53 protein-coding genes, 1 tRNA gene and 1 riboswitch (1 of these 55 running past the window's edge) are annotated in these 57,671 nt (G+C 43.1%); of the genes, 37 read left to right on the plus strand and 17 right to left on the minus strand.

The genetic code is table 11. The features are described 5' to 3' along the window. Positions 1-47: 47 nt before the first annotated feature. Positions 48-124 (plus strand) — tRNA-Asp (locus C9J41_RS16435). A gap of 217 nt (positions 125-341) precedes the next feature. Here C9J41_RS16435 and crcB read toward each other — a convergent pair. Further along, entirely contained in the window at positions 342-725 is a 384-nt protein-coding gene (gene crcB, locus C9J41_RS16440; RefSeq protein ID WP_005372395.1) for a fluoride efflux transporter CrcB, read from the minus strand. A 205-nt stretch (positions 726-930) separates the two neighbouring features. Between crcB and C9J41_RS16445 the strand changes: the two genes are divergently transcribed. The 7 genes from C9J41_RS16445 to thiH all read left to right on the plus strand — a co-directional run bounded on the left by C9J41_RS16445 (position 931) and on the right by thiH (position 7,706). Continuing rightward, positions 931-1,353: a universal stress protein gene (locus tag C9J41_RS16445; RefSeq protein WP_107207831.1), complete on the plus strand. Its 423-nt coding sequence runs from the start codon at positions 931-933 to the stop codon at positions 1,351-1,353. A gap of 124 nt (positions 1,354-1,477) precedes the next feature. After that, positions 1,478-1,575: riboswitch (TPP riboswitch) on the plus strand. A 118-nt stretch (positions 1,576-1,693) separates the two neighbouring features. Further along, complete coding sequence (gene thiC, locus C9J41_RS16450) at positions 1,694-3,613, plus strand: phosphomethylpyrimidine synthase ThiC (RefSeq protein WP_107294796.1); 1,920 nt, start codon at positions 1,694-1,696, stop codon at positions 3,611-3,613. After that, a complete protein-coding gene (gene thiE, locus C9J41_RS16455) occupies positions 3,613-4,830 on the plus strand; it encodes a thiamine phosphate synthase (protein WP_107294797.1) in 1,218 nt (405 codons plus the stop codon). Before thiC ends, thiE begins: the two co-directional genes overlap by 1 nt. Next, a complete protein-coding gene (locus C9J41_RS16460) occupies positions 4,820-5,605 on the plus strand; it encodes a HesA/MoeB/ThiF family protein (RefSeq protein WP_107207829.1) in 786 nt (261 codons plus the stop codon). Before thiE ends, C9J41_RS16460 begins: the two co-directional genes overlap by 11 nt. Further along, positions 5,606-5,818, plus strand: coding sequence for a sulfur carrier protein ThiS (thiS, locus tag C9J41_RS16465; protein WP_107261200.1), 213 nt, complete (start codon positions 5,606-5,608; stop codon positions 5,816-5,818). 1 nt (position 5,819) lies between these two features. Continuing rightward, on the plus strand, positions 5,820-6,584 hold the full coding sequence (locus C9J41_RS16470; RefSeq protein ID WP_107207827.1) for a thiazole synthase: 765 nt from the start codon (positions 5,820-5,822) through the stop codon (positions 6,582-6,584). 9 nt (positions 6,585-6,593) lie between these two features. Beyond that, a complete protein-coding gene (gene thiH, locus C9J41_RS16475; RefSeq protein WP_107294798.1) occupies positions 6,594-7,706 on the plus strand; it encodes a 2-iminoacetate synthase ThiH in 1,113 nt (370 codons plus the stop codon). Between the two features lie 51 nt (positions 7,707-7,757). On the opposite strand, the gene C9J41_RS16480 is transcribed toward thiH, so the two are convergent. Continuing rightward, a complete protein-coding gene (locus tag C9J41_RS16480) occupies positions 7,758-9,545 on the minus strand; it encodes an aminopeptidase P family protein (protein ID WP_107207825.1) in 1,788 nt (595 codons plus the stop codon). 290 nt (positions 9,546-9,835) lie between these two features. Between C9J41_RS16480 and C9J41_RS16485 the strand changes: the two genes are divergently transcribed. Further along, complete coding sequence (locus C9J41_RS16485; RefSeq protein ID WP_107207824.1) at positions 9,836-11,038, plus strand: multidrug effflux MFS transporter; 1,203 nt, start codon at positions 9,836-9,838, stop codon at positions 11,036-11,038. Between the two features lie 87 nt (positions 11,039-11,125). On the opposite strand, the gene C9J41_RS16490 is transcribed toward C9J41_RS16485, so the two are convergent. Next, on the minus strand, positions 11,126-12,019 hold the full coding sequence (locus tag C9J41_RS16490) for a DMT family transporter (protein WP_107207823.1): 894 nt from the start codon (positions 12,017-12,019) through the stop codon (positions 11,126-11,128). Positions 12,020-12,236: 217 nt separating this feature from the next. Here C9J41_RS16490 and rmuC point away from each other — a divergent pair, with 217 nt between their 5' ends. The 9 genes from rmuC (at position 12,237) to hemB (ending at position 20,419) form a co-directional block, all read left to right on the plus strand. After that, the gene (gene rmuC, locus C9J41_RS16495; RefSeq protein WP_107207822.1) at positions 12,237-13,772 is read left to right on the plus strand and encodes a DNA recombination protein RmuC; all 1,536 of its coding nucleotides are present in this window, start codon (positions 12,237-12,239) and stop codon (positions 13,770-13,772) included. 131 nt (positions 13,773-13,903) lie between these two features. Beyond that, entirely contained in the window at positions 13,904-14,659 is a 756-nt protein-coding gene (gene ubiE / locus C9J41_RS16500; RefSeq protein WP_107207821.1) for a bifunctional demethylmenaquinone methyltransferase/2-methoxy-6-polyprenyl-1,4-benzoquinol methylase UbiE, read from the plus strand. A 10-nt stretch (positions 14,660-14,669) separates the two neighbouring features. Continuing rightward, a complete protein-coding gene (locus C9J41_RS16505) occupies positions 14,670-15,272 on the plus strand; it encodes an SCP2 domain-containing protein (protein WP_107207820.1) in 603 nt (200 codons plus the stop codon). Positions 15,273-15,279: 7 nt separating this feature from the next. Then, positions 15,280-16,917 carry a ubiquinone biosynthesis regulatory protein kinase UbiB gene (ubiB, locus tag C9J41_RS16510; protein ID WP_199187122.1) on the plus strand — a complete coding sequence of 546 codons (1,638 nt, stop codon included), beginning with the start codon at positions 15,280-15,282 and terminating at the stop codon, positions 16,915-16,917. Positions 16,918-17,001: 84 nt separating this feature from the next. After that, positions 17,002-17,274: a Sec-independent protein translocase subunit TatA gene (gene tatA, locus C9J41_RS16515; RefSeq protein WP_045084591.1), complete on the plus strand. Its 273-nt coding sequence runs from the start codon at positions 17,002-17,004 to the stop codon at positions 17,272-17,274. A gap of 3 nt (positions 17,275-17,277) precedes the next feature. Next, positions 17,278-17,616 carry a Sec-independent protein translocase protein TatB gene (tatB, locus tag C9J41_RS16520; RefSeq protein ID WP_107207819.1) on the plus strand — a complete coding sequence of 113 codons (339 nt, stop codon included), beginning with the start codon at positions 17,278-17,280 and terminating at the stop codon, positions 17,614-17,616. A gap of 11 nt (positions 17,617-17,627) precedes the next feature. Beyond that, complete coding sequence (gene tatC, locus C9J41_RS16525; RefSeq protein ID WP_105061471.1) at positions 17,628-18,389, plus strand: Sec-independent protein translocase subunit TatC; 762 nt, start codon at positions 17,628-17,630, stop codon at positions 18,387-18,389. 141 nt (positions 18,390-18,530) lie between these two features. Next, positions 18,531-19,310 (plus strand): 3'-5' ssDNA/RNA exonuclease TatD, encoded by a 780-nt coding sequence (gene tatD, locus C9J41_RS16530; RefSeq protein ID WP_199187120.1) that lies wholly within the window; start codon positions 18,531-18,533, stop codon positions 19,308-19,310. Positions 19,311-19,369: 59 nt separating this feature from the next. Beyond that, positions 19,370-20,419 carry a porphobilinogen synthase gene (gene hemB / locus C9J41_RS16535; protein WP_107261190.1) on the plus strand — a complete coding sequence of 350 codons (1,050 nt, stop codon included), beginning with the start codon at positions 19,370-19,372 and terminating at the stop codon, positions 20,417-20,419. Between the two features lie 68 nt (positions 20,420-20,487). On the opposite strand, the gene asnC is transcribed toward hemB, so the two are convergent. Further along, positions 20,488-20,949 carry a transcriptional regulator AsnC gene (asnC, locus tag C9J41_RS16540; RefSeq protein WP_005372443.1) on the minus strand — a complete coding sequence of 154 codons (462 nt, stop codon included), beginning with the start codon at positions 20,947-20,949 and terminating at the stop codon, positions 20,488-20,490. Positions 20,950-21,114: 165 nt separating this feature from the next. Between asnC and C9J41_RS16545 the strand changes: the two genes are divergently transcribed. Together C9J41_RS16545 and C9J41_RS16550 are read left to right on the plus strand one after the other, a co-directional pair. Then, the gene (locus C9J41_RS16545) at positions 21,115-21,888 is read left to right on the plus strand and encodes a class I SAM-dependent methyltransferase (RefSeq protein WP_045084598.1); all 774 of its coding nucleotides are present in this window, start codon (positions 21,115-21,117) and stop codon (positions 21,886-21,888) included. A gap of 121 nt (positions 21,889-22,009) precedes the next feature. After that, positions 22,010-22,468: a hypothetical protein gene (locus tag C9J41_RS16550; protein WP_107207816.1), complete on the plus strand. Its 459-nt coding sequence runs from the start codon at positions 22,010-22,012 to the stop codon at positions 22,466-22,468. A 340-nt stretch (positions 22,469-22,808) separates the two neighbouring features. Here the strand turns inward: C9J41_RS16550 and C9J41_RS16555 are convergent, their stop codons facing one another. From C9J41_RS16555 to hemC, 4 genes are read right to left on the minus strand one after another with little or no spacing between them, the layout of a single operon-like run. Further along, positions 22,809-23,999, minus strand: coding sequence for a heme biosynthesis protein HemY (locus C9J41_RS16555; RefSeq protein ID WP_107291126.1), 1,191 nt, complete (start codon positions 23,997-23,999; stop codon positions 22,809-22,811). After that, entirely contained in the window at positions 23,999-25,348 is a 1,350-nt protein-coding gene (hemX, locus tag C9J41_RS16560) for a uroporphyrinogen-III C-methyltransferase (protein WP_107294799.1), read from the minus strand. The genes C9J41_RS16555 and hemX overlap by 1 nt, the downstream gene beginning before the upstream one ends. Positions 25,349-25,362: 14 nt before the next feature. Further along, complete coding sequence (locus C9J41_RS16565) at positions 25,363-26,109, minus strand: uroporphyrinogen-III synthase (protein ID WP_107207813.1); 747 nt, start codon at positions 26,107-26,109, stop codon at positions 25,363-25,365. Further along, positions 26,109-27,041: a hydroxymethylbilane synthase gene (hemC, locus tag C9J41_RS16570; RefSeq protein WP_107207812.1), complete on the minus strand. Its 933-nt coding sequence runs from the start codon at positions 27,039-27,041 to the stop codon at positions 26,109-26,111. The genes C9J41_RS16565 and hemC overlap by 1 nt, the downstream gene beginning before the upstream one ends. 393 nt (positions 27,042-27,434) lie before the next feature. Here hemC and C9J41_RS16575 point away from each other — a divergent pair, with 393 nt between their 5' ends. Continuing rightward, positions 27,435-29,990: a class I adenylate cyclase gene (locus C9J41_RS16575; protein ID WP_107291125.1), complete on the plus strand. Its 2,556-nt coding sequence runs from the start codon at positions 27,435-27,437 to the stop codon at positions 29,988-29,990. An 82-nt stretch (positions 29,991-30,072) separates the two neighbouring features. On the opposite strand, the gene cyaY is transcribed toward C9J41_RS16575, so the two are convergent. Beyond that, entirely contained in the window at positions 30,073-30,384 is a 312-nt protein-coding gene (cyaY, locus tag C9J41_RS16580; RefSeq protein WP_005372465.1) for an iron donor protein CyaY, read from the minus strand. Between the two features lie 78 nt (positions 30,385-30,462). Between cyaY and C9J41_RS16585 the strand changes: the two genes are divergently transcribed. The 6 genes from C9J41_RS16585 (at position 30,463) to yigB (ending at position 35,136) form a co-directional block, all read left to right on the plus strand. Beyond that, on the plus strand, positions 30,463-30,579 hold the full coding sequence (locus C9J41_RS16585; protein WP_107207810.1) for a lipoprotein: 117 nt from the start codon (positions 30,463-30,465) through the stop codon (positions 30,577-30,579). 68 nt (positions 30,580-30,647) lie between these two features. Next, complete coding sequence (gene lysA / locus C9J41_RS16590; RefSeq protein WP_107207809.1) at positions 30,648-31,898, plus strand: diaminopimelate decarboxylase; 1,251 nt, start codon at positions 30,648-30,650, stop codon at positions 31,896-31,898. A 38-nt stretch (positions 31,899-31,936) separates the two neighbouring features. Further along, the gene (gene dapF, locus C9J41_RS16595; RefSeq protein ID WP_107207808.1) at positions 31,937-32,767 is read left to right on the plus strand and encodes a diaminopimelate epimerase; all 831 of its coding nucleotides are present in this window, start codon (positions 31,937-31,939) and stop codon (positions 32,765-32,767) included. Beyond that, positions 32,764-33,468 (plus strand): DUF484 family protein, encoded by a 705-nt coding sequence (locus tag C9J41_RS16600; RefSeq protein ID WP_107294800.1) that lies wholly within the window; start codon positions 32,764-32,766, stop codon positions 33,466-33,468. Before dapF ends, C9J41_RS16600 begins: the two co-directional genes overlap by 4 nt. 1 nt (position 33,469) lies before the next feature. After that, the gene (gene xerC, locus C9J41_RS16605; RefSeq protein ID WP_107294801.1) at positions 33,470-34,375 is read left to right on the plus strand and encodes a tyrosine recombinase XerC; all 906 of its coding nucleotides are present in this window, start codon (positions 33,470-33,472) and stop codon (positions 34,373-34,375) included. Positions 34,376-34,407: 32 nt separating this feature from the next. Next, entirely contained in the window at positions 34,408-35,136 is a 729-nt protein-coding gene (gene yigB / locus C9J41_RS16610; RefSeq protein WP_107207806.1) for a 5-amino-6-(5-phospho-D-ribitylamino)uracil phosphatase YigB, read from the plus strand. A gap of 60 nt (positions 35,137-35,196) precedes the next feature. Here yigB and C9J41_RS16615 read toward each other — a convergent pair whose 3' ends face one another. From C9J41_RS16615 to C9J41_RS16630, 4 genes are read right to left on the minus strand one after another with little or no spacing between them, the layout of a single operon-like run. Next, positions 35,197-35,649, minus strand: a complete 453-nt coding sequence (locus C9J41_RS16615; protein WP_107207805.1) for a DoxX family protein — start codon at positions 35,647-35,649, stop codon at positions 35,197-35,199. Then, positions 35,642-36,460, minus strand: coding sequence for a DNA-binding domain-containing protein (locus tag C9J41_RS16620; protein WP_107287858.1), 819 nt, complete (start codon positions 36,458-36,460; stop codon positions 35,642-35,644). Before C9J41_RS16620 ends, C9J41_RS16615 begins: the two co-directional genes overlap by 8 nt. Beyond that, positions 36,438-37,301 carry a DUF692 domain-containing protein gene (locus tag C9J41_RS16625; protein ID WP_107207803.1) on the minus strand — a complete coding sequence of 288 codons (864 nt, stop codon included), beginning with the start codon at positions 37,299-37,301 and terminating at the stop codon, positions 36,438-36,440. The genes C9J41_RS16620 and C9J41_RS16625 overlap by 23 nt, the downstream gene beginning before the upstream one ends. Continuing rightward, positions 37,301-37,564, minus strand: coding sequence for a DUF2282 domain-containing protein (locus C9J41_RS16630; RefSeq protein ID WP_107294802.1), 264 nt, complete (start codon positions 37,562-37,564; stop codon positions 37,301-37,303). The genes C9J41_RS16625 and C9J41_RS16630 overlap by 1 nt, the downstream gene beginning before the upstream one ends. A gap of 215 nt (positions 37,565-37,779) precedes the next feature. On the opposite strand from C9J41_RS16630, the gene uvrD reads away from it, so the two are divergent. Then, complete coding sequence (gene uvrD, locus C9J41_RS16635) at positions 37,780-39,951, plus strand: DNA helicase II (RefSeq protein ID WP_107207801.1); 2,172 nt, start codon at positions 37,780-37,782, stop codon at positions 39,949-39,951. Positions 39,952-40,040: 89 nt separating this feature from the next. Here the strand turns inward: uvrD and ggt are convergent, their stop codons facing one another. Together ggt and rarD are read right to left on the minus strand one after the other, a co-directional pair. Then, complete coding sequence (ggt, locus tag C9J41_RS16640; RefSeq protein WP_107291119.1) at positions 40,041-41,804, minus strand: gamma-glutamyltransferase; 1,764 nt, start codon at positions 41,802-41,804, stop codon at positions 40,041-40,043. A gap of 134 nt (positions 41,805-41,938) precedes the next feature. Next, on the minus strand, positions 41,939-42,844 hold the full coding sequence (rarD, locus tag C9J41_RS16645) for an EamA family transporter RarD (protein ID WP_107291118.1): 906 nt from the start codon (positions 42,842-42,844) through the stop codon (positions 41,939-41,941). Positions 42,845-43,048: 204 nt separating this feature from the next. On the opposite strand from rarD, the gene recQ reads away from it, so the two are divergent. The 4 genes from recQ to polA all read left to right on the plus strand — a co-directional run bounded on the left by recQ (position 43,049) and on the right by polA (position 50,114). Further along, complete coding sequence (recQ, locus tag C9J41_RS16650; RefSeq protein WP_107294803.1) at positions 43,049-44,899, plus strand: ATP-dependent DNA helicase RecQ; 1,851 nt, start codon at positions 43,049-43,051, stop codon at positions 44,897-44,899. 328 nt (positions 44,900-45,227) lie between these two features. Beyond that, on the plus strand, positions 45,228-45,533 hold the full coding sequence (locus C9J41_RS16655; RefSeq protein ID WP_107247542.1) for a DUF3630 family protein: 306 nt from the start codon (positions 45,228-45,230) through the stop codon (positions 45,531-45,533). Positions 45,534-45,667: 134 nt separating this feature from the next. Then, the gene (locus C9J41_RS16660; protein ID WP_107207796.1) at positions 45,668-46,378 is read left to right on the plus strand and encodes a 7-cyano-7-deazaguanine/7-aminomethyl-7-deazaguanine transporter; all 711 of its coding nucleotides are present in this window, start codon (positions 45,668-45,670) and stop codon (positions 46,376-46,378) included. Between the two features lie 964 nt (positions 46,379-47,342). Next, positions 47,343-50,114, plus strand: a complete 2,772-nt coding sequence (gene polA / locus C9J41_RS16665) for a DNA polymerase I (protein ID WP_107261172.1) — start codon at positions 47,343-47,345, stop codon at positions 50,112-50,114. Between the two features lie 951 nt (positions 50,115-51,065). Here polA and yihA read toward each other — a convergent pair. Then, positions 51,066-51,740, minus strand: coding sequence for a ribosome biogenesis GTP-binding protein YihA/YsxC (gene yihA / locus C9J41_RS16670; RefSeq protein WP_105061451.1), 675 nt, complete (start codon positions 51,738-51,740; stop codon positions 51,066-51,068). Between the two features lie 157 nt (positions 51,741-51,897). Between yihA and C9J41_RS16675 the strand changes: the two genes are divergently transcribed. The 5 genes from C9J41_RS16675 to hemN all read left to right on the plus strand — a co-directional run bounded on the left by C9J41_RS16675 (position 51,898) and on the right by hemN (position 56,653). Beyond that, positions 51,898-52,521: a cytochrome c gene (locus C9J41_RS16675; protein WP_107207794.1), complete on the plus strand. Its 624-nt coding sequence runs from the start codon at positions 51,898-51,900 to the stop codon at positions 52,519-52,521. A gap of 948 nt (positions 52,522-53,469) precedes the next feature. Further along, positions 53,470-54,111: a class I SAM-dependent methyltransferase gene (locus tag C9J41_RS16685; protein ID WP_107207792.1), complete on the plus strand. Its 642-nt coding sequence runs from the start codon at positions 53,470-53,472 to the stop codon at positions 54,109-54,111. Next, entirely contained in the window at positions 54,111-54,656 is a 546-nt protein-coding gene (yihI, locus tag C9J41_RS16690; RefSeq protein WP_045084567.1) for a Der GTPase-activating protein YihI, read from the plus strand. Before C9J41_RS16685 ends, yihI begins: the two co-directional genes overlap by 1 nt. A 3-nt stretch (positions 54,657-54,659) precedes the next feature. Next, complete coding sequence (locus tag C9J41_RS16695; RefSeq protein WP_107207791.1) at positions 54,660-55,139, plus strand: DUF2489 domain-containing protein; 480 nt, start codon at positions 54,660-54,662, stop codon at positions 55,137-55,139. 140 nt (positions 55,140-55,279) lie between these two features. Then, positions 55,280-56,653, plus strand: a complete 1,374-nt coding sequence (gene hemN, locus C9J41_RS16700; protein WP_107261167.1) for an oxygen-independent coproporphyrinogen III oxidase — start codon at positions 55,280-55,282, stop codon at positions 56,651-56,653. An 82-nt stretch (positions 56,654-56,735) separates the two neighbouring features. Here hemN and add read toward each other — a convergent pair whose 3' ends face one another. After that, on the minus strand, positions 56,736-57,671 hold the 3' portion of the coding sequence (gene add / locus C9J41_RS16705) for an adenosine deaminase (protein ID WP_107261165.1). Its footprint extends 69 nt past the window's final position; 936 of the gene's 1,005 nt are visible here — the last part of the coding sequence; its start codon lies off the right edge, out of view; its stop codon occupies positions 56,736-56,738.

The raw sequence follows: 57,671 nt of genomic DNA on the forward strand, positions 1-57,671 counted from the left end.
GTTTTGAACTACGGATATCGGATAAAACGAAAGTTTTATCTCCGTGTGGAGCGGTAGTTCAGTTGGTTAGAATACCGGCCTGTCACGCCGGGGGTCGCGGGTTCGAGTCCCGTCCGCTCCGCCACTTTATTAAAGAAACCTGAATCGAAAGATTCAGGTTTTTTTTCGTCTGAAGATAAGTGCCATAAACATAGCTAAGAAATATATAGCGTTACTTAGAATTTTAATCTAAATAGAATAATGAATTACTTGTTGTTCTTCTTCATTAGCATAAAGTGATGACTCGTTTAATTTAGATATAAAAAAACCGCCATGCAGGCGGTTTTTTTATCGGTTATCTATTAACTTTTCATCATAAGCTGGTAGCCAACATAACAAGCAGCAATGCTGACAATAACGTTAAGTAAAATGTTTAAACCTGCTTTGAAAAATTCACCTTGTTGCATCAAGACAACATTGTCCATTGAGAACGTGGAGAATGTTGTTAGTGCGCCTAGGAAGCCTAAGCCGATAATAGGTCGCCATGGTGCAGCTTCAATCATTCCTTGATTAAGTGCTGACATCAATAGCCCCATGATCAAGGAGCCCAGCACGTTTACGGTTAAAGTACCGTATGGGAAGCCACGGCCAAATAGCATTACGCATAGCTCAGAAATGAGGTATCTTGAGCAGGCGCCGAATGCACCACCAAGCGCGATGAATCCTAGTAATAAATATTGGCTCATTGGGATCTCGTTTATATTTTTAGGTAATGATAGAAAGCGCTCATGATAATCGCTAGCGAGAAAAGTGAGAACTCTCCAAAAATGCAATCATTGATTTAAGTTAATATTAAATAGTCAGCGTAATACTTAGTTGTATAGCTATATTTATAGCATCATAATCATAAATAATGAATTTACTATGAGCCTTAGCTCAAGGAGGCTAGGTATGTCGCTTTACCAAACAGTGTTATTAGCGGTTAATCCTGAAGATAAAAATGCGCATAAATTGATGGTGAAAGCTGGCGTTATCGCTGAGCAAAATCACGCTGATTTACATGTTGCTTATGTTGAGCCAGGGATCGGAAACGTAAGTTTTATTGATGTGGAAGTTGAGCTACAAGAAGAGCATGATGCGATTGCAAAAAAACGCATGAAAGAGTTATCTGATTTAATTACAGCTTCTTCTCATAAAGTTAAAGCGATACATACTGCAGATGGCGATGTTTCAAAGCATATAGAGGCTTTAGCAAAAGAACTGAATGCTAGCCTAGTGATCACCGGTTACCATAAATCGACTTTTCACTTGTTTGGTGATTTAAGTGATTCTTTGGCTAATCACCTAGGTTGTGATGTATTAATTTCACAGTAACAACGATTAAAATATGCAATGTAATAATAAGCCGTGTTGATGCACGGCTTTTTGTTGTTTGTCACTTTTTATTATTTTTCTCAGTATAAAGGTTGTTGCACTATAACGGCTTCTTTATACTCATTGCTACTTGTCGGAGTGCCATATGGCTGAGACCGCATTGCGGGATCCGTTGAACCTGATCAGGCTAATACCTGCGAAGGGAACGAGAGAATGTCTTCTGCTACATATCTTAAGGGATCACTGTATGCATCTGCATAGCTGTACTTAGGTACACACCTCTTGTTTACGCCCATCCGCCAAGCATTTTCCCCTACATTGAAAAATCAAGGAAACTGCTATGTCGAATCGCAAGCAAGCGAGACTGGAAGCGAAACAATTTATTGAATCATTAACAGCACAACCATACCCGAACTCACAGAAAGTGTATGTTCAAGGTAGCCGTCCTGATGTGCTTGTTCCTATGCGTGAAATCACTCTAGCTGATAGCTTGGTTGGTGGCAGTAAAGAATCTCCTATCTTTGAGCCTAACGAGCCTATTCGCGTTTACGACACTTCTGGTTTTTACACTGATCCTGAAAAAAACATCGATATCTATAATGGCTTGCCGTTAGTGCGTGAGCAATGGATCGCAGAGCGTGACGATACTGAATTACTAGAAGGGTTAAGCTCTGAGTATGCCAATGAACGTTTAGATGATAAGACGCTTGATGATTTACGTTTTGCGGAACGTGCGCGTATTCGTTGTGCAAAAGCTGGGCGTTGTGTGACGCAATTACATTATGCGCGCCAAGGTATTATTACGCCTGAGATGGAATATATCGCGATCCGTGAAAATATGGGTCGTGCGAAATACCGTGATGAAGTATTAAACCAACAACATCCAGGTGTGAGCTTTGGTGCTAATTTACCAAAAGAAATTACGCCTGAGTTTGTGCGTAAAGAAGTGGCTGAAGGCCGAGCAATTATTCCTGCCAACATTAACCATCCTGAAACTGAGCCAATGATCATTGGCCGTAATTTCCTTGTTAAAGTGAATGCCAATATTGGTAACTCAGCGGTGAGTTCATCGATTGAAGAAGAAGTTGAAAAACTTGTCTGGTCGACCCGTTGGGGTGGCGATACGGTAATGGATTTATCAACTGGTCGAAATATTCACGAAACGCGTGAATGGATCATCCGTAATAGCCCTGTTCCGATTGGTACTGTACCTATGTACCAAGCACTTGAAAAAGTAAATGGTGTGGCTGAGAACCTTAACTGGGAAGTGTTCCGTGACACATTACTAGAGCAAGCTGAGCAAGGGGTGGATTACTTCACTATCCATGCTGGCGTACTGCTTCGTTATGTACCTATGACGGCGAAACGTGTAACCGGTATTGTATCGCGTGGCGGCTCTATCATGGCGAAGTGGTGTTTGGCACACCATAAAGAAAGCTTCCTCTATCAGCACTTCCGTGAGATTTGTGAGATCTGTGCGCAATACGATATTTCACTATCACTGGGCGATGGCTTGCGTCCAGGTTCTGTAGCCGATGCTAATGATGAAGCCCAGTTTAGTGAACTACGCACATTAGGTGAGCTAACTAAAATTGCATGGGAATACGATGTACAGGTCATGATTGAAGGCCCCGGTCACGTACCCATGCACATGATCAAAGAAAACATGGAAGAGCAGCTAGAGCATTGTCATGAAGCGCCATTCTATACCTTAGGTCCACTGACGACAGACATCGCACCGGGTTATGATCATATTACATCGGGTATTGGTGCGGCGATGATTGGTTGGTATGGCTGTGCAATGCTTTGTTATGTGACACCCAAAGAACACTTAGGCTTGCCTAATAAAGACGATGTAAAAGTCGGTCTTATCACTTATAAACTCTGTGCCCATGCTGCTGATTTAGCAAAAGGCCACCCTGGTGCACAAGTGCGCGATAATGCCTTATCTAAAGCGCGTTTTGAATTCCGTTGGGAAGATCAATTTAATCTCGGTCTTGACCCTGAAACGGCGCGTGCCTATCACGATGAAACTCTCCCTCAAGAGTCAGGCAAAGTTGCCCATTTCTGTTCAATGTGTGGCCCTAAATTCTGTTCAATGAAGATCTCTCAAGAAGTACGAGATTACGCTAAGGGGTTAGAAGACTCAGAAATCGCGATCAAGCTATTAGATGATCCACTTGAAGGCATGCAGCAAAAAGCACAAGAGTTTCGATCTAAAGGTAGTGAGTTATATCACCTAGCTAAAGAGGAAAGCTAATGAGCACCTTAAGCTTACCAAAGGTCTTATCGTCTCTGGTGATGCATATTGAGCCATTATTAGCCTCTGCGACAGAGTATCAGTTAGGTGAGCAAGTCACGTTAATACCATCAAGCCAAGAGTGGATTGAGGTATCGACGCCCTCTTGCGTTAAACGAGTGGGCTTTGAACAAGCCTGCTCCACTCAGCTAATTGATTATGTATTTCAAGATCAATGGGTATCTTCTGAGGTAGATCTTTCGCTGATCAAAGCGCAAATACTGGAACGATCTAACGTTGTGGTATGTGGTTTACCTGTCAATGGTGGTTATCTTGATCTTTGGCATCATGATGGTGACGTTCGTGGTTGTTTCAGTGTTGAGCTTGGTAATGCGACTCAACAGAGAGCGATGTTATTGGTGGCACTCGCGCTTGATTACCCCTTAGAAGATGCTCTAGTGCTGGCAAGGGCGTATGCCCAGTCAATGCAGATGGGCATTTGGCCAACTGAGCGTGATGCTTTCCCTGACATCGTTTGTGCTAATTTTTCAAAGCTGTTAGATATTGGTTGGCAAGATCAATGTCAGCCAGTTGAAGCTTTTGCAGCTGTTGATAGTGAGAAACTGACGTTATATCCGGTAGTGGATTCCGTCCAATGGGTTAAGCAGTTACTTGAATTGGATGTGAAAACCACTCAGCTGCGGATCAAAGATCCGAATGCACAAGGTTTAGAGCAAGATGTTGCTCATGCTATTGCGTTAGGTCTGCAGGCAAATGCGCAGGTCTTTATTAATGACTATTGGCAACTGGCTATTGAGCATGGTGCTTTTGGGGTGCATTTGGGACAAGAAGATTTAGCGGTCGCTGATCTCAATGCCATTCAACAAGCGAATCTTCGCTTAGGGATCTCAACCCATGGGTATTACGAGATATTACGTGCGATGGCATTTAATCCCAGTTATATCGCCCTTGGTCATATTTACCCAACCACAACCAAGCAAATGCCGTCATTACCGCAAGGCGTTCACCGCTTAAAGCTGTATCAACAATTGATTGGCAATACGTTTCCAACAGTGGCAATTGGGGGTATTGATTTATCTCGTGTGCCCGTCGTTTGGAAAACAGGGGTGAGTAGCGTTGCGGTGGTACGTGCGATCACCCAGTCAAGTGAGCCTGCGATTGCCGTCGAACAACTCAATCAATGCTTATCTGAGCGGGAGGTGATGTATGACAACTGACAGACTCTCTGATACTGCTTTTATTCGATATAATCGACAAATCATGCTGGAAGAGATGGGAGAGCAGGGGCAACTTGCACTTAACAATGCCAAGGTATTGATCGTCGGTGCGGGAGGTTTAGGCTCAGCGGCAGCGATGTATCTAGCGGCTGCGGGTGTTGGGTTACTGGTGATTGCTGATGATGATGAGGTTGAGAGTTCGAACTTGCAGCGTCAGGTGATTTATCGAGAAACCGATGTGTCACTCAATAAAGCGCAAGCAGCCTGTGATCAGCTTTTAGCATTGAACCCATTGGTACGAACGCGTGCAGTAAAAGCCAAGCTTGCAGGTTTTCAACTCGTAATGGAAGTACAACAGGCCGATATTGTACTTGATTGCAGTGACAACTGGGCTACCCGTTATGCGGTCAATCAAGCTTGTTATCAGCATCAAACACCACTGATTGCCGGTGCGTCGATAGGTTGGCAAGGACAGTTACTGGCGTTTGATTTCAGGCAGGCCTCACCGTGTTATCAATGTGTGTTTCCATTTAGTACTGAAGCGTCACCACAAGATAAAAATTGTCGTAGTAACGGCGTGATGGGGCCTGTTGTTGGCACTATTGGAACGTTACAAGCGCTTAATGCGATCAAAGCTATCGCAGGTGTTGCTGAAGTTGGGTTTGGTTTGCTGCAGCAATTTAATGGCTTAACAGGAAAATGGCAGCAGGTATCAATCGATGCTGATTCTGGTTGCCCTGTGTGTGGTCAGCAAGATCAAAGAGAGGTTGTGTAAATGGCTACCATGATAAGTATCTGGTTGAACGATGAATCTATGTCTTGCGAGGCTGAGCAAACCGTTCATCAATTTGTTAAGCAGTTAGATTTACCCATACAAGGTACTGCGGTCGCGATAAATCAGCGCATTGTTGGAGCCAGTGAGTGGTCGACAACCGTCATTGCTGATGGCGATCAGATCGCGTTATTTCAAGCGATAGCTGGAGGTTAATATGTTGACTATTGCAGATAAAACATTCACATCGAGACTGTTTACCGGAACAGGTAAATACGCCAATCGTGATGTTATGGCAGAATCGATTTTAGCAACAGGATCTGAGCTCGTGACTATGGCACTAAAGCGAGTCAATATCGCTGAGCGTGATGACGATATCTTAGCACCATTGATCCAAGCAGGAGTGAACTTACTGCCTAATACGTCAGGGGCGAAAAATGCCAAAGAAGCGATCTTTGCCGCGCAGTTAGCCCGAGAAGCATTGGGGACGAATTGGCTAAAATTAGAAATTCACCCTGATCCAAAATACCTCATGCCTGATCCGATTGAAACGCTAAAAGCGGCTGAGCAATTGGTAAAAGAAGGGTTTGTCGTATTGCCTTACTGTCATGCCGATCCTGTGCTTTGTAAGCGATTAGAAGATGTGGGTTGCGCTGCCGTGATGCCATTAGGTGCGCCGATTGGCTCGAATAAAGGGGTCGCTTCTCGCGATTTTCTTCGCATTATTATCGATCAGGCGCAAGTACCTGTGGTGGTGGATGCGGGCATTGGGGCACCTTCTCATGCCGCAGAAGCGATGGAAATGGGGGCTGATGCGGTATTGGTCAATACTGCCATCGCAGCGGCAAGTGATCCGATTGCAATGGGGCGTGCATTTAAATTGGCCGTGGAAAGTGGTCGTATGGCCTATGAAGCGGGTCTTGCAGGTAAGGTGAACCATGCAATTGCATCAAGTCCATTAACGGCATTTCTTAACGATTAAGGAGCCAACATGAGCTTTGTGGATGTTTGGCAACAAATGGATTGGGATGATATCCGTTTGTCGATTTATGCTAAAACGGCTACCGATGTTGAGCGTGCTTTAGGAAAATCAACGCTGGATCTAGAGGATTTCAAAGCCTTAATTTCCCCTGCGGCTGAACCTTACTTAGAGCAAATGGCACAACTCTCTGCGATGCTAACACGTCAGCGGTTTGGTCATACCATGAGTTTTTATGTGCCGTTATACCTTTCGAATCTGTGTGCCAATGCGTGTACCTATTGTGGTTTTTCGATGGAAAATCGCATTAAGCGCCGTACCTTGGGTGAACAAGAAATAGAGCGAGAGTGTGAGGCAATAAAAGCGCTAAATTTTGATAGTGTGTTACTGGTCACTGGCGAGCATCAAACCAAAGTTGGTATGAATTACTTTCGTGATGCGATCCCTCAAATCAAACAGCACTTCAGTTATTTGGCAATGGAAGTACAGCCACTAGAGCAAGATGAGTATCAAGAGCTGAGACAACTTGGTTTAGATGCGGTGATGGTGTATCAAGAAACTTATAATGCGCCAACCTATGCGAAGCATCATTTGCGAGGCAATAAAACCAATTTTGAATACCGCTTAGCGACACCAGATCGGTTAGCAAAAGCAGGAATAGACAAGATTGGGATCGGTGCTTTGATTGGCATGGAAGAATGGCGCACGGATTGTTTTTTTGTTGCTAGTCATTTGGCCTATCTTGAGCGGACGTATTGGCAAAGCCGCTATTCGATTTCATTCCCACGTTTAAGACCCTGTACTGGTGGATTAGAGCCTAAATCGGTGATGACGGATCGCCAACTGGTGCAATTGATTTGTGCTTATCGGTTGTTTAATCCTGAAGTTGAGCTGTCGTTATCGACGCGAGAATCAGCGCATTTTCGCGATAATGTATTGCCCTTGGGGATCACTAGTATGTCGGCGGGCTCTAAAACCCAACCGGGCGGATACGCTGATGACACGCCAGAGCTAGAACAGTTTGCAATCAGTGATGAACGTTCGGTTGCAGATGTTGCTACAGCGGTCAAGCAACAGGGGTTTGAAGTGGTGTGGAAAGATTGGCATCCCGCCTATTCTGGATAATAAAAAGCCAGTACGTGATGCGTACTGGCTTTTCTTTTTCTTGTCTAAGCGTTAGCGGCTTAGTGGTGATGTCGCTTGTGTTAGCCACTCAAGATCACTACCTGTCAGCGATGGGCTGATCACGTTAAACACGATTTGGTGATAGTTGTTAAGCCATGCAAGCTCTACGTCAGTTAATAGTGCAGGATCGATTAAACGCTTATCGATTGGCGCACGGGTTAACGATTCAAAACCCATGACGTTCATGTCACCTTGAGTTTCAATATCGACGACCAGTTCAAGGTTTTCGATACGAATACCAAATGCGTCTGCACGGTAATAACCTGGCTCGTTAGATAACACCATACCTGACAGTAGCGCGGTTGGGTTAGCCACTTTAGAAATGCGTTGTGGACCTTCATGAACACTTAAGAAGTGGCCCACTCCGTGACCTGTACCATGATCATAATCAAAGCCATGTGCCCATAGATGCTGACGCGCAAGTGCGTCAAGTTGTGAGCCTGTTGTACCTTTCGGGAAACGTGCCGAAGCCAATGAAATATGACCTTTTAGTACCAGTGTGAAGGCTTGTTTTACTTCATCACCAGGATTACCGATAGCGATAGTACGGGTGATATCGGTCGTACCGTCAGGGTATTGACCGCCTGAATCGACTAAGTAAACCGTATCCATTTGCAGCTTGCCTGGCTGTGGTTGGTCAATGTGGTTATAGTGACACATTGCTGCATTACCCGCAGAGGCGGAAATCGTATCGAAGCTCACGTCACGACAGCTTGGATCTTGCTGACGGAATTGCCAAAGTTGATCGGAAAGCACTGCTTCATCTAATAGATTGCCACTTGCAACTTGATTATCTACCCACGCAAGAAATTTAGAAATCGCGACACCATCACGAATATGACACGCTTTCATGCCATTTATTTCAGTCGTATTTTTAGCGGCTTTTGGTAGCAGTGTTGGATTAGCTGCTTCAATAAGCAGTGCGCCAGCATCAGTCAGTTGCTGAGCTGCCCATGCATTACTGTTTGCTGAATCAAACTGTACACGTTTACTTGAAAGAGCGGCTAAACCCGCGGCGAGTTGCTCTGGCTCGCGGATATTGACGCCGTTACCTACGTGCGTTGCAAAACCTTCTGGTAGGCGGTGATGATCGATGTAGAAATCAACTGATGCATCGCTGTGGATCACAGCAGCTGACAGCAGAACGGGTAGACAGTGAACGTCATCACCACGAACATTGAGTAGCCAAGCAATGCTATCAAGCTGACTTAAAAAGGCAGCATCAGCTTTTTGTTTTTTTAGTAGTGCGGCAATTTGTTCACGTTTTTCTTCACTTGATTGACCGACATACTCTAGACCCATTAACTCCGCATCCGACAGTTTTGGTGCTGGGCGATCAAGCCATAGTTCATCAATTGGGTTTTCGTTAACTGATACTAGCTCTAGTTCACCATCAAGGGTTGTCGTGGCATTTTTCAGCCATGCTGCACTGTGTAGGCGGTTATCAATAGCGACTTTGCTACCTGCTGCTAGATTTTCTAATACCCAGTGCACCGGTGGTTGCTCGATCAAATGACAATATTCAAACACATCACCCGGTACTTGCTTGCGCACTTGCACAACATAACGACCATCAACAAACATTGCAGCACGATCACGAGTGATCACGGCAGCACCTGCTGAGCCAGTAAATCCAGTTAGCCAATGAAGGCGCTCATTATGATCGGGAATGTACTCACCAAGATATTCATCTTCATGAGGGATCAGTAAGGCATCGAGCTGCTGTGTTTCAAGCCATTGACGGATTTGCTCAATACGTTGTGCGATAACTGTTTGCATGTCTGTTCCTTGTCAAGAAACCACCTTTAGAAGGCGGTTAGATCTAATTCACCCTGATCACTGTGGTATTAGCGATTTAGGTTTAATATTGTTACGTTAGCTTTTTTAGCGGCTCGCTTCAATTGTCTCTATGATAAATAACAGGGTATTCACCTTATGACTCTATTTATCTTAGTGATTAATACGTTGGCTGGTGGATTCCAATTTGGAAAAGCGGTATTGAAAATAAACCATTTTTATTCACTCTCATAACACCGTAGACTTGCGCGATCTTTTTCTAGGAACGCCACATGACAACCTCTACTTCTACCGATACTCGGCTTGTCGCCTTAATGGTGACCTTGGTGTTATTTAGCCCGTTGGCTATAGACATTTATCTTCCTGCATTGCCTGTTATGGCAAATGCTTTTCAAGTTGATCCTACCCGTGTTCAAGATACGGTGACATGGTTCATGTTTAGCCTTGGTCTCGGACAATTAATAGCTGGCCCATTAGCTGATCGTATTGGTCGTCGTCCGATTGCTCTTGGTGGTATTGTCATTTACGGGTTTAGTGCTGTGATGGCTTATGTTGCACATAGTTTAGATTTACTTTTATTGGCACGTTTGCTACAAGGCTTTGGTGCTTGCGCAACCTCTGTTGCTGCTTTTGCTGCGGTTCGTGATAGTTTTGGCGCTGAAAAAAGCGGTCGTATGATCAGCTATTTAAATGGTGCGATTTGTTTTATTCCTGCGCTTGCTCCTCTTTTAGGCACTTGGCTTACTCATCATTTTGGCTGGCGTTCAAACTTTAGTTTCATGGCAGGATTTGCGTTAGTTGCAGGTCTTTTTGTGATGGTGTTATTTAAAGAAACACGCCCTGTCAGTACTAATGTGAAAGGCTCTACTATTAGTCTTAGTCGTTACTGGTCGGTATTACGCGAACCAACATTTTTATTTCACGCTACACTTTGCATGTTAGCGATGGCGGTGATTTTAGCCTATGTAACTTCAGCACCAGTGTGGTTGATGAACCACCTTGGTCAAGACATGAACCAGTTTACGATCTGGTTTGGTATTAATGCTGTGCTCAATATTACAGCCTGTATGGTTGCACCCAGGTTTATGGATCGCTTTGGTACTCGCCGAACGTTACGTACTGGTTTGATTATCTTAATGATGGCAGGTGCTCTGATGCTGCTATTAAGCCCATTACAGCAAGCATGGGCTTTTATGGTGCCAATCTTCATTTGTTCCTTTGGGTTTGCTTTTGTATTAGGCTCTGCAGCCGGAAAAGCATTAGCACCATTTGGCGATCGTGCTGGAACTGCAGCAGCATTATTGGGGCTATTCCAAATGAGTGGTGCTGGTGTCATGGTGAGCCTAACCCAACGATTAGATTTCTCATCCCCCGTGTTAATGACGTTACAAATGTGGTTGCTGATCCCAGGATTATTGATTTTAGTGTCTAAAATCGGGCGTCGTTGGCACCCACAGTTAACGGTACAGAATTAATAAATATTATGAGTTTAAAGGTGAGGTGGTGACAGCCTTATCCGTACAGCCTGTCAAATCGACAGGCTTTTTTTTGGTTAAATTTAGCTATTCAACAATCGGGACTTTTTTATTTCGCCATTGTTGGATTACGAGTCCTGCAATAATTAATATTAAGCCGATCAATGTTGAGGGATGAATCGTTTCACCAATAATCGTGGCGAGCAATAATAAAGAGATAAAAGGTGAGATAAAAATCAGGTTACTGATCTTAGCGGTATTACGGGTTAACCGTAGCGCATTGAGCCATAAAACAAAGGTGATCCCCATTTCAAATAAACCAACATACGTGACTGCTGCCCAGCCTTGCCAAGGTACACTTTGCCAACCGCCAAGATACAGACTCAAGCCGATAGAAAATGGCAGCGAGACTAAAAAGCCCAGTAATAAACCGAGGATTGGATCGGCTTTATTTTTAGTATTTAAAATCCAATAGCCTGCCCATAACAGTGTCGAAAATAGCGCTAACGCAACGCCTAACGGACTGGTGAAATTCAAGGCTGAAATATTACCTTGAGTCGCAATTACCACCACACCGCCATATCCCAACACGCAAGCTATCCAATCTTTACGCTGAATTTTTTGTCCTAAGAAAAGTGCAGCCATTAAAGTCAGAGTGATTGCCCAACTGTAGTTGATGGGTTGAGCCTGTGAAGCAGGTAATAATTCGTAGGCTTTAAATAACACTAAGTAATAAGCGAAAGGATTGATAAGTCCGAGTAATAAGTAGTAAAGCGGACGTTGAAGAAAAGTCGACTTAAGCTGGTGGAGTGTTTTTTTATAGCCAGCTATAACAATAAGGGCGAGAGCAGACACGCTACTAGCAATCACCATCATTTGAACGGGAGAAAAATAAGCTAAGGTAATTTTAAAAGCAGTGGCGACAGTAGACCAAAGTAACACAGCGGCAATGCCATACCCTAAAGCGAGGCGTTCGTTCATGACTATCCCTGTTAAAAAATGAAAAACGGTAACGCAGTGTAGGAGAAGGTTATAAAGGTGAATAGCGAGTGATGATATAGCCTGTGATCGAGTGCAAACAAAAACGCTTATATCCATTATTTATTGTTTAAGTTGTTCTTCGTTAGCTGGACATTTATCCAGTATCCTCTTAGCCTTAAAAGCGAGAATAATTTGTCAGGAAGATAGAGAATTTACTATGGCAGAATGGTTAAGTGGTGGCGTTATTACCGCATTAGCAACATTGTTAGGTGCCACCGTTGCCAGTGTGATCACGGCATTCTGGTATAAAGGTCGATACGAACAAATGCTTCAGCTTGTTGAGCAACAAGCAGAATCAGATGCGCGTTTAGCATTAAGTCGTGAGCAGCAATTACAAAGTCAGCTAGCAGAAAGAAACCAAGAGCTGGAAGAGTTAGATGACGATCGTGACAGATTAACCCATGAAATTCGTCAAATGCACGGTCGCTTAGCTGCGGCATTAGAAAAAATGCGTCACTTTGACGCGCTGCAAAATGAAAAGCAGTATTTATCTGAGCAGCTTGATAATTCTCGCTTAGCCAGCGCGGGGCTTGAAGCCGATCTGCGTGAGCAAGATGCCCGCCATTTTGAAGAACAAAAAGCGGCAGATGAAAAAATTAAGCTATTAGAAAATGCTGAAGAACGCTTGCGTATTCAATTTGAAAGTTTAGCTAATCGCTTATTTGAGCAGAAGACTCGAACGGTGGATGAACAGAATAAAATGAGTTTAGAAAACTTGTTGAGTCCACTCAAAGAGCAACTTGAAGGTTTCAAAAAGCAGGTTAATGACAATTTCACGCAAGAGTCTCGTGAGCGCCATACTTTAGTGCATCAAATCAATAGCCTTAAACAGCTCAATGAGCAGATGGCGAAAGAGGCAATTAACTTAACCCAAGCCCTTAAAGGCGATAACAAAGCCCAAGGTAACTGGGGCGAAGTTGTGCTGGCGCGAGTATTGTCTGACTCAGGGTTGCGTGAAGGGCATGAATATCAAACTCAAGTCAGTTTGGAAAACGAAGACGGTAAGCGTTATCAGCCCGATGTTGTGGTGCATTTACCCCAACAAAAAGATGTGGTGGTGGATGCCAAGATGTCATTGGTGGCGTATGAGCGCTTCTTTAATGCAGACACTATCGCTGAGCGTGAACTCGCCATGAGTGAACATGTTGCCTCGATGCGCGCCCATATGCGTGGGTTAAGCCGTAAGGATTACCATCAGCTTCATGGCATCCAAAGTCTGGATTATGTCTTGATGTTTATTCCTGTTGAACCTGCGTTCCAAGCTGCGATTGAAGCCGATCCGGCATTAATCCGGGATGCGATGGATTTAAATATCATGCTGGTGAGTCCAACGACCTTGCTGGTGGCATTGCGTACTATTAATAACTTGTGGCGTAATGAGCGACAAAATCAAAATGCCAAAGAAATTGCTGATCGTGCAGGCAAGCTTTACGACAAATTACGCTTGTTTGTTACGGATATGGAAGCGATGGGACAATCGTTAGAAAAAGCGAATCAAAGTTATCAAGGGGCGATGAATAAACTGGCAACAGGTCGTGGCAACGTGATCCGCCAAGCAGAAAGTTTCAAACAACTAGGGGTTGAAGTGAAACGTGATATTAGTGCTCAGCTGGTGGAAAAGTCACAATCTAACCTAACTGAATACCGAGGCTTTTCTCATATTACCGTGCCATCTGAAGGGGATTTATCATAATGGTAGGTAAAGCGCTTTGAGCAAAGAGCAACCATCAAGTACACTAAGCCCAGTTGAATAAATGCATTTAATACTGATGACGCTGCGTAAGTAGATGCCAAGCGTCATCAGTATCTATAAACGGATTGAACATGACGGACACCACACAAGATACGACTCACTTTGGCTTCCGTACCGTCGCCAAAGAAGAGAAAGCAACCATGGTTGCTGAGGTTTTTCACTCGGTTGCAGCAAAGTACGACATCATGAACGATTTGATGTCGATGGGTATTCACCGCGTTTGGAAGCGCTTCACGATTGACTGCAGTGGTGTACGCAAAGGTCAACGTGTACTGGATTTAGGCGGCGGCACCGGTGATTTAACGGCGAAATTTTCACGTATCGTGGGTGAAACAGGTCAGGTTATTTTGGCTGATATCAACAACTCGATGTTGAACGTTGGCCGCAGTAAACTGCGAGACAGTGGCATTGTCGGTAACGTGGGATATGTTCAAGCTAATGCTGAAGAGCTGCCGTTTCCTGACGATTACTTTGATTGCATCACCATCAGCTTTTGTTTACGTAACGTCACCGACAAAGACAAAGCGCTGCGTTCAATGTATCGCGTGTTAAAACCAGGCGGTCGTTTATTAGTATTAGAGTTCTCAAAGCCGTTACTAGAACCATTATCAAAAGTTTACGATGCGTACTCATTCCACCTATTACCAAAAATGGGTGAAATTATTGCCAATGATGCAGAAAGCTATCGTTACCTTGCTGAATCTATCCGCATGCATCCTGATCAAGAAACCTTGAAAGGGATGATGGATGAAGCTGGATTTGATCAAACCAGTTATTACAACTTAACGGGCGGTATTGTTGCCTTGCACCGTGGTTATAAGTTCTGAGGATGACTCTATGCCGTTAGATGCTTTTGTTACCGGTGCGGTTGAAACATCACTGAATCAATTACTCAAAGACGATGCTGATAGTCAGCGTCGTCTTACTCGTTTACGCGGTAAAGTCATTAGCGTTACGCTAAATGAATTTAACAAAACCTTGTACTTTGTTTTCAGTCATCAAATTGATGTGCTTGCTGGATTTGAAGGCGAGGTGGATTGCCAATTAGCTTTAAACCTTACGGTGTTACCCGAGCTACGACAACAAGCTAACTTAACGCAGCTAATTAAAGCCGATAAGTTAGCACTCGATGGCGATCTACAATTGGCTCAGCATTTTTCCACTTTGCTAAGTGGTTTGAAGCCCGATGTCGAAGAAAAATTATCGCAATATACGGGTGATGTAGTTGCTCATACTTTAGTCAGTAGTGTAAAGTCGGGGAGTCGATTTATTCGCCAAGGGGTAAAGAATCGCCAACGCGATTTAGCGGAAGTGATCACTGAAGAATGGCAACTATTACCACAGCCTTTAGAAATGGTGCATTTTTACGATCAAGTGGATGACTTGAAATCGGATGTTGCGCGTTTTGAGGCCCGTTTGAACCAGTTACTTGAGCGATAAATTGGCAATGATGAGCTACTCAGAAATAAAACGGTTGTACCGTATTATTCAAGTACAACTGCGCTATGGATTGGATGACTTTATTCCGGTTGATCCACGTACCGAACTTCCTAAAAAATTACGTAAATCGCTATTTTGGATCAAAAATGAATACCCCGATGTGCCATTGGGTGAGCGTTTACGTTTAGCATTGCAAGAACTCGGTCCGGTATGGATCAAGTTTGGTCAAATGATGTCAACGCGTCGCGATCTTTTTCCGCCGCACATTGCAGATCAGCTGGCATTATTACAAGACCAAGTTGAACCTTTTGATGGCAAATTAGCTAAACGTACTATTGAGGAATCATTAGGCGGGCCGTTAGAGCAGTGGTTTGACGATTTTGATGAAGTTGCATTAGCGTCAGCATCGATTGCTCAAGTGCATACTGCAACCTTAAAAGAAAACGGCAAAGAGATTGTTTTTAAAGTTATTCGTCCTGATATTAAGCCGATTATTGAAGCTGACATTAAGCTGATGTACAGGATGGCCGAGATAGTTTCTCGTCTCCAGCCAGAAGCGCGCCGCTTACGTCCTGTTGAAGTGGTTCGCGAATACGAAAAAACCTTGCTTGATGAGCTCGATTTAATGCGCGAAGCGGCGAATAGTATTCAACTTCGTCGTAACTTTGATGGTGATGAAACCTTATATGTACCAGAAGTTTATACTGATTATAGCAGTATTAATCTTCTTGTAATGGAACGTATCTATGGTATTCAAGTTTCTAATATTGAAGGCTTGAAAGCCAATGGTACGAATTTAAAACTATTATCGGAAAATGCAGTTAATATCTTTTTTACTCAGGTATTTCGTGACAGCTTTTTCCATGCCGATATGCACCCAGGAAATATTTTTGTCTCCTATGAGCATCCGGAAAATCCACAATGGATTGCGCTAGATTGCGGCATTGTAGGGACACTTAACCGAGAAGATAAACGATACTTAGCGGAAAACTTATTGGCTTTCTTTAATCGTGATTATCGTAAGGTTGCAGAATTACACGTTGATTCTGGCTGGGTTCCTCATGATACCAATGTGGATGAGTTTGAATTTGCTATTCGTACAGTGTGTGAACCTATTTTTGAAAAGCCACTGTGTGAAATATCATTCGGCCATGTGTTGTTAAATTTATTTAATACTGCTCGCCGTTTTAATATGGAAGTGCAACCGCAGCTGGTCTTGTTACAAAAGACCTTGTTGTATGTTGAAGGCTTAGGACGCCAGTTGTATCCACAACTTGATTTGTGGGCAACAGCCAAGCCGTTCTTGGAAAACTGGATGTCACATCAGGTAGGTCCGCAAGGCATTCTTGATGCAATAAAAAGTAAAGCACCTTTTTGGGCTGAAAAATTGCCTGAATTGCCTGAATTACTTTACGACAGTTTGCGCCAAGGCAAGGTAATGAATCAACGTATTGATAAACTCTATGATAACTTCATGGAAAATCGACGTACTCATAACCAGGCAAGGTTCTACTTTGGTATCGGTGCCACCTTTATGGTGTGTGCTGCAATACTTTTTGGTGATCAAGTAGCAACGTACCCTGCAGTTTCTGTTGGTGTAGGAACCCTATTTTGGTTGCTAGGATGGCGTACCTGCCGAAAATAATCGGTTGGGCTTTCGCCTATACTTATAGTTGCGTTAATAAACGCACTTTCGTTATTAACCACATAAAGCTGAGGTAAAACAAGCATGGGTGGTATCAGTATTTGGCAATTGTTAATCATTGCACTGATCATTGTTCTTTTGTTCGGAACAAAAAAACTTCGTACTCTAGGCGGCGACCTAGGTTCTGCAGTTAAAGGTTTCAAAAAAGCAATCAGCGATGATGAAGCAGCTGCAGCAGCACCTGCTGCGAAAAAAGAGTCAGACAACGATGCTGACTTTGAACAAAAGAAAATTGCTGACGAACAAAAGCCAGCGGATCAGACGACAACTAATCAAAAAGACAAAGAGCAGGTTTAAGACGTGTTTGATATCGGGTTCTGGGAGTTAGTACTGATCTCCGTGGTGGGATTAGTAGTACTGGGGCCAGAACGTCTACCCGTTGCGATTCGTACGGTATCGCAGTGGATAGGTGCTGCTCGTAATATGGCAAACTCGGTGAAAGATGAATTGTCTCAGGAACTGAAAATTCAGGAACTGCAAGCCAATTTAAAAAAAGCCGAACAAATGGGAATGAAGGACTTAGCGCCTGAATTGCAAGACTCTGTTGATGAGCTTAAAAAAGCGGCTTCAGATGTTCAGCGCCCCTATGCTGATAAAGACGAGCAAACCTCAGCAACGACTTCACAAAAGCAGGAATAAATTACATCACTATGTCAAAAGTCGAAGATACGCAGCCGCTATTTAGTCATTTACTTGAACTACGTACGCGACTTTTGCGTTCTATCATAAGTGTACTGGTGGTTTTTCTATGTTTAGTATGGTTTTCCAATGATATCTATGCCTTCTTAGCTGCACCATTAGTAGAGCGAATGCCTGCCGGTGCAACTATGATCGCTACAGACGTTGCTTCACCGTTCTTTACACCGATAAAACTGACCTTAGTAACCTCAGTGTTTATTGCTGTGCCAATGATTTTGTATCAAGTCTGGGGTTTTATTGCTCCAGGTTTATACAAACATGAACGCAAGCTGATTATGCCATTGTTGTTTTCCAGCTCATTGCTGTTTTACGCCGGTGTCGCATTTGCTTATTACGTTGTGTTTCCATTGGTCTTTAAGTTCTTCACCAGTGTCGCCCCTCAAGGGGTAGAGGTGGCAACAGATATTTCGAACTATCTCGATTTCGTCCTCGCGCTATTTATGGCGTTTGGCATCGCTTTTGAAATTCCTGTTGCTATTATTCTGTTGTGTTGGACTGGTGCGACTGATCCGGAATCTCTACGTAGTAAACGTCCTTATATTATCGTCGGTGCGTTTGTTGTTGGTATGCTGTTAACACCGCCTGATATTGTTTCTCAGACCTTGTTGGCTGTACCTATGTGTTTATTGTTTGAAGTTGGCTTATTCTTCTCACGTTTTTATGTGCGTGATAATGATGAGTTGGATGATAGCGAGCACGAAGAGCAGCAGTAAATAGTACTTTGTACTATGTGATGATGAAAAAAACCGACCTAATCGTCGGTTTTTTTATATCTTGAATATGGGTTTGGCACAGAATGGATCGGCTCGATATACTGAGTGACACATAGTGCTGTGTAGAGAGTGGATAAACAGATGATAGATATTGGTGTTAACTTAACAAACAACCGTTTTGATAAAGATCGTGCGGACGTGATCACGCGTGCTCAAGAAGCGGGTGTGAAGCATTTAATAATTACGGGCACCAGTATTGAAGAGAGCATTGAAGCGCAACAAATGGCGCAGCAATGGCCGAACTACTGTTACTCAACCGCTGGCGTTCATCCGCATGATGCAAAATCTGTCTCCGATCTTTTGTTACCAGAAATTCGTTCACTAGCAGCAGAGCCTGAAGTAGTAGCAATTGGTGAATGTGGGCTCGACTTCAACCGCGACTTTTCTCCTCGTCCACAGCAAGAAGCAGTATTTGAAGCACAATTAGCCTTAGCGGCAGAGTTACAATTACCCGTTTTTATGCATTGCCGAGATGCGCATGAGCGTTTCATTGAAATCCTTATCCCTTGGCGAGAGAAATTACCGGCGGCAGTGCTGCATTGTTTTACTGGCTCTGAGCAAGAGCTAAAAGCATGCTTAGCGCTAGATTTACACATTGGTATTACGGGGTGGGTATGTGATGAGCGTCGTGGTCAAGAGCTACGTCAAGTCGTGCGTCATATTCCCGCCAACCGCTTAATGATTGAAACCGATTGCCCATATTTATTGCCTCGAGACTATCGTCCGAAGCCAAAATCGAGTCGCAATGAACCCAAGTTTTTGCCGCATATTGCCGCGGTGATAGCTGAGTGTCGTGGTGAAACACCTGAGCAAGTTATGATGCAGTCAGAGGCGAATAGTCTGGCTTTTTTTTCGATTTAAGCCACATTGGTCAGTCTGAGTGATATTATCTAATCCTATTTTTTAGCAAGGAGTTTGTCGTGTCAGTATCTATTCAAGGTGCGTTTCCTGGTCGTCGTATGCGTCGGATCCGTAAGCATGATTTTAGTCGTCGTCTAATGTCAGAAAATCAATTATCTGTGAATGATTTGATTTATCCGATGTTTGTTTTGATGGGTAAAAATCGTCGTGAAACGGTTGACTCAATGCCGGGTATTGAGCGCTTATCTATTGATTTGTTACTTGAAGAGGCGGCATATCTTGCGAAACTAGGTATTCCTGCGATTGCCTTATTCCCTGTTGTGTCTCAAGAGTTTAAATCAGAGTTAGCAGAAGAAGCTTATAATCCAGAAGGCTTAGTACAAACGGCGGTGCGTGCACTTAAATCGCATGTGCCTGAGCTTGGTGTTATTACCGATGTAGCATTAGATCCGTTCACCATTCATGGTCAAGACGGCATCATTGATGATGAAGGCTATGTTTTAAATGATATTACGACAGATATTTTAATCAAGCAGGCGCTATCTCATGCTGAAGCTGGTGCTGATATCGTTGCCCCGTCTGACATGATGGATGGTCGTATTGGTGTAATTCGTGAAGCATTAGAAAATGCAGGTTATATCAATACCCAAATCATGGCGTACTCTGCTAAATATGCATCGAATTACTATGGCCCATTCCGTGACGCTGTCGGTTCATCTGGCAACTTAAAAGGCGGCGATAAGAAAACTTACCAAATGGATCCTGCGAACAGTGATGAAGCTTTGCACGAAGTGGCAATGGACATCAATGAAGGCGCAGATATGGTAATGGTAAAACCGGGTATGCCATACCTTGATATAGTTCGCCGTGTGAAGAGTGAGTTGCAAGTACCAACATATGCTTACCAAGTGTCTGGTGAGTATGCGATGCACATGGCTGCGATTCAAAATGGTTGGCTAAAAGAGCGTGAAACCATTATGGAATCACTATTGTGTTTTAAACGTGCAGGTGCTGATGGGGTATTAACTTACTTTGCGAAAACCGTCGCTGAATGGTTAGCTCAAGATGCTGCTGAGCGCGCTGAATGTTTACAGCAAAAGCCTGAGTAAGTCGTAATATTGACTAAAAAGTAAAAGCGAGCGCCATGCTCGCTTTTTTAATATCAGTAAAACACCTATCAGGGTTTAACATTGCGGTTGATCGGATTTTGTAATGAGATAAGCGTTTCAGTGGATTGCACTTCATCAATGGCTTGGAGCTTATCAATCAGCACGTATTGTAGCTCTTCAATGGAATGGCACATCAATTTGACAAAAATGTTGTATGCCCCTGTGGTGTAATAAGCTTCAACCACTTCATCAAGCTCATTTAGTTTTGCTAATGCAGAATGATAATCACGGGCGGCATTCAAATTAATACCAATAAAACAGCAAACGTCATAGCCCAATAACTTAGGGTTAATGATCACTTCCGTGCCAGTAATAATTTCAGCAGCCCGCATTTTTTCTACTCTTACGTGCACGGTAGCAGGACTGACATTAAATCGCTTCGCCATTTCAGCGTAAGGAATACGAGCATCATTCATTAAGGCATTAAGGATATCGCGATCTAAGTCGTCGATACGAATGGATGGTGTCATAGGTGATCCTTTTACTATGCGAGGGATTTATTTTTATCGTTGTATCTTATACTTATCTGATGGTGTGATACCAGAGCAAAGGATGATTTGTAGTGCTATAATCCGCGCCCTATGATCGGATGTGAAATGTCACGCCCAGATGTTGTTTTTATATCGGAGATTGCTGTGCAGCTTGCCTTAGTTTGTGAAGTTCCTGAACGTCAGCCTGAATTAGATCAATTAGCCGCTCGTTGGGGCTTAAGCCATGATGAAAATAGCAGCTTTGCTTTAGTCCTTACCGCTGAGCAATTAGAGCTTCGTAAGCTTGATGAACCTAAGCTCGGTGCAGTTTCTGTCGATTTAGTTAGCGGTGCTGTCGCTCATCGCCGTAAATTTGGTGGTGGTCGAGGCCAAGCAATAGCAAAAGCAGTTGGACTCAAAGGCGGTATTAGCCCTACCGTGTTAGATGCGACAGCAGGTCTTGGTCGAGATGCTTTTGTCTTGGCAACACTCGGTTGTAAAGTTCAGTTGGTTGAGCGTCATCCTGTGGTAGCTGCATTATTAGATGATGGCTTAGCACGAGCAAAAGCCGATCCTGAAATTGGCGGTTGGGTAAGTGAGCGTATGCAATTGCTCCATGCTTCGAGTCATGATGCTTTGGTCAATTTAGCCGATGATCCTGATTTTGTCGCACCGGATGTGGTGTACCTTGATCCTATGTATCCACATAAGAAAAAGTCCGCTTTAGTTAAAAAAGAAATGCGCGTTTTTCAAACCTTAGTGGGTGCAGATTTAGATGCCGATGGTTTATTTGAGCCTGCATATGCGCTGGCAACAAAACGGGTCGTGGTTAAGCGTCCCGATTATGCTGAATTTCTTGCTCAAGCGAAGCCGTCAATGGCGATTGAAACTAAAAAGAACCGATTTGATATTTATGTAAAAGCGGCAATGAAAGCCTAAGTGGTTGTTGCAAATAAATAGTTACAAATAGGGACAATAAAATCTTATTGCTTTTCTGGAATTACGAATCATTATCGTTTAATGTTGATAAAAAGGTTCGTTGTTGGCTAGAGGAGCATTCATGGCTAAGACCTTGTGTAAATATCGCCGAGCAGAAATTGTCGATCAGTTTGCGACAATTAGTAAGATTGTCAGCGAACCAAATTTCATGTGTTCAAGTTGTACGAGAGTCGCAAGTGACAAAGAGTATTTGTGTAAGCCAAGCCGATTAACCAATGCGGTTAAGGCTGCTCCTCGTGTTGCGAAATTATCGATTCCGTCAGCCCCTCTGCCTATGATGGCAATGAAAACACCGAATGTGCATAATTTGCCAGCTCCTACAGCTGTGGGGCAAAGCCATATCGAAATGGTTGCGGTGGTCGAAGAAGAAGCGTTAGCGCCTGATAGCTTAAAGTTAAAGCAAGCTAAGAAATTGAAGAAACTAGCGAAAAAGAAAAATAAACAATTAAAGAAAGCGGCGAAAACAGTTAAGAAATTTGAAAAGCAATTGAAGAAAGCAAAACTTGCGCTTGGATTGTGATGAATACGATAAAATAAAAAAGCCTCCGAATTGGAGGCTTTTTTTGATTTCGTATTAGTCAGCGTTTTTAATTAGTACTGCGGTCATTACGCATACAATTACTGAAACTACGATACCAGAAACAATTAACCAAGGAAGCATATCCATAGCTTAGTTATCCAAATGTTAAGGAAATCGAAAGGCTATTGAATCGTGTTTATGCGATCGGAGCAATGGTTTGGATATATCTTGAGATGACTGTTTACACCTTGAAACATTTTATTGTTAAAAGTGTTATTTGTCTTTTATTTGACGAAAAAAAAGCGCCCACAGAGGGGCGCTTTTTCGGTTATTTATTTGATTAAGCTTGCTTACTTGGCTGTGCTAATTCGAGTGCTTGACGAGAGGCTGCCGCAGCACCTTGCTTGTCGTCTAACTGCTCTAGCGTTGCGACTAAGTGAGCGTAGTCTGTCATATCAGGACGAACCGCAATAGCTCTTTCAAAATGCTCTTTTGCTTCTTGCCAGTTACCTTCCGCCATTAACATTTGCCCCAATGCACTGTGCGTGACGGCATTATTGCCGTCTTGGCGCAATAGCTCTTGTAGCTTTACAATGGCAGGATGACGATCGGGTAGATTTAGCTGAGGTACAAGACTGATCAAGCGCTCATCTTGGCTCTTTTTAAGTGCATCACGTAAAATTGGGTAAGCATCGCTATCGGCATGACGTGCCATCATTTGTTTGATGAAGCATGCCACAAGCGCTGGATTCTGCTTATCTTTACGTCCCATGTTATTCCAGTATCCCACTAAGCCATCAGTACCATTTTGCTGACCAAGGTGCTGCATTTGGCCACATTGTGCTTGCTCATCAAGGACAGCTGCTTCTTCTTGACTGATCACGCCTGCTTTCATTAGCTGTGGCAGTAAAGTTAGCAGTGATTTCCAATCTTCCAGCTTTAAGTAGCACTCTTGAAGTAGACCTAACACGATAGGATTGCGTGCATGATCTTGTTGTACTTCTTGTAATGTTGCCAGTGCTTGCTCAAATTGCTGTTGGCGGATTTGAAGCTTGGCACGGGTGAGTGCAACCGCAAGGTTTTGGCTATCAAGCTCAGCAGCTTGTTTCAAGTACTCATCACGTTGCTCGGTTTTACCTAGTCCTTGTGCGGCCTCTGCAGCCGCAAGGTAGTTTAGGAGTGGCGCATCGCTGAATTTAGCCGATTTAGTTAATAGCTTTTCAGCGGGTTTCCAATCACCTTCTGTTACTTTTAATAGGCCTTCTGACGTTTGGATTCGTGCTTTGCGAACTTTACGCCCACTAAACCAACCACGGGTTGAGCTACTGATTGAAAAGACGCGTTTTAGAATAAATTCAAGTAATAAGAAAACGGCAAACAATGCAACGATTAATACTACGAGTGTCGTTAGGCTCATCTCAATGGTTTGATTTGCCGTTGAGATCAACACATAACCTTGATTACCAGCGAGCTCGGGGCCAACAATAATACCGGCGATCAGTGCCAGTACCAATAACAATAATTTAATCATTATTTGGCCTCCACTGTGGTTACCGTATTGTAAGTGACTGTCGCGTTATTCTTACCTTTAATCGATGTTTCAGCGGGTTGCGTTACTGTTGTTTCACGTTTCGCTTGGGCTGGCTTTTTTTCTACTGCTGGCGCTTCTGTTTCCGGTGTCGGTTTTACTGCTGGTTTAGTCTGCTTTACAGGTTGTGCCTGCGTATCATCTAATGTCGCCATTTTATTACGTAGCACTTGATTGACGAGCTTAGTAATTAATGCCTGAGATTGCAGCTTCTCTGGGTAGTTCACTGTGATTTGCTGTTGGGCTAATTGATCAAGGCTCTTAATAAAGCTTTGCGTTAGCGGTGAAGACATATCGTAATATTGTTCAGTCCACTTCTTCGCGGTATCAAGAGAGATCTTATAAACATCACCTTGCTCACGGTAAACCGCATCAATTGCGACTTCTAACTTGTTTTTGATATTTTGCTGTAAGTAGAAATCTTGTTGTGGTGAAAGCAGGGGAACAACATTGCCATCACGCTTACGATAAGTAATGAAGTGTTCGCCAAAGTTTTTCAACGATGTCAGCAAATTATCTTTCCAATCATTCACCGATTGACTCACGGTTTGTGATTGGGGTTCATCTACTGCTTTTGGCAAAATAGCATTAGCTAAAGGTAAGTTATCAACACTGTTTTCAAGACTTGTTAAGCGTAGCACTATGCCATCACGGTCAACGTGAGTCAGTGATTTTAATGTTGTAATGTCATTGCTCATTGCTTGGCGTAGGTTCTTCAAGCTTGGGTCATTCATTTCTGCGATACGATGATCAGCAGACTCAAGCAATAACGTTGCACTGGTGACATCATGCTCTAACCAGAGTTTACGTCCTGCCATTTTCACAAGGTAATCCGCTTCGGCTAGGAGCCAATCGTTCGGACTATTGCCTTTTAGCTCTGTGACTGTGGTCTGCAGAGCTGCAATCGATTTTTGCTGTTGGCTTAGGCTAACTTCAGCACTGCGTAATCCGCCATTAATAAGAGTAATGGTTTCTTTTTGATCGTTTTGCATCGCGGCTTTCATGCTAGCAATTTGTTGTTGTAGCGCCTCAATACGCTGTTGCTGCTGCAATCCCTGCTGATGACCGTGATAGTAAAGCCCACCACCGAGTGCGATAACTAATGCAATCGCAATCAACCCTGTTTTGCTACCTGATTTTTTTTCAGATTTCTCTGTTTTTGCTGGTGCTTTAGGTTGTTCTTTGGTTGCTTTTTTTGGCGCTTCTTTAGCCGGAGTAGGCGTTGTTGCCGTGGTTGGCTTGTCCTGCTTTGGCTGTTCTGCTGCGGTGTTGTTGTTAGATTTGTCTGTCATCCTAATTATTCCGTTTAGCTAAAGTTGCTTAGGAACGTGAAGAGTGCATGATTGGAGGCACTGCCCACGGTGGAAATATTCATAAAGCCAAGCGTTGTTGCTTGCTCGGCCACACGTTGACTTGGGACGAGAAGGTGGCAATTGAGAAACCAAGTCAAATGTTGAGTTGGGATCCTTGTTGTTAAAAATACTAGTTGTTCAGCACTGGTAATAACAAGGGTATCCAGCTGTTGATGTTGCCATTGTGCCACTAATTTCTCGCCATCGAGATCAAGCCAACATCGCTGATACGTTTCGCAATAGTTGACTACTGCATGGCGTGCCGTTAATGCTTGGTGGATCAACTCTCTGCCACCATTCCCTCGCAATATAAGGATGTTACGATCCGTAACGTGTGCGAGTTCGGGTAAGGCTAATAATCCTTCGCTATCACAGCGGTGTTCAGGAGATAATACTCGCTGTCCGCTCAATTTTGTCAATGTTGCGGCAGTTTTATGACCAACAGCTATATAATGCACGTTTTTTGGCCATGCTGCACCTTGCGATACTAAGTAATCGTGCGCAAATGTTACCGCATGATGGCTTACAGCAATAATATAATCATTGGCTTTTAATGCATTGATTTGTAGCAATAACGAAGAAAGTCCATCACCGGCTTTTAAGGTTAATAGCGGTTGGGCTATTGCGCTGATCGCCGCAGCATTGAGTTGCTCTGCCAATTGATAACAATCGGGGGCAGGGCGGGTGATCAGCACTGTCATTACGCGTTACCGTATAATCGATTTAAAATATCGCGAGCACCATCGTTAAGCAGTTGCTCTGCGAGAGTTTCTCCCAATTGCTCTGCTTGCTCGATTGGTCCACGAATTTCAGCGCGTACAATCTTACTGCCATCAGGTTCACCGACTAATGCGCGTAGCCAGATTTGGTCGCCTTCAAGCTCTGCGTAACTACCAATTGGCACCTGACAGCCGCCTTGTAGGTAGTTATTCATTGCACGCTCACACAATACGCGTGTTGTGGTGGCTTGATCACTTAAGGCAGCTAACAATTGACGAACACGTGTGTCATCGAGACGACACTCAATCCCCACTGCGCCTTGGCCAACAGCAGGTAAACTCACTTCTGGTGTAATTTCGCTGCGAATACGGTCTTCCATTTTTAGACGTTTAAGGCCAGCACAGGCAAGAATAATCGCATCGTATTGACCTTCATCCATCTTACGTAAGCGAGTATTAACATTACCACGTAGATCGTTGACGATAAGATCAGGGCGTTGGGCGCGTAATTGACACTGACGACGTAAGCTAGAAGTACCAACAATAGCACCTTGAGGTAGCTCATCAATATTGTTGTATTTATTTGAGACAAACGCATCACGAGGATCTTCACGCTCACAGATGGTTACAAGGCCTAGGCCTTCAGGAAACTCAACGGGTACATCCTTCATTGAGTGAACCGCGATATCTGCACGGCCTTCAAGCATGGCGACTTCAAGCTCTTTTACGAATAGCCCCTTACCACCCACTTTAGCCAGTGGAGTATCTAAAATGATATCGCCTTTTGTGATCATCGGAACAAGCTCGACAATAATGCCTGGATGGGCTTGTTCTAGCTCTGCTTTAACGAATTCAGCTTGCCACATAGCGAGTGGGCTTTTACGTGTAGCAATACGGATTGGTTGATTACTCATAAGTATTGGGGATCCATAATGAAGATTCTATTTTCTATTAAGCACATCGTACCATTAGCATCGTCTGGATGATAATTTGCTTAATCATTTGAGTATATGCATACGATCATGTTGCTAATAGTTTAAAAAAATGTGATATTAATCACATCGACCTTAAATGATAGAATGATGATTCGCTGGCAACTGGCGGTTATTCATCATTGTACTAATTTGAGGTAATAGTTTAAGGATGAATCACACAGAATTGTCGCATTACCTGACTTGGCATTATCTTTACCAAGGGTATTAAAAGTGTTACATTGATCACGTTTTTGCTCATATTTAACACAGCTCAAATGATCCTAAGGGTGATATTTGGGGTGCTTCAACTCTGTTAGCTCTTGGAAGAGTAATTTGCAAAATTATATTAAGACGCTGAAAGGCAGGCTAGATTCATTGACTGAGCTTCGTATTGAACGAGCACGGTTAGCGATGAATGCTCAATCAGTACAAGTATTTGACTTGTTGCCTGTCTTACTTCATTACAATCACCCTGCTTTACCGGGTTATCTTGACCAACCGGTAGCTCAAGGGATCGCGAAATTTGTTGTGACTGATGTCCAGCAACAATTCGTTGATGATTGCGCCTATTCTGCCGAACTCTCGGTCGATCCCCTATTGCTTGAGATAAATGACTGCCCGATCACTGGCTTGTATGCCATGGGAAGTACCTCATCAATGGGACAAAGCCTAACCAGTGATCTTGATATCTGGGTTTGTATCCGAACTTCATTGACGCCAGCAGAACGTAGTGCACTTGACAGCAAGTGTAGCCTTGTGTCGCAGTGGGCAATGGAGCAAGGGGTTGAAGCGAATTTCTTTCTTATTGATGAGAATCGATTCCGTCATAACTTCTCTGAAGCGATGACCGGTGAAAACTGTGGTTCTAGCCAGCATTTATTATTATTAGATGAATTCTATCGCTCTGCCGTTTGTTTGGCAGGGTTGCCATTATTGTGGTTTATGGTGCCGCCAGAAATGGAAGAGTGCTATGACCAATATATGGCGTACTTAATTGATGAAGATTACATTAATCTTGATGAGTGGATTGATTTTGGTGGTCTAACGCGTATTCCTGCCGAAGAGTATTTTGGTTCAAGTTTATGGCAGTTATATAAAAGTATCGACTCACCGTATAAGTCAGTGCTCAAAGCCATTTTGCTTGAAGCTTACTCATGGGAATACCCGCATACCCAACTTTTAAGCCTTGATGGTAAGCGTCGCTTCTTTGCTGAAGACCGCAGTGAATACTGTATGGATGCGTACTATTTAATGTTGGAAAAAGTCACGCGCTATCTTGAGCGAATTGATGATCATCGTCGTCTTGATTTAGTGCGTCGTTGCTTCTATTTAAAAACCCATGAAAAGTTATCTCGTGAACCAAGTGCCGGCTCTGTGCCTTGGCGTCGTCGTGTTCTCAAGCACTTAACTGAGCAGTGGCAATGGACAGACTCGGTGATTAATGAACTTGATCATCGTCGTGATTGGAAAGTGACACAAGTTAAAGAGGCACATAACGAATTATTAGATGCGTTAATGCTAAGTTATCGTAACTTAATCCGTTTTGCGCGTCGTAATAATATTACCTCTGCGATCAGTCCTGAAGATATCAGTATTTTGGCGCGTAAGTTATATGCGGCATTTGAGGTACTTCCAGGTAAGGTCACTTTACTTAATCCACAGATCTCACCGGATTTACATGAAGAAGATATCACCTTTATTCAGGTGCCAGAGGGGCGTACGAATGCTGCTGGTTGGTATCTTTATAAACAGCCCATCGATCCCTTGTTAATTATGGGACAACCGGCTCTTGAGCATAACCGTTACTTATCTAAGTTGGTCGCTTGGAGCTATTTTAATGGTTTATTAACGGAATCAACGCACCTTCATACCGTGGTACGTGATGCAGATTTTGATTTAGATAAGCTCTATCAGTTGGTGAGTGATATTCGAAATACCTTCCCAATTCGCCGTCCGAATCCAAGTTTACAAGCGTTATCGAGCCCGTGTGAGATTCGTCAGTTAGGGTTATTCATTAATTTAGAAAATGATCCAACCAATGAGCTGAAAAACCGCTCGGTACGGTTTGATTTTAAAACTACCGATATTTTCAGTTATGGCCCAGAACAGAAATGTTTAGTTGGCAGCGTCGATCTGATTTATCGCAACTCGTGGAATGAAGTGCGCACGCTTAACTTTAGCGGCGATAATGCCATGTTAGATGCACTGAAAACCATGCTTGGGAAGATGCACCATGATGCGATCCCACCTGAAGCGGTTGATGTATTCTGCTATAGCAAGCACATGCGTGGTTTGATCCGTAATTTAGTATATCAGTTAGTGGCTGAATGTATTGAAATGCGCTTAAAACCGGTTGAAGAAGAAAAGCGTCGTCGATTTAAAGCGATCCGCATTGCAGAAGAAACCTTTGGCTTATTCTTTGAGCGTCGTGGTGTTTCTGTTCAACGGTTAGAAAACCCAGTTGATTTCTACAGTTGCATTTCATCGAATAAAGTCAGTGAAGTGCCTCATGTTGTGATGGGTAAAATGGACGAACCTCATCCTCCACAAATAGTGGATGCTTATGCGAGTGAAGGTTTGATCCAGTTCTTCTTTGAAGATTGTGAGCAGGGCTACAACATCTATATCTTAGATGAAACCAACCAGATGGAAGTGTACCGTCAATGTAGTGGTAATAAAGATGAGATGGTACATGGGGTTAATCGTTTTTACACTTCGGCTCAAGACCGTTTTAGTGCGACTAACTTCATTAACTTTAATTTACCCCAGTTCTACGATATCGTGCATTGCGACAACGGTAAATTACAAGTATTGCCATTTAAGAGTGGTCAAATGCCGCGTCCAAAGCCCGATGTCGATCCCAATTCAACTGGGATGCTTAACAGTTAATACCGTGTATTGACATGACAATAAAAAGCCTTCAGATGTGAAGGCTTTTTTTATCGGTAGTTCATGACAATAAATATCTTATTTACCATTCAACCGCTTCACCAGCATGAAGGCTGCATTCTTTTTTAAGCAGTGAAAATAGCTCTTCATCACTGCGGGTACAACGCCATTCCGTGCCATTATATTTGAAATGATAACCGCCTGATTTTGAAGCTAACCAGAGTTCATGTAATGGCTCTTGGCGGTTAATTACGATCTGGCTGCGGTTAGCAAACTCGAGTGTTAATACATTACCCGTTGTCTCTGGCTCAATGTCGGCACCGGATTCATCGATACCTTCTTCGATTTGCATTAGTGCTAAATCAGCTAATTGGTGAAATTCAGTGTCATTCATCTTATTGTGTCCTATTGCTTTTCCTGTTCTTGGTGCGATTATAGAGGGCATTGGTTTGATAATCACTGGCTTTGAATTATGCGTAAAGGTTTATTAGCAATTTTTGTGTTAGCGACCCTAACATTAGCGGGATGTGGACAGAGTGGTGCTCTCTACATGCCAAAAGATGCACCACAGCAAGAGCAAGCAAAGTAAAAAATAAATAAACACTGAGTTAAACAGTGTCGCCATTGAAAGCAGCTACTTAACAGGGAAGAAAAACATTGGATTACTTTAACTACCAGCAAAATAATCAATTATGGGCTGAAAATGTGCCATTAGCACAATTGGCTGAGCAATACGGTACACCTTTGTATGTGTATTCACGTGCAACGTTAGAGCGCCACTGGAAAGCATTTGATGAGGCGGTTGCGACACACCCTCATTTAATTTGTTATGCCGTTAAAGCGAATTCTAACCTTGGGGTATTAAATGTTCTTGCTCGTCTTGGCTCTGGCTTTGATATTGTGTCACAAGGTGAATTAGAGCGTGTGATTGCCGCTGGTGGTGATCCGGCAAAAGTGGTGTTCTCAGGTGTCGGTAAAACGGCGGCTGAAATGCAGCGTGCACTAGAGCTTGGGATCAAATGCTTCAATGTTGAGTCTGAACCTGAATTAGAGCGTCTAAATAGCGTTGCTGAAGAGCTAGGCGTTACAGCGCCTATTTCATTGCGTATTAACCCTGATGTTGATGCGAAAACGCATCCTTACATCTCAACAGGATTACGTGATAATAAGTTCGGTATTGTGTTTGATCGCGCGGTGGAAGTGTATCGCCTAGCGCATAGCCTGCCACATTTACAGGTTGTTGGTATGGATTGTCATATCGGCTCTCAGTTAACTGATATTACTCCATTTATTGATGCTACTGATCGTTTATTGGCGTTGGTTGATGAGTTAAAAGCCGAAGGCATTCATATTCAGCACCTTGATTTAGGCGGTGGTCTAGGGGTGACTTACAATGATGAGCAACCACCACAACCTGCAGATTATGCTTCGGCATTACTCGCCCGATTAGAAAACTATCCTGATTTGGAGCTGATTTTTGAGCCAGGACGCGCCATTGCTGCGAATGCGGGTGTATTACTGACAAAAGTTGAGTTTCTAAAGCATACTGAACATAAAAACTTCGCCATTGTTGATGCGGCAATGAATGATTTAATTCGTCCGACGTTATATTCAGCGTGGCAAGACATTGTGCCGGTTAGCCCGCGTCAGGGTGAAGCGCATGTCTACGATTTAGTTGGACCTATTTGTGAAACCGGTGACTTTATCGGTAAAGATCGCAGTTTATGTTTAGCGCAAGGTGATTTATTAGCAGTTCGTTCAGCAGGCGCTTATGGCTTTGTGATGGCATCGAATTACAATACCCGTGCTCGTGCGGCTGAAATTATGGTCGACGGTGAACAGGCTCATGTTGTTCGTGAGCGTGAAACGCTAGCGCAACTGTGGCAACTAGAACAGATTATTCAGTAATCATGGCTGCGATGAAATGAAAAAAATTAAGGAACATCATGCAGATTAACTTTTCCAAAATGCATGGGTTAGGCAATGACTTTGTTGTTGTTGACTGCGTGACACAAAATGTATTTTTTTCACCTGATGCGATCCGCCGTTTGGCGGATCGACATCGTGGTATCGGCTTTGACCAACTGTTAGTGGTTGAACCGCCTTATGATCCTGAAACGGATTTTCATTACCGTATTTTTAATGCTGATGGTAGTGAAGTCGAACAATGTGGTAACGGTGCCCGTTGTTTTGCCCGTTTTGTTTCAATGAAAGGGTTAACCAATAAATACCATATTTCGGTGAGTACAAAAGCAGGGAAAATGTTGCTGAAACTTGAAAATGATAATCAGGTGACAGTAAATATGGGCGTGCCGATCTTTGAACCGAGCAAGATCCCGATGAAAGCTAAACAGGCTGAAAAAACCTATATTTTACGTGCAGGTGAGCACACGCTTTTCTGTGGCGCGGCAAGTATGGGGAATCCGCACTGTGTAACGATGGTTGATGATGTTGATACTGCCGATGTCGATACATTAGGCCCGTTATTAGAATCCCATGAACGTTTTCCTGAGCGTGTTAATGCTGGCTTTATGCAAGTGCTCGATCGCAATAACGTGCGTTTGCGCGTTTATGAGCGTGGTGCGGGTGAAACGCAAGCTTGTGGTAGCGGTGCCTGTGCGGCGGTTGCGATTGGGCGAGTGCAAGGTTTGCTGGATGAAAATGTAAAAGTTTCTCTACCTGGTGGTGATTTATATATTCGTTGGGCGGGGGAAGGTAAACCATTATTTATGACCGGCCCTGCCGCTCACGTTTTTGACGGACAATTTATTCAATGACAACACATTCTCAGCAAACTTGTTCATCAGGGGATGACTTGAATGAGGTGCTGAATGAGCAAGCAGTTGTAACTTACTTGCGCAATAATCCCACTTTTTTTTCACGTCAATCGGAGTGGTTGAGTGAGGTGCGGATCCCTCATCAAGAGCGTGGTACCGTCTCTCTGGTTGATATTCAATTAGAGCGACTACGACTACGGATCGCCGAGCTTGAGCAACAACATGCCACGTTACTCGCCAATGCAACCAAAAGTGGTGAGTTATCGGTCTTGTTCTCTAATGCTCAAGTACAATTATTACAATGCCATAATATTTATCAGGTACTGACGATTATTGATACCTTAGCGGCGCAATTGGATCTTTCTGTTTGTCTTCGCTTGTTTGATAGCGAAGATAAGTTGTTATATCTCGAACGTCGCCAATTTAACGATTTTTATCGTTCTCGTTTAATTCAAGATCGTCCGTATTTAGGCCGCTTACGTCGTCCTGAAGCTGAATTGTTATATACCCATCCGCCACAGCTAGGATCATTTATTGTGTTGCCATTAGGTCGATCGGCTGCCAATGGTGTATTGAGTTTTGCGAGCGCAGATGGTGGACATTTTCAACCAGAAATGGACACCTTGTTTGTTGAGCAGTTAGCAACAACCATTAGTTACCTGATAGAGCATTGGCAATATACCCGTGAGGTTATTGACTAATATGTTGCCCCGCAGCTTGGAACAACCACTTGAACGTTTCTACGAATATTTACGTAGTGAACGTGAACTAAGCTTACATACTCAGCAAAATTATAAGCGTCAGCTAACGCGTATTGCTGAACAATTGGTCGAATTGAGCGTCGATAATTGGCAGCAAGTGGATGCCGGTTGGGTTCGTCAAATCGCCAGTAAAGGGATGCGAGATGGCTTAAAGGCGAGTAGCCTTGCGATGCGCTTATCAGCCTTGCGAAGTTTTTTTGATTTTTTAGTCCACCAAAATGTTTTAAAAGCCAACCCTGCAAAAGGCGTTGCGGCGCCACGAAAAGCACGTCCATTACCCAAGAATTTGGATGTGGATGAAATGAATCAATTGCTGGATGTTAACGATGATGATCCATTAGCAATTCGTGATCGCGCAATGATGGAGTTGATGTATGGTGCAGGGTTACGTTTAGCCGAGTTGGTTGGTATTGATGTGCGTCATATCAGTTTAAGCAAAGGCGACTTACGGGTAATTGGTAAGGGCGATAAAGAAAGGGTGGTTCCTTTCTCTGGCCTTGCTCGTGAATGGGTAGCGAAATGGCTGAAGTTGCGTGACAATATTGCTCAAGCAGAAGAGCCTGCACTGTTTGTGTCTAAATTAGGCACGCGTATTTCAACTCGAAATGTGCAGAAAAGAATGGCGGAATGGGGACAAAAACAGGCGGTATCAAGCCACATTAACCCCCATAAACTACGTCACAGTTTTGCGACACATATGTTGGAATCGAGCGGCGATTTACGTGCAGTACAAGAGCTTTTAGGTCACGCAAATTTATCGACAACCCAAATCTATACTCATTTGGATTTTCAGCATTTAGCGAAAGTGTATGATGAAGCACATCCTCGTGCTAAGCGTAATAAATAACATTGACTGCTACGTATCAATACAGAGAAATTATGCATTTTTACCGCCAATTAACGCCAATTAGTGCCTTAACTTTTGATCTTGACGATACCTTATACGATAACCGTCCGGTGATTGTTCGTGCTGAACAAGCAATGCTTGACTGGTTAACGCAGATCTTACCGTCACGTATCATAATTGATAAAACCGTTTGGTCATCGCTTAAATCGCAATTAGCGATGCTAGATCCAATGCTCAAACATGATGTCAGTTTGTGGCGATATGAAACCATTAAAATAGGTTTAATGCAGCTAGGGTTTCGTCTATCAGAGGCAGAAATTTTAGCGCAGCAGGGGTTAGATACTGTACTGGCTGTTCGCAACCAAGTCGATGTTCCTGCAGAAACGCATCGAGTATTACAACAATTAAGTGACCATTTTCCGCTAGTCGGGCTAACAAATGGTAATGTTGATGCAGAAAAAATTGGCTTAGCGCCATATTTTGTCGAGGTGTTTCAAGCGGGCAAAGATGGTTTAGCAAAACCTGAGGCAGATTTATTTAACCTTGCGGTTAATACCCTAAATGTACCAGCCGCGACAATCTTACATGTTGGTGATCATCTTATTACCGATGTAAAAGGCGCGAAACAGCATGGCTTTCAAGCGTGTTGGTTTAACGATCAAAAAAAATTGATTCAGCAGCAATCGCAAGCGTTGATCTTACCCGATGTAGAAATTACGCAATTGGCGCAGCTGCTTGAGATTGTCGGATTAGAGCAGTAAAAAAAAGCGACCATGGGTCGCTTTTTTATTGCGTATAGCATATTAAAACACGATCGATATTTAGAAAGAATGGTGAAGGTGGCCACGATTAAATAAGTGATCAAAAGAGAGACTTCCCGCCCCCCAGATCACATTGGTGAGTAGCATCATTCCCCACAGTTGGTGATCATAAAATCCTTTTTCCCAAAGTGCGGGATAGGAAATGACTGCCATGACGTTAAATCCAAAAAGTACGAATGCCATCGGGCGAGTAAATAGCCCCAGCGTGAGAAAAATAGGGATAAAAACTTCAACCGCAGTACCAATATATGCCGCCCAGAGCCATGGTAATAAGGGTACATGATACTCGTATTCAAAAAGGTATAAGGTGCTGTCCCAGCTTGAGTATTTGATCATGCCAGATTGAAAAAATACCCATGCAACCCAGAGACGAGTAAAGAGCAGCACAAGTGGGATAAAAGGGGTCGTTAGCCGTGAGAAAAAAGGGTCGATACTGCGAATAAAACTATCCATCGTTTGCCTCCACGATATCGTCGGTGAGTTGATATTCAAATAATAAAGGTAGTTGTTCAAGCATCTGTGGCGAGGCTTGTTGAAGTGATTTTTGTTGTTGGCAGTGAATGATTAACGCCTTGAGATCTGAAGAGATAACCTGCGTTAATATTTCGTTGCCACGTAATTGAATAACCACGGTTTGTGGCTGATCAATATCAAGTGCTGCCAATGGATCATCAGCGCTAGAAAACGCTGATGCGTGATGGTTGAGCCTTTCACCCTCTACAATATGCCACAAATCCCCGACACTATACTGGCTGGTCAAAACATAGGTTGCCGTAGGAATATGAAAATAGCTTTGTCCAAAGGCATCGGCATTTTCTGAATTTTGAAGGTGTTGTAATTTTTCAAATGGAAAACCGTGTTGTTGTGACGGCATGCGGCTGACAATATCTCGGTACCATTCGAGTTGAGCGAGATCCGATAAATACGGTAAGGCTTTGTTGATGGTTTCATTATTTGCAATAGTGTGATGAAACCCTTCACCGTAATGGCTCACATCGCCTTGCGTTAAGGGAGAATGCAGTATGTGTAATCGTGCCAGTTGAACAAAACAGTCATGGCCGATCATCGCCAAGACTGCGGGATACGTTGCCGAAAGAATATCGGTTAAACTCAAAATAAAATTATTTCGATAAATTTGTAGGTGTTGCTCGGCACTAAAGCTGGTGGCTTTTATCGTTGTAGATGCATGACTGTGTTTGTATTGCAGCGCATCGGAAAAGGCGCTTTGGAGCTGGTGCAGTTCATTGTTGACGGCATATTTCATGGTGATGTTCTCGTTGAAGGAACGCGTTCGCTTTAGCCGCTTCAGCAAGGAGTATCTCTAATGATGGTAACTCTGCATCCCACTCTATTAAGGTTGGAGTATGCTTACCATTTTGCTGTATCCATTGACGATAAAGTTGCCATACAGGCTCACTTACCGGCTTACTATGGGTATCAATCCATATTTCCCCTTCAGGGAATTGTTTCACCGTAAAGCCTGCAAGGTGGATCTCTTTTACCGTATCGGGATTGATGGCATCTAAATAAGTTTGGCAATCAAACTGATGGTTAAAGCTATTGACGTAAAGATTGTTTAAATCTAATAACAAGCCACATCCTGTGCGTTGTTGAACGGCAGTTAGAAACTCCCATTCCGGTATAACGGAGTGCTTAAAACTGAGATAGCTCGATGGGTTTTCAATTAATAATTGTCTGTTGAGGTAATCTTGCACTTGTTCGACATGCGTACAGAAAACATCAAGTGCTTGCTCGGTATAAGGTAGAGGCAGTAAATCGTTAAAGTATTGACCGTTAACTGAACTCCAACTGAGGTGATCTGAAACCGCAAAAGGATTAACAACGTCAATGAGTTGTTTCAGTTGCTTTAAATGCTCACGGTTAATTGGATCGGCTGAGCCAAGGGATAACCCAATACCATGACAACTCATCGGGTAATGCTCGATGATGGCTAACAGTTGTTGATATTGAGGCGTATAGCGGTTGAAATAGTTTTCACTGTGAATTTCAAGCCAGCCAATATCTGGACGTTGCGCGATAATCGGTTGGTGATGAGGTGAGCGTAAACCCACCCCAACCATATCCGTTAATAATGGATAGCTCATTATGCGGACTCTGTTGAACCACCATGAAGGCGATCGCAAAGCCCTTTAGGCATCGCAATGAAGGCATCTTTTTGACCATCTTCTTTCGCTGAGCCTGCACATGATGTGGTTTTCGTTGCGCAGTCATTTTTTCCTGCTTTCGCCACCCCATAACATTTTTCTTTTGCTTCGCCAGCAACGGTAGAAGTTGAGGCTACTGTACCTGCTAATGCGATAAGACCTGTCATGGCTGATGCGAGTGCAAGCTTGTTTACGTTGTTCATGATGAAATCCTCTTGAGATATAACTTAGTTGGCTGATTTTTATGTGGCGTTAACACGCTCTGTTTAATAGGAAAGGGGATGGCTGATATTTATTGCGAAAAAAAATGATTAAAATTAAAACAATTTTCTGCACCAAGGAAAGATGAAGATATCGAGGCAATCTTTTTTCGTGCTGTTATAATCATCACCATTGTATAAATAACCAGTAGATAGCGATGGACGTTTCACTCCTATTAGACGGGCTCAATGATAAACAAAGAGAAGCGGTGGCAGCGCCGTTGGGTAACCACCTCGTACTGGCTGGCGCCGGTAGTGGTAAGACACGAGTGCTGGTTCATCGCATTGCTTGGTTGTTATCGGTAGAGCAAGCATCACCGTATTCGATTATGTCGGTGACCTTTACCAACAAAGCGGCCGCAGAAATGCGTGGGCGTATTAATGAGTTAATGCACGGCTCAAGTGCGGGGATGTGGAATGGTACTTTCCACGGACTATGTCACCGCATGCTGCGTGCTCATTACCTTGATGCGCGTTTGCCGGAAGATTTTAATATTTTGGATTCTGATGATCAGATGCGTTTATTGCGTCGCTTGATCAAAGCGCAGAATCTAGATGAAAAGCATTGGCCCGCTCGTCAGGCTGCTTGGTATATCAATGCCAAGAAAGATGAAGGCTTACGTCCTAAACACGTTGAAACCTATAGCGATCCTGTAGAACAAACTTGGTTGCGTATTTACACCGCTTACCAAGAAGCGTGCGATCGTGCGGGTATGGTCGATTTTGCTGAACTATTGCTGCGATCTTATGAGTTATTGCGCGATAACAAGCATATCCGTGAACATTACCAAGCACGCTTTAAGCACATTCTGGTTGACGAGTTCCAAGATACCAACAGCATTCAGTTTGCGTGGTTACGCTTAATGGCGGGACCTGATTGCCATGTGATGATCGTAGGTGATGACGACCAGTCTATTTATGGTTGGCGAGGGGCAAAAATTGAAAATATTCAGCGTTTCTTAAATGAATTTAAAGATGCGTCGTCGATTTTCCTTGAACAAAACTACCGTTCGACCGGCAATATTCTAAATGCTGCCAATGAGTTGATTGCCAATAACAACGAACGTATGGGCAAGAAACTTTGGACTGACGGTGGTGAAGGTGAGCCGATTTCGCTCTATTCTGCGTTTAACGAACTCGATGAAGCGCGTTTTGCGGTGGGGAAAATCAAAGAATGGCGCGATCAAGGTGGCAGCCTCAACGAAACGGCTTTCTTGTACCGTAGTAACGCCCAATCACGGGTATTAGAAGAAGCATTAATTCAAGCTGGACTGCCGTACCGTATCTACGGTGGTATGCGATTCTTCGAGCGCCAAGAGATAAAAGATGCGTTGTCTTACATGCGTTTAATCTCCAATCGTAATGATGATGCCTCGTTTGAGCGTGTGGTAAATACCCCGACGCGTGGTTTGGGCGATCGCACGTTAGAGACGATTCGTTTAGCTGCTCGCGATCGTGGTTTAACCATGTGGCAATCGAGTATTGCCTTGCTTGAAGAGCAAGTTTTAGCAGGTCGTGCGGCGAATTCATTACGCCGTTTTATCGAGCTGATTAATGCGCTTGAAGACGATACCGCTGATTTGCCAATGTATCAGCAGACCGATGAAGTCATTCGACATTCCGGTTTACGTGCAATGTACGAGCAAGAAAAAGGCGAAAAAGCCCAAGCGCGTATTGAAAACTTAGAAGAATTGGTCACAGCAACTCGCCAGTTTGAAATCCCAGAAGAAGCAGAAAGCATGACGCCACTGGCGGCCTTCTTAGCCCATGCGGCATTAGAAGCCGGTGATGGTCAGGCGGATGACTTTGAAGATGCGGTGCAGCTGATGACGATGCACAGTGCTAAAGGTCTAGAATTCCCGGTAGTATTTATGGTGGGTGTAGAAGAGGGGATGTTCCCTAGCTCACGTACCACAGAGGAAGTGGGACGTTTAGAAGAAGAGCGTCGTTTGTGTTACGTGGGGATGACCCGTGCAATGCAAAAACTGTATATCACGTATGCTGAAATGCGTCGTTTATACGGTAAAGATAACTTCCACAAACCTTCACGCTTTATCCGCGAAATTCCCGACCAGTTCGTCGAAGAAGTCCGCATGAAAGCGCAAGTGTCACGTCCGGCAAGCAGTGGTCGTTTTAGCCAAACACAGGTGAATAACAACTTTAATGAGACAGGTTTTAACCTAGGTCAGCGTGTTGAACATCCAAAATTTGGTGAAGGCACCATCATTAACTTTGAAGGCAGTGGCGCGCAAAGCCGTGTGCAGGTGGCGTTTAATGGTGAAGGCATTAAGTGGTTGGTGACTCAGTACGCCAAGCTTACACCAATGTAATAGTATGCGTTTTTAATTGTAACAATAAAGCCCAGCAATCATCTTTTGAGTGCTGGGCTTTTTGTTTTTATCGGTGTATTAGCACGCGGTTATTGGCTGATCACTTTACCTTCTCGACGAGGATCGGCTGCCCCAATAAGCTGATTTGGCGCAATACTTATCGCTTGAATACCTGAATTCAGATCTTTGATTTGGATTTTATAGCCCAGCTTCTCAAGCTTTGGCGCCCACTCTGCCGCGGGCGTGTTTTTTTCAAGTTCAAAGGTACCGAAGCGATTATTCATATTCGGTAAGTTGATCGCTTGTTGTAAATCCATCCCCCAATCAATATACGCGACTAAGGTTTTTGCAAGATAACCAATGATCTGACTTCCTCCGGGTGAGCCGATGGTTAGCACTGGCTGGTTGTTTTTCATCACAATCGTGGGTGTCATTGACGAGCGAGGTCGTTTACCTGGCTCTATTCGGTTAGCAACAGGAACTCCCTCAATTTGGCTGCGGAATGAAAAGTCCGTTAATTCATTATTGAGTAGAAATCCCCTGACCATTAACCGTGAACCAAAACTGTTTTCAATCGTCGAGGTGAGTGAGACCACATTACCTTCTTTATCTACAATCGATAAATGGCTGGTGGAAGGCAGTTCGATCGCTTCATCACTGGCGCGGTTATTGGCATGATTCCAAGGTGGCATTCCCGGTTTTACTTGGGGTAATGCTTTATTTCCCTCGAGTAATTTAGCACGCTCGGCAAGGTAGTTCGGATCGAGTAAGCCACGAACAGGCATTGGCACATAATCACTGTCTGCCATATAGCGACCGCGATCAGCAAAAGCTAAACGCGAGGCATCACCAATTAACTGCCAACTTTTGACGTTATCGGCACCGAGCTTATCCAAGGGATAATGATTGAGCATGGCCAATATTTGCCCCAAGGTTAATGCGCCAGAGCTGGGTGGCCCCATTCCACAAATTTGATATTGACGGTAGGGGGCACAAATAGGCTCACGTTGTTTAACGCTGTAGCTGGCGAGATCCATCGTGTTTAATACCCCAGGATTACCTTCTGCGTTTTGGACGGTATTAACAATATCTCGTGCAATATCGCCTTGATAAAAGGCTCTTGGGCCATAATCAGCAATTTGACGTAAGGTATTTGAATAAGCGTTATTAACTAACTTACTTCCTGCTTGAAGTGGTTTGCCTTGTGAGTCAAAAAAGTAGGCTTTAGTCGTAGGGTAGCGACGAAGATTTTCTGCATCGTTCTCAACCATTGCAGCAAGCCGAGGGCTGACGATGAACCCTTCTTTGGCTAATTTGATCGCAGGAAGAAACAGCGTTTTCCATGGCAATTTTCCGTATTGCTGATGACTACGCCATAGCAGTTTAATCGTACCCGGTGTACCGACAGATCGTCCACCGACAACGGCATCATAGAATTTTAGCGGCTGACCTTGATTGTCTTGAAACAAACGGGGAGTCACAGCAAAAGGGGCTGTTTCTCGACCATCAAATGTCGTCATTTGGTTATTGTCATTATCCCAATACACCAAAAATCCACCACCACCGATCCCTGATGATTGTGGCTCAACTAAGCCTAATATTAGTTGCGCGGTGATCATTGCATCAACAGCACTGCCACCCTGACGTAAAATATCAGCTCCTGCTTGACTGGCATAAGGATTGGCCGTGGCGATCATCCACTCTTTACCTGAAACCAACGGTTGTGATTGTTGGTTAGTACTCGGCTCAGGTTCAATGTGATCAGAGGCTTGTTGAACTTCATTGGCTAATGCTGGAAATGAAAAACAACAAACACTCAATAAAAAGGCTGTAGCGGAGGTGAACCTTGGCATCTTCAATCCTTATAAGTGGAGTAATGTCGTTAACTGGACGCTATTTTATACTTTTATTTGCTTGAGTTAGATAATAAAAATGAGAGTTCTATCATACATGTCGAATGATTATCTAAAAGCAAACAAGCTCGTCGCTAATTTTTATTATTCGATGATTGTTGATGAGATCGGATCCCATCAATACTAAATAACAACAGCGCCAACCAAATACAGCCAAAGGTAATGCCATGTTCTAATTTAAACGGCTCTTGATAAATAAAAGTCGCTAATATGAACATCAAACTAGGGCCGATATATTGTAGAAAACCTAAGGTAGACAGCTTTAATTTCGTTGCGGCACCGGTAAAACACAGTAAAGGCAAGGTAGTGACAATACCGGCAGCGACTAACAGTAAATTGAGATTGAAGGAATTATCCGTCAGGTTAGCCGTTGGGCTGCTACTGATAAAAAAGAGATAAATAGCGGCTAACGGTAACAACACAAAGGTTTCAATAAATAAGCCAGTTTGAGCATCAATATTGATTTTTTTTCGTAATAGGCCATAAAACCCAAAGCTGGTCGCAAGTGCAAAGGCAATCCAAGGTAATGACCCAAATTGAATGAGCTCGGCAATAACACCGATCGCAGCGATTAAAACTGCTGCCCACTGTAAGCGACGTAACCTCTCACCCAGTAACAACATGCCGAGTAGCACATTTAACAGTGGATTAATGTAGTAGCCTAAACTGGCATCTAAAAGATGATTGTTATTGACCGCCCAGATGAAAATAAGCCAATTACAACCGACAAGTAACGCAGATATTGTGAGTAGGAAAAGCGTTTTCGGTTGAGTGAGAACGGCTTTGACACGCACCCACTGGCGGCTGAATGCAATAATGAGTGCAAGGAAGAAGAACGACCAAATCACGCGATGACTCAGTATTTCGAGCGGAGGAACGCTGGTAATGGATTTGAAGTAGATCGGCGCTATTCCCCACATGGTATAGGCAGAAATAGCGAGAATGATCCCACGCTTAGCGAGATTGTTGTTATCTTCCATGAAACTCCAAATCTAACATTGGTTAACTTTTATTCTATAGCAGTATATAAACAAGATCGCTTGATATACCAGTATTTATTTTATTGCTGAAAAGATGATGGAAAACCAGAGCATCGAGTTTTTAATTGATAGCCAAGTTACTACCTCGCATCAAAGGGGGCTTTAGGTATAGAATGAACGCCCCGTTTAGCCAAGAGACTTATCATGTCATCCGTCTGCCATCATGGACCCAGTTCTGCATTATCAGCATCTACGAGCGAGTCTGTTTTACAGGAAATTTTCGGTTATCAGCAATTTCGTGTAGGTCAACTGGATGTGATTGATGCCGTCAATCGTGACGAAGATTGCTTGGTGATTATGCCAACGGGTGGTGGTAAGTCATTGTGTTATCAGATCCCTGCCTTATTAAAAGAAGGGATCACGCTGGTTATTTCACCGCTTATTTCATTGATGAAAGATCAGGTCGATCAACTTAAAGCCAATGGTGTTGCTGCCGCCTATATCAATTCGACGATGGAACGTGATGAGATCCTCGCCGTGTTTGATGCGATGAAAGATGCGACTGTAAAGCTAGTCTATGTCTCGCCAGAGCGCGTATTAACGTATGATTTTATTGATCGTTTACGTGACGTACCGCTGGCGATGGTCGCGGTTGATGAAGCGCATTGTATCTCCCAATGGGGACATGATTTTAGACCAGAATATGCCGCTCTCGGACGATTGAAGCAGTCGTTTGAAAACCTACCGATAATGGCATTAACTGCCACGGCAGATGAAACAACCCGCCATGATATTGTTAGCCGCCTAGGATTGCAGAGTCCTCATGAGTATCTAGGCAGTTTTGATCGCCCGAATATTCGTTATATTTTGTGGGAAAAACATAAACCGTTAACACAAATTATTCGCTATGTTGAAGGTATGCGTGGGCAGTGCGGCATTATTTATTGCAATAGTCGTAAGAAAGTAGAACAGATCAGTGAAAAACTGCGAGATAAAGGCATACGTGCAGAGGCCTATCATGCGGGGTTAGATCATGTTGAGCGAGCCAATGTTCAAGAGGCGTTTCAACGGGATGATATTCATATCGTGGTTGCCACTGTTGCCTTTGGTATGGGGATCAATAAACCCAATGTGCGTTATGTCGTGCATTTTGATATTCCTCGTAACATTGAATCTTATTACCAAGAAACAGGTCGAGCAGGGCGTGATGGTTTACCTGCTGAAGCGGTAATGTTATACGATCCTTCAGATTTAGCCTGGCTTCGCCGTTGTTTAGATGAAAAAGAAGAAGGGCAGCAAAAGGACGTCGAGCGTCATAAACTGCATGCGATGGGCGCGTTTGCTGAAGCACAAACTTGTCGTCGTCAGGTATTGTTGCATTACTTTGGTGAGCACCGTGATGAGGCATGTGGTAATTGCGATGTGTGTTTAGATCCACCGCAGCGTTTTAATGCGGTCGAAGTCGCGCAAAAAGCCTTGTCTTGTGTCTACCGTGTTAACCAAAGTTTCGGTATTACCTATATCGTTGAAGTGCTTCGTGGGATGCAAAACCAACGAATCCGCGAGCATGGACATGATAAATTAAGTACTTATGGTATTGGGCGTGAATACAGCCATGAATATTGGGTGAGTGTATTACGCCAGTTAATTCATTTGGGGTACTTAACCCAGAATATTAGCCGTAATTCCGTACTGCAATTAACAGAAAAAGCCCGCCCACTATTACGTGCTGAGATTGGTTTAGAACTTGCAGTTCCGCGACTGGATAATATTGCCCGTAACATGAAAGTGAATAAACTCGCGAATCGCCAGTACGATAAAAAATTGTTTGCCAAGTTACGTAAATTGCGAAAAGCGATTGCTGATGAAGAAGATCTACCGCCTTATGTGGTGTTTAACGATGCCAGCTTAATGGAAATGGCAGAGCGATTACCGACGTCAAATGGCGACTTTCTTGCGGTGAACGGGGTGGGTCAGCGTAAACTAGAAAAATACGGAGAGGTTTTTTTAGGCTTGATCCGTGATCATTTATTGGCAATTGAAGAGCCGCATTAAAATATCGAATCTAGCAAGTTGAGTATAGATATAAAAAAACCGGGCTCATGGTAAGCCCGGCTAGAATGCGTTAAAGAAACAGCCTTAATAGGGTGTTTGGTCACGACAAAACAGCTTGCGTATTTTTGGTGGAATATTCATTTCACCGAGCTGCTAGGTTATGCGACGGGACTCGCGATAACGTACTCTAGCAGCAGCCCAATAAGACCACGATGATAAGTGGAATACTAGAGCAACCTTAACCTTTGTAATGCTAATTAACACTTGGTTACATCAAGGGATAACAAGGATTGAAGCCCGCTATTTAAAGCAATAAATAGGAGTCATGATGACAGCAGTAATAAGTCACGTATTCGGTATTCGTCAGTTTGAACGCGACGCACGTTTTTTATCGATTAAAAGCCCGGCATTTGATTTCGATAGTTTTGATACGATCGCAGAATCTTTCTTACTCGCCATTGATGCTAAGATGGTAGAGAAAGAAAGTAATGCAGATCTACATATTTGGTTGATTGATTTTGAAGGTTGTCGTTTGCTGTTAAAAGGTGAGCATTACAGCGGTGCGTTATGGCTTGAAGCCATGAGTGATGACGATGAAGAAACACTCACTTTTATTGCGAGCTTATTAAATTAATCTCGCTGGTAAGATCAAAAGCTAGGCAAGCAAGCTGGTTTCTGTATAATCGCCGACCTGGTCGTTGTTGGCGATAAAACGCTGGCAGCAAAGTATGTTTGGGTTCCCTCCCCCCATTGACAAAAAGGTCTCACATGACGACTGCTTTATCTCAATCTAATGCTATAGCTTCACCCTCTTTTACTCCACAACAGCAACGTAAAGCCCTAGGTTATTTAGTGCTATTTCATTTACTCGTAATTGCATCGAGTAACTATTTAGTGCAGTTACCTTTTACCGTATTTGGTTATCACACCACCTGGGGAGCGTTTACTTTTCCGTTTATCTTTTTAGCTACCGATCTTACCGTGCGTATTTTTGGGGCTGGAATGGCGCGTAAAATTATTTTCCGTGTCATGATGCCTGCACTGCTCGTATCGTATTTATTATCGGTCTTGTTCTTCCAAGGCGAATACCAAGGGCTAGGACATTTAACGGAATTTAATCTGTTTGTTGCTCGTATTGCGATTGCCAGTTTTATGGCTTACTTGCTAGGGCAAATTTTAGATGTGTCGGTATTCAACCGCCTACGCCAATTAAAACAATGGTGGATAGCCCCAACGGCCTCCACTATTTTTGGTAATGCGATTGATACCATTGCGTTCTTTGGTATTGCGTTTTACCACAGTCCCGATCCGTTTATGGCAGCAAATTGGACGGAAATTGCGTTGGTGGATTACAGCTTTAAGTTAATTATTAGTCTCGGACTATTTGTGCCTATTTATGGCGTATTACTTAATTACTTAATTGATAAGCTGACAACGTTACCACCGCAAACGTTAGTGGCGGCAAAGACTAATCAATAGTTTTGTTACTAGTGATAAGGGTTAAAGAAGAAACCGATCCTAAGATCGGTTTTTTTATACAGTGAAGACACTGGTTAAAAAATATCGTGTCAAATGACAATTATTCTCAATAAAATACTTGCATCTCAAGTGAGAATGGTTATTATTAACATGCACTCAGGCGATAGGGATGGAACATAATCATATCGTCTTGATGGCACGACATTGCTCACATTGCTTCCAGTGTACTACAGCTCCGGTTGCGTGTTATTAGTGTAGGGCTAATAACCGAACACCACTTCTGCTGAGCGACGCTACTCATCGTAGCGTCGCTTTTTCTTTTTTAAGATCTGTCTAGTCTATTCTTATCTTCCATTGATCCGTTATCGTTAAGCCGTTTATTTTTTTCTATTGCATTCACGATGGCATAGTCTTTATGTGTGATTTTACTGTGCCACGATCGAAGCGTCTTTATTGATCACTATTAAGATAAAAAAGAGATCAACTTTCTATGCTTTAGTTTTTTATCGAAGATAAATTTTCACTGATAGGTATCTCTGCCATTAAATAGTGTATAAGCGGCTAAAATTACCGCAATTTAGTTATTTTTGGTTTTGATACTAAACAAATCGTCTGATTTTTATGATGTTATTACCGAATTTGGCTTTATCACTATGAGGTTTTCCACAATTAATGATCAAATAGGGATCGAGGATCGAAATTAAGGTTCATAGTTAAGTTGTTGATTGTGTTTGTAATAGTTTCTTATTTATCAAATTACCCAAAAAACGATCAACTGGCGTAAATTAAATACTAACAAAGTTATCCACAGAAAAAGTGAGAATAGAATAAAACATTGGTTAACACTTGCGACAGGGCGTGGCATTCTATGGTTATTGCATTTTTCCTGTCGCTCAACGCCTAATATGGTCGATAATAGAGCTACTAACCTGAACGACAAACGCTTGGATATAAGAATAACCCTATGGCAACTATTCCAGAAAATCCATTGATCCTGATTGATGGATCCTCTTACCTTTATCGCGCTTACCATGCTGCACCGAATTTCACTAATTCTGACGGTGAGCCGACGGGCGCAATTTATGGTGTTGTAAACATGCTACGTAGCATGTTACGTCAATTTTCAACCGAACATATCGCAGTGATCTTTGATGCGAAAGGGAAAACCTTCCGTGATGATATGTATCCTGAATATAAAGCCAATCGTCCACCGATGCCGGACGATCTTCGCAGTCAGATCGAACCATTGCATGCGGTGATCAAAGCGATGGGGCTACCATTGATCGCGATCTCTGGGGTTGAAGCTGATGATGTGATTGGCACGTTATCCACACAAGCATCACAACAAGGTATGCCAGTACTTATCAGTACAGGTGATAAAGATATGGCGCAGCTGGTGGATCAAAATGTTACTTTGATCAATACCATGACTGATGTTGTGATGGATCCCGCTGGTGTTGTGGATAAGTTTGGGATTGGTCCTGAATTGATCATCGACTACCTTGCTCTGATGGGCGATAAAGTGGATAACATTCCAGGTGTGCCTGGGGTTGGTGAGAAAACAGCAAAAGCATTGCTTACCGGTATCGGTGGGTTAGATGCCTTATACGATAATTTAGATGATATTGCCGCTCTCGGTTTCCGTGGTTCAAAAACCATGGCGAAAAAGCTGATTGATAATAAAGAAGCGGCTTACATGTCATATAAGCTTGCCACCATTAAATTGGATGTTGAGCTAGATGTAACACCTGATGAACTGCGTAAAGGTGTGCCAGATACAGATGCTCTCACCGAGCTGTTTGGTAAGTTACAGTTCCGTCGTTGGTTAACTGAAATGCTTGATGGAAGTGATGGCCGTATTGTTGCTGACGAAAAATCAGGTGATGTGCCAGCTGAAAAAAAAGTCGTTGCACCAACGATTGATCGTAGTGGGTATGAAACGGTTTTAGATAAAGAAAGTTTTGCAACATGGCTTGAACAATTAAAAGCGGCAGAGGCGTTTGCCTTTGATACCGAAACCGATGGTTTAGATTACATGACGGCGAATGTCGTCGGTGTGTCTTTTGCGATTGAAGAAGGTAAAGCGGCTTACGTCCCTGTGGCTCACGATTATCTTGATGCGCCAGCGCAGCTTGACCGTGATTGGGTACTTGAGCAGTTAAAACCGTTACTTGAAGATCCAAAACAAGCGAAAATTGGCCAAAACCTTAAGTTTGATGCCAGTATTGTTGCTCGTTATGGCATTGAAATGCAGGGTATTGTGTTCGATACCATGCTTGAATCTTATGTATTTAATAGCGTTGTTGGGCGTCATGATATGGATAGCCTTGCCCTACGTTATTTAGAGCATAAGAATATCAGCTTTGAAGAAGTTGCAGGTAAAGGTAAAAAGCAGCTAACGTTCAATCAAATCGATTTAGAGCAAGCGGGCCCTTATGCTGCTGAAGATGCTGACATTACTTTGCGTTTGCACAATACGTTGTATCCTAAAGTAGAAGCTGACGACAAACTTAAGCATGTCTTTGAAACTATCGAAATGCCATTAGTGCCAGTACTTTCACGTATGGAGCGTACGGGTGTTTATGTCGACAGTATGTTGCTTGGCGCACAATCAACAGAGATCGCTGCTCGACTTGATGAAATTGAGAAAAAAGCGTTTGAAATTGCGGAGCAAGAATTTAATTTAAGCTCGCCAAAACAGCTTCAAGCGATCCTATTTGAAAAAATGGGATTACCTGTTTTAAAGAAAACGCCATCTGGTACACCGTCAACCAATGAAGAAGTATTGCAAGAGCTGGCGCTTGATTACCCACTGCCTAAGTTACTCTTAGAATATCGTGGACTTGCAAAACTGAAATCTACTTACACCGATAAGTTGCCTAAGATGGTGAATCCTGCAACGGGTCGAGTGCATACTTCTTACCATCAAGCCGTGACTGCAACCGGACGTCTATCATCAAGCGATCCAAATTTGCAGAATATTCCAGTACGTAATGAAGAAGGTCGTCGTATTCGCCAAGCGTTTGTCGCACAAAGCGGGTATAAGATCTTAGCGGTCGATTACTCTCAAATTGAATTACGTATTATGGCGCATTTATCCGGTGATAAAGCATTATTAGATGCTTTCCGTCATGGTAAAGATATCCACGCCGCAACGGCCGCTGAAATCCTTGGCTTAGATATTGAGCAGGTAAGTAGTGAGCAACGTCGCCGTGCTAAAGCGATCAACTTCGGTTTGATCTATGGCATGAGTGCATTTGGTTTGGCGAAGCAGCTAGATATGGGACGTAATGAAGCACAAAACTACATGAATGTGTATTTTGAGCGTTATCCAGGTGTTTTAGAATACATGGAAAGCACGCGTAATGCGGCTTCAGAGCAAGGTTATGTTGAAACGCTCTTTGGTCGTCGCTTATATCTACCAGACATTAAATCACGTAATGGTTTACGTCGAAAAGCAGCGGAGCGTGCAGCAATCAATGCGCCAATGCAAGGAACCGCAGCTGATATCATCAAGTTGGCGATGATTGCGGTTGATGGTTGGGTGCAACAACAACCGGAAGGCGATGTGCGTTTATTAATGCAAGTACACGATGAATTAGTGTTTGAAGTGAAAGAATCAGCACTTGAAGCGGTAACTGCATCAGTTAAAGCATTAATGGAACAAGCAGCGACGCTGGATGTACCGCTTATCGCAGATACTGGTTACGGTGATAACTGGGATCAAGCGCACTAATTTTTATTGGTAATAATAAGAATAATAATAAATAGTCAGCACGATGCTGGCTATTTTTTTTGTTAAAAATAAGCGACAAATAAAAACCAATATGTAAAATTTACTTACAACAAAGTGAAAAAAAACTACATTTAGGGGTTCCAAAAACTGCACGTTTGATATACAGTTACAGGTGTAGGGTACAGAGGTAAGATGTTCTATCTTTCAGACCTTTTGTTTCACGTTATTGGATTTGGCTGATTCAGCCGCCCTGGTCTCACTTTGGACCGGGGCGTTTTTTATTGTGCGCTCGAAAATTTTTTCTCTCCGTTTATACCTTTCTTTGTTGTCTGTTGATTATTTCTTTCTTTTTCGTTTCTCTCTATTTAGCTAATTACTAATCAAATTATGGTCGTTCATTGGTCTATTTGATCTTTTTGGCTTATTTGTTCGCCTTTTTCTCTTAAATTTTCTTTTTAGTTGTTATTTTTTTAGAGTAAATACTTTAAAAAATAAAAACAGTCGCTATACTAAAAACAGCTTCTTGTTCATATTTGCTGTCAGTGCTGATGACATTATCAGCCGTTCAACAAATCCATGAAATAACCATTCCTACACTATTGGGAGTGGTTTTTTTTTGCTCTTTTTTTGGTTAAATGTGGTTGTAATAAACTTCCAGAACTAAACATGGTTTATTAACATTTTATGTTGTTATTTTGTTAAGAAAATAATGTACTAAGTAGAGGCGGGTAAGCAATATTTATATCGGAATTCAGAGGGGAATATGGTCGAGAGTCGCAAAAAAACATGTAAGTTGAGTCATATAAAGGGAAGGGATTGCACTAAGAGTGGAAATCATTATTGTTTGTTGCACAAAACTAAAATACCTCCTGTTTCTCTCTTAATTTGCCCCACCGAGATGGTGGGGAACTTTTATAGCTCCAATCCTTAGAGCTATATAAACAACGTATTTTACTCGTTGTCTTCTTCTACTTGCTCAGGGAAAGCATCATCACCACCGGCAAGCACACGTTGGCGCTCTAGCTCTGGTGCGTACCACTCATCCAATTTACGGCGAACTTGATCGACGCCAATACCTTTTAACGAAGAGAAAGCTTCAACTTGTACGTCACCTTCTAACTCTTTAGTCATTTGGCGGATTTTTAGCACCTGTGCTTTACGAGCACCACTTTTTAGCTTGTCTGCTTTAGTCAGTAAGACCAGCACAGGTAAACGGCTTTCAAGTGCCCAATTAATCATTTGTTGGTCAAGATCTTTCATCGGATGACGGATATCCATCAATACCACAAGGCCTTGTAAGCACTCACGACGCTGAAGGTATTCTCCTAGCGACTTCTGCCATTTTAATTTCATTTCAAGAGGGACTTGTGCAAAACCATAACCCGGTAAATCGATAAGGTTACAGCCTTGAACCACTTCAAACATATTGATCAGTTGAGTACGACCAGGCGTTTTTGAAGTACGCGCTAACCCTTTTTGATCGGTTAAGCGGTTTAGCGCACTCGACTTGCCCGCGTTAGAGCGACCAGCAAATGCAATCTCAACGCCTGCATCTTGCGGCAAGTGACGAATATCTGGCGCACTTGTGATAAAACTTGTATTTCTGTAGTTGAGAGGTTGATTCACTGTTAACTCCGTCCAGTCTTCATGTAGTCGACTGATTGCTTTTATGTGAAGATGTGTAAAATATGTGAAACCGAGCTTGGTTTGTGATCGTATTGTATACTATGTAAGTGAGCATTACTTGTGGTAGTGGAAGCCCTATAATTATAAACGGAATGTCATGAAGAAATTAATATTAATATTAAGCCTTCTTGCTAGTTATTCGACCACGGCTGAAGAAGGCAACATCGAAGCAGGTAAACTGAAAGCTGTAACGTGTGCCGCCTGCCATGGTACAGATGGCAATGCAGCGTTGATGCAGCAATCCCCGAAGCTTGCTGGACAGCATCCTAAATATCTTGAAAAGCAATTAAAAGAATACAAACAGGCAATGGCTACCGGCGGAAAACAGGGACGTAATAATCCTGTTATGGGAGGAATGGCCATGGCCCTTTCTGATCAAGATATCGCAGATATCGCAGTATATTATGCTTCTCTGCCTATATCAGATAATACTTCCCCCAAAGAATCCGTTGAAGTCGCGCAACAACTTTATCGTTTTGGCGATACTGAACGTGGTATTGCTGCCTGTATTGCGTGTCATGGTCCTCGTGGCAATGGTACGAGCTTATCTGGATTCCCTAAGATCTCTGGTCAAAATGCAGAATACGTAAAACTTCAACTGGAAGAGTTCCGTTCAGGTGTCCGTGCTAATGATATGAACGCGATGATGCGTTCGGTTGCTGCAAAATTAAGTGATGATGAAATTAATGCGTTGTCACAATATGTCGGCGGCTTGCACTAAAATCGCTTGATCCGAATTGAAAAAAAGCAGCCTAAAGGCTGCTTTTTTATTGCCTGATAGTTATCGTTTTATATCTTTTAGTGCTTCATTCAGCAAGACTATTTTTACTTCTGTCTTATTTGCTCAACAGCTTGTAAGAGATCTGCCATTTGTGAGGGTTGTTTTAGCTCGAAATTTTGCAGATAAAAATACATTATCCTTCAATAACAATGGTTTGCGTTTTTTTAGTGGTTTGTGCTTTTAAAAGTGTGATATCGGTACATTGTTTCAGTTTTTGGTTACTGTAAATTATCTCGTGTCGACAGGGAAAGCGACAAGGGATGGAAACGCTAGGATGGCATGAGCAGGAGCTCAAAGGATCACAGGACGTCTAGTTAGGATGACTAGGGTTGACGCAAGAAGCGTATTGGATTGTCAGGAAGACACTTACGGATAAGATTTTGCAACGACATGATGTCGTCGCAATAAGTGGTACGTTATGGATAACGTGCTCACAAGGATGGTGGCATTATTATCAGGATGATAGTAAGCGAAATGGAACGCCAACTCAGGACGAGTTGAATTACTATGGACAGGACACGGAAGAGTAAAACTCATCAGGATGATGACGAACAACAAGTTCGCAAGGAAAGCACTAATAACAAAGGGAACGTTGCTTAACCGGGACGTTACACGCTAGTTAGGATGACTAGACAGAATATAAGCCAGTGGCTTACATATAGAGCGATAGGTGCAAGCCTATCGCTTTTTTCTTTTCCCCTCTTTTTCTATCTGCATTATAAACAAGTTAACTTGTTGATCTTTTATCTATCATTATCGTATTTACAGATAAACTTGCACAATTTGTCGGCAAAACTACATCTTGACCGCGATTGGGTATAGAATAGCCCGCTCGATTTTACACCAGTTCCGATTTTGCTAATAATCGGCAACACCGGAGAAGTGATCATGCAGCCATGTCCACTGTGCCATAGTGAACAGCATGGAGTATTTGTTGAAGATAAAAATCGCTGCTATTTTCGTTGTCAGCAATGCGCGTTAATTTTTGCTGATCCTGAGGCTCAGTTATCGCCAGAACAAGAAAAAGCGGTTTATGATCAACATCAAAATAATCCAGATGATATGGGTTATCGCCAATTTTTAGGTCGTTTAGCGACACCATTAGTGGAACGTTTACCGGCTGGGCCATTAGATGGTTTAGACTTTGGCAGCGGTCCTGGTCCAACACTTTCCATTATGTTGGACGAAATGGGATATAATATGGCGATTTATGATCCATATTTTGCACCTGATCCTAGTGTATTAACGCGTCAATATGACTTTGTTACGTGTACCGAAGCCATAGAACATTTTAATCAGCCTGCGAAGGAATGGGGGCTGCTGCTGAGTATGATTAAACCTGGCGGATGGCTGGGGTTGATGACAAAGCTAGCAACCGATGCCGAAGCGTTTACACGTTGGCATTACAAGAACGATCCAACCCACGTTAGTTTCTTTAGTCGCGATACGTTCCGCTTTTTAGCGCAACGTGATGGCTTAGAAGTTGAGTTTGTTGGAAATGATGTGATTTTGCTGAGGAAAACCCAGTAATGACCCGTAAAAAAAGAGGCCGTAAGATTGGCTCTGAAGGCCCAGCGGTATACCGCGATAAAACGCCGAACCAATTAGAGATCGAATCTCGCCAGCGCCAGAAAGCGAAAAAGCGTAAAGGCTTAAAAACTGGTAGTCGCCATTCTGCCGTTGAAGAAACTAAGCAGCGTAATGCCGCGCAGAAAAAAGACCCACGTCTTGGTAGTAAAAAACCAATTCCTTTGATTGTTGAGCCGAAAAAGCCAATGACCAAACAGCAACGCCGTATGTCAGCAGAGCAAGAATTAGCAATGCTTGAAAATGATGCGCAGCTGATGGTTCTTCTTGATCGCTTAGATGCTGGTGAAAAGTTAGGTGCAGGCTTACAGAAACAAGTCGACCAAAAACTTGATCGTATTGAGCAGCTTATGAAGCAGCTTGGTTTGATGGAAGAAGATGAAGTTGAATTGTTCGAGGAAGATGAGTACCGCCCAGCGGTTAAGTCTGATGATGATTTACTCGATCAATTTGAAAAGATGGATTTAGATAAATTCGGTAAGGAGTAACCGTTGCAGGATTTGACGCTTCTGCTTGTTATTGGTGGCACAATTGTAACCGCGCTTGGTATTTATGCGGGCACGCTACTTGTTAAGCTATACCAACAAAATCAACGCCATAAAGTTTTTTTAGCCCGTGCTGAACAACAGCAAAAAGAGGCGATAGAAACGCGTAATAATACGATTTTAGAGAGCGTTTATGTGATTGCCGCAGCGACCAAGCAAGGACAATGTGATTTGTCTGAAGCGGCGATTCGTTTGTATAAGTTGATGGAAGCGCTACAGGCTGATAAGAGTGTTGATTTTGCAGCCACTTATCCAGCTATTACAGAGCTGTATGAGGTAGTAAAAGATATGCCTCGCGGTGAAGCGCGTCAACAAACAGAGAAACGTGCTCGAATGCGCTTTGATCTGGAGCGAATGAAGGCTGAAACTCGATTACAAGAAGCTATTGCGATCGAACTGGATGCCATCCTGTCTACGAAGTCTTAATGACTTGATCTGAACGATTACAGTCATCGTCTAATCTGATTAGGCGATGGCTGTATTGTCTTATAAACTATAAGTGTTATTCGTCTTACTATCATTACACGTTTAACTCATTATTCTCCCTACAATATTGGAAATATGTCATGTCAAATGAGCAGATTATTTGGGATCAGGCCCTGATTGAAAAGTATAACTACTCAGGCCCGCGTTATACCTCTTACCCAACTGCATTAGAGTTTAATGAAGCGTTCACGTCTGCTGAATTTGAGATGGCATGTAAGCAATATCCTGATCGTAAGCTATCGCTTTATATTCATATCCCATTTTGTCATAAGCTTTGTTACTACTGTGGCTGTAATAAAATCATTACCCGTCATCAGCATAAAGCGGATGACTACTTGGATAAGCTAGAACAAGAAATTAAACAACGTGCGACTTTATTGGGCAATCGCCAAGTGAGTCAATTGCACTGGGGCGGTGGTACACCGACGTTCCTTACTGCAGCGCAGATCAGTCGTTTAATGAATAGTTTGCGTGCAGCGTTTAATTTTGATGATGATGCTGAGATCAGCATAGAAGTCGATCCGCGTGAAATTGAACTCGATATTCTTGACCATTTACGTGGCGAAGGCTTTAACCGTTTAAGCATTGGGGTGCAAGATTTCAATAAAGACGTGCAAAAACTGGTTAACCGTGAGCAAGATGAAGCGTTTATCTTTGCGATGGTTGAGCGTGCACGTGAATTGGGATTCCGTTCAACGAACCTTGATTTGATTTATGGTTTACCGCTACAAAATCGTGAAATGTTTGCGAAAACATTAGAGCAAGTACTGGCGATGAATCCGGGGCGTTTATCGGTGTTTAACTACGCCCACATGCCTAAATTGTTTGCGGCACAGCGTAAGATCAGCGAAGAGCTATTACCGAGTGCCAAAGAAAAATTAGGTATTCTGCAAGATACCATTGCGACGTTGACGGGGGCAGGATACCAATTTATTGGTATGGATCACTTTGCCAAACCGGATGATGAATTAGCCATTGCCCAGCGTGAAGGGATTCTGCACCGTAATTTCCAAGGTTATACCACTCAAGGTGAGTGTGATTTATTAGGTATGGGTGTATCCGCTATTTCTATGATTGGTGATTGCTACGCACAGAACCAAAAAGAGTTAAAGCATTACTACCGCGATATTGAAGAAAAACAAAACGCACTGTGGAAAGGGGTCTCGCTAGATGCGGACGACTTACTGCGTCGTGAAGTGATCAAAGCCCTTATTTGTAATTTCCAGCTTGATAAGAAAGCGATTGAAGCGGAATTTAATATCAATTTTGATCAATATTTTGCTGAAGATTTAGAGCTTTTAAAGACCTTTATTGATGATGAGTTAGTAGCGGTGGATCAGCAACATATCTTCGTTGAGCTGAAGGGACGTTTATTGATCCGTAATATTTGTATGTGTTTCGATAAATACTTACGTGATCGCGCTCGCCAACAGCAGTTTTCACGAGTGATTTAATCTTCTTGGATTAAATAATAAGCCCCATTCGAGCAATGCTGGAATGGGGCTTTTTGTTATCTGATTTTTATCGCGTGAGTGATTAACTACGTTGTGCTGCCATCTCGCGAAGTGCTTGTTTCTCGCTTTCATTCAAGAAGGCGATCTCTAAGCCATTGCGTTGTGCTTGTTCGATTTGCGCTTGGCTTAATCCAACAGCGGGTGCTGCTACCTCATATTCGTAAGGTAATTCAATACCTTCAACGGCAGGGTCGTCAGTGTTGAGGCAGGCTAAAATGCCATGCTCGAGGAATGGCTTGATAGGGTGATCTTTGATATTGCTAATAGTACTGGTTTGAATGTTTGAGGTAATGCACGATTCAATACCAATTTTATGCTCTGCTAGATAATCCATCAGTTTTGGATCTTGAATTGCCTTTACACCGTGACCAATACGTACTGCGCCAAGCTCATTAATGGCTTGCCACATACTTTCAGAGCCGGCTGCTTCACCAGCATGAACGGTTACACGTAAACCTGCATCACGAACTTGTTTAAAGTGTGGGTTAAATTGCGCGCCAGGCTGACCTAATTCATCACCGGCTAAATCAATAGCGACCAATTTATCTTTGTGGGCTAGTAAGCCATCAAGCTCTTGCTGACAAGCCTCAACACCAAAGGTACGACTCATTATACCGATTAAGTTCGCTTTGATACCAAAGTCACGACAACCAGCTTCTACTCCATCAATAATGGCTTCAACCACACCTGCGATCGGCAAGTTGTGCTTCATTGCCATGTAGTAAGGTGAGAAACGTAGTTCGGCATAATCAATTTGTGCATGCAAGGCATCTTCAACGTTTTCATAAGCGACACGACGACAAGCATCGAGATCGCCTAATACTGCAACCCCCCAGTCTAGCTTTGACAAAAAGGCTACAAGACTAGGTTCAGCTTCAACGATCTGAACGTGTGGGCGTAAACTTTCTAGATCATGGCCTGGTAGCGCCATATTAAATTGCTGTCCAAGTTCTAGGAT

This window comes from Photobacterium sp. GB-50 (assembly GCF_003026755.1).
GTDB lineage: Bacteria > Pseudomonadota > Gammaproteobacteria > Enterobacterales > Vibrionaceae > Photobacterium.

Bases quoted from the DNA above. Each gene is read 5' to 3' on its own strand.
- C9J41_RS16470 (WP_107207827.1), top strand. From the start codon at position 5,820: ATGTTGACTATTGCAGATAAAACATTCACATCGAGACTGTTTACCGGA.
- rmuC (WP_107207822.1), top strand. From the start codon at position 12,237: ATGGCAGAATGGTTAAGTGGTGGCGTTATTACCGCATTAGCAACATTG.
- C9J41_RS16660 (WP_107207796.1), top strand. From the start codon at position 45,668: ATGACGACTGCTTTATCTCAATCTAATGCTATAGCTTCACCCTCTTTT.
- hemC (WP_107207812.1), bottom strand. From the start codon at position 27,041: ATGAGTAATCAACCAATCCGTATTGCTACACGTAAAAGCCCACTCGCT.
- C9J41_RS16505 (WP_107207820.1), top strand. From the start codon at position 14,670: ATGCCGTTAGATGCTTTTGTTACCGGTGCGGTTGAAACATCACTGAAT.
- C9J41_RS16615 (WP_107207805.1), bottom strand. From the start codon at position 35,649: ATGGATAGTTTTATTCGCAGTATCGACCCTTTTTTCTCACGGCTAACG.
- C9J41_RS16460 (WP_107207829.1), top strand. From the start codon at position 4,820: ATGACAACTGACAGACTCTCTGATACTGCTTTTATTCGATATAATCGA.
- rarD (WP_107291118.1), bottom strand. From the start codon at position 42,844: ATGGAAGATAACAACAATCTCGCTAAGCGTGGGATCATTCTCGCTATT.
- C9J41_RS16480 (WP_107207825.1), bottom strand. From the start codon at position 9,545: ATGCAAACAGTTATCGCACAACGTATTGAGCAAATCCGTCAATGGCTT.
- hemX (WP_107294799.1), bottom strand. From the start codon at position 25,348: ATGACAGACAAATCTAACAACAACACCGCAGCAGAACAGCCAAAGCAG.
- ubiB (WP_199187122.1), top strand. From the start codon at position 15,280: ATGATGAGCTACTCAGAAATAAAACGGTTGTACCGTATTATTCAAGTA.
- polA (WP_107261172.1), top strand. From the start codon at position 47,343: ATGGCAACTATTCCAGAAAATCCATTGATCCTGATTGATGGATCCTCT.
- C9J41_RS16555 (WP_107291126.1), bottom strand. From the start codon at position 23,999: ATGATTAAATTATTGTTATTGGTACTGGCACTGATCGCCGGTATTATT.
- C9J41_RS16585 (WP_107207810.1), top strand. From the start codon at position 30,463: ATGCGTAAAGGTTTATTAGCAATTTTTGTGTTAGCGACCCTAACATTA.
- tatD (WP_199187120.1), top strand. From the start codon at position 18,531: ATGATAGATATTGGTGTTAACTTAACAAACAACCGTTTTGATAAAGAT.
- uvrD (WP_107207801.1), top strand. From the start codon at position 37,780: ATGGACGTTTCACTCCTATTAGACGGGCTCAATGATAAACAAAGAGAA.
- tatA (WP_045084591.1), top strand. From the start codon at position 17,002: ATGGGTGGTATCAGTATTTGGCAATTGTTAATCATTGCACTGATCATT.
- tatC (WP_105061471.1), top strand. From the start codon at position 17,628: ATGTCAAAAGTCGAAGATACGCAGCCGCTATTTAGTCATTTACTTGAA.
- C9J41_RS16485 (WP_107207824.1), top strand. From the start codon at position 9,836: ATGACAACCTCTACTTCTACCGATACTCGGCTTGTCGCCTTAATGGTG.
- C9J41_RS16655 (WP_107247542.1), top strand. From the start codon at position 45,228: ATGACAGCAGTAATAAGTCACGTATTCGGTATTCGTCAGTTTGAACGC.
- C9J41_RS16490 (WP_107207823.1), bottom strand. From the start codon at position 12,019: ATGAACGAACGCCTCGCTTTAGGGTATGGCATTGCCGCTGTGTTACTT.
- hemN (WP_107261167.1), top strand. From the start codon at position 55,280: ATGTCAAATGAGCAGATTATTTGGGATCAGGCCCTGATTGAAAAGTAT.
- dapF (WP_107207808.1), top strand. From the start codon at position 31,937: ATGCAGATTAACTTTTCCAAAATGCATGGGTTAGGCAATGACTTTGTT.
- recQ (WP_107294803.1), top strand. From the start codon at position 43,049: ATGTCATCCGTCTGCCATCATGGACCCAGTTCTGCATTATCAGCATCT.
- thiE (WP_107294797.1), top strand. From the start codon at position 3,613: ATGAGCACCTTAAGCTTACCAAAGGTCTTATCGTCTCTGGTGATGCAT.
- ubiE (WP_107207821.1), top strand. From the start codon at position 13,904: ATGACGGACACCACACAAGATACGACTCACTTTGGCTTCCGTACCGTC.
- C9J41_RS16625 (WP_107207803.1), bottom strand. From the start codon at position 37,301: ATGAGCTATCCATTATTAACGGATATGGTTGGGGTGGGTTTACGCTCA.
- C9J41_RS16630 (WP_107294802.1), bottom strand. From the start codon at position 37,564: ATGAACAACGTAAACAAGCTTGCACTCGCATCAGCCATGACAGGTCTT.
- cyaY (WP_005372465.1), bottom strand. From the start codon at position 30,384: ATGAATGACACTGAATTTCACCAATTAGCTGATTTAGCACTAATGCAA.
- yihI (WP_045084567.1), top strand. From the start codon at position 54,111: ATGACCCGTAAAAAAAGAGGCCGTAAGATTGGCTCTGAAGGCCCAGCG.
- xerC (WP_107294801.1), top strand. From the start codon at position 33,470: ATGTTGCCCCGCAGCTTGGAACAACCACTTGAACGTTTCTACGAATAT.
- C9J41_RS16550 (WP_107207816.1), top strand. From the start codon at position 22,010: ATGGCTAAGACCTTGTGTAAATATCGCCGAGCAGAAATTGTCGATCAG.
- yigB (WP_107207806.1), top strand. From the start codon at position 34,408: ATGCATTTTTACCGCCAATTAACGCCAATTAGTGCCTTAACTTTTGAT.
- ggt (WP_107291119.1), bottom strand. From the start codon at position 41,804: ATGCCAAGGTTCACCTCCGCTACAGCCTTTTTATTGAGTGTTTGTTGT.
- C9J41_RS16675 (WP_107207794.1), top strand. From the start codon at position 51,898: ATGAAGAAATTAATATTAATATTAAGCCTTCTTGCTAGTTATTCGACC.
- thiC (WP_107294796.1), top strand. From the start codon at position 1,694: ATGTCGAATCGCAAGCAAGCGAGACTGGAAGCGAAACAATTTATTGAA.
- C9J41_RS16620 (WP_107287858.1), bottom strand. From the start codon at position 36,460: ATGAAATATGCCGTCAACAATGAACTGCACCAGCTCCAAAGCGCCTTT.
- C9J41_RS16685 (WP_107207792.1), top strand. From the start codon at position 53,470: ATGCAGCCATGTCCACTGTGCCATAGTGAACAGCATGGAGTATTTGTT.
- thiS (WP_107261200.1), top strand. From the start codon at position 5,606: ATGGCTACCATGATAAGTATCTGGTTGAACGATGAATCTATGTCTTGC.
- C9J41_RS16600 (WP_107294800.1), top strand. From the start codon at position 32,764: ATGACAACACATTCTCAGCAAACTTGTTCATCAGGGGATGACTTGAAT.
- C9J41_RS16445 (WP_107207831.1), top strand. From the start codon at position 931: ATGTCGCTTTACCAAACAGTGTTATTAGCGGTTAATCCTGAAGATAAA.
- thiH (WP_107294798.1), top strand. From the start codon at position 6,594: ATGAGCTTTGTGGATGTTTGGCAACAAATGGATTGGGATGATATCCGT.
- crcB (WP_005372395.1), bottom strand. From the start codon at position 725: ATGAGCCAATATTTATTACTAGGATTCATCGCGCTTGGTGGTGCATTC.
- C9J41_RS16565 (WP_107207813.1), bottom strand. From the start codon at position 26,109: ATGACAGTGCTGATCACCCGCCCTGCCCCCGATTGTTATCAATTGGCA.
- asnC (WP_005372443.1), bottom strand. From the start codon at position 20,949: ATGACACCATCCATTCGTATCGACGACTTAGATCGCGATATCCTTAAT.